Annotated in this window: 62 protein-coding genes and 1 pseudogene (2 of these 63 only partly in view); 33 read left to right on the top strand and 30 right to left on the bottom strand. The window is 71.2% G+C overall.

Features of this window, described 5'->3' with window-relative positions; all coding sequences use genetic code 11:
- Both ACIHEI_RS28410 and ACIHEI_RS28405 read right to left on the bottom strand, forming a co-directional pair.
- Positions 1–48: the 5' end (the start) of an amino acid permease gene (locus tag ACIHEI_RS28410; RefSeq protein WP_396608639.1), read on the bottom strand. The gene continues 1,464 nt to the left of window position 1, outside the view; 48 of the gene's 1,512 nt are visible here — the first part of the coding sequence; it begins with the start codon at positions 46–48; the stop codon falls past the left edge of the window.
- Positions 49–113: 65 nt separating this feature from the next.
- On the bottom strand, positions 114–1,118 hold the full coding sequence (locus tag ACIHEI_RS28405; RefSeq protein WP_396608638.1) for a hypothetical protein: 1,005 nt from the start codon (positions 1,116–1,118) through the stop codon (positions 114–116).
- Between the two features lie 207 nt (positions 1,119–1,325).
- Between ACIHEI_RS28405 and ACIHEI_RS28400 the strand changes: the two genes are divergently transcribed.
- Entirely contained in the window at positions 1,326–2,489 is a 1,164-nt protein-coding gene (locus ACIHEI_RS28400) for a helix-turn-helix transcriptional regulator (protein ID WP_396608637.1), read from the top strand.
- A gap of 20 nt (positions 2,490–2,509) precedes the next feature.
- Positions 2,510–3,235 carry a 5-formyltetrahydrofolate cyclo-ligase gene (locus ACIHEI_RS28395; RefSeq protein WP_396608636.1) on the top strand — a complete coding sequence of 242 codons (726 nt, stop codon included), beginning with the start codon at positions 2,510–2,512 and terminating at the stop codon, positions 3,233–3,235.
- Between the two features lie 96 nt (positions 3,236–3,331).
- On the opposite strand, the gene ACIHEI_RS28390 is transcribed toward ACIHEI_RS28395, so the two are convergent.
- Positions 3,332–4,018 carry a RibD family protein gene (locus ACIHEI_RS28390; protein ID WP_396608635.1) on the bottom strand — a complete coding sequence of 229 codons (687 nt, stop codon included), beginning with the start codon at positions 4,016–4,018 and terminating at the stop codon, positions 3,332–3,334.
- Positions 4,019–4,055: 37 nt separating this feature from the next.
- Entirely contained in the window at positions 4,056–5,441 is a 1,386-nt protein-coding gene (locus ACIHEI_RS28385; RefSeq protein ID WP_396608634.1) for a helix-turn-helix domain-containing protein, read from the bottom strand.
- A 182-nt stretch (positions 5,442–5,623) separates the two neighbouring features.
- Between ACIHEI_RS28385 and ACIHEI_RS28380 the strand changes: the two genes are divergently transcribed.
- From ACIHEI_RS28380 to ACIHEI_RS28355, 6 genes and pseudogenes are all read left to right on the top strand, one after another.
- Positions 5,624–5,767: a hypothetical protein gene (locus tag ACIHEI_RS28380; protein ID WP_396608633.1), complete on the top strand. Its 144-nt coding sequence runs from the start codon at positions 5,624–5,626 to the stop codon at positions 5,765–5,767.
- Positions 5,768–5,781: 14 nt separating this feature from the next.
- On the top strand, positions 5,782–6,972 hold the full coding sequence (locus tag ACIHEI_RS28375) for a cupin domain-containing protein (RefSeq protein ID WP_396608632.1): 1,191 nt from the start codon (positions 5,782–5,784) through the stop codon (positions 6,970–6,972).
- The gene (locus tag ACIHEI_RS28370; RefSeq protein ID WP_396608631.1) at positions 6,969–7,814 is read left to right on the top strand and encodes an aldo/keto reductase; all 846 of its coding nucleotides are present in this window, start codon (positions 6,969–6,971) and stop codon (positions 7,812–7,814) included. The genes ACIHEI_RS28375 and ACIHEI_RS28370 overlap by 4 nt, the downstream gene beginning before the upstream one ends.
- Entirely contained in the window at positions 7,795–8,652 is an 858-nt protein-coding gene (locus ACIHEI_RS28365; RefSeq protein ID WP_396608630.1) for a hypothetical protein, read from the top strand. The genes ACIHEI_RS28370 and ACIHEI_RS28365 overlap by 20 nt, the downstream gene beginning before the upstream one ends.
- A 52-nt stretch (positions 8,653–8,704) precedes the next feature.
- Entirely contained in the window at positions 8,705–9,532 is an 828-nt protein-coding gene (locus ACIHEI_RS28360; protein ID WP_396608629.1) for a hypothetical protein, read from the top strand.
- A gap of 31 nt (positions 9,533–9,563) precedes the next feature.
- Positions 9,564–9,728, top strand: a pseudogene (locus ACIHEI_RS28355) (NUDIX domain-containing protein); the annotation flags it as partial.
- Positions 9,729–10,293: 565 nt separating this feature from the next.
- Here the strand turns inward: ACIHEI_RS28355 and ACIHEI_RS28350 are convergent.
- Positions 10,294–10,800, bottom strand: a complete 507-nt coding sequence (locus ACIHEI_RS28350) for a DUF397 domain-containing protein (protein WP_396608628.1) — start codon at positions 10,798–10,800, stop codon at positions 10,294–10,296.
- Positions 10,797–11,657 carry a helix-turn-helix domain-containing protein gene (locus ACIHEI_RS28345; protein ID WP_396608627.1) on the bottom strand — a complete coding sequence of 287 codons (861 nt, stop codon included), beginning with the start codon at positions 11,655–11,657 and terminating at the stop codon, positions 10,797–10,799. Before ACIHEI_RS28345 ends, ACIHEI_RS28350 begins: the two co-directional genes overlap by 4 nt.
- A gap of 416 nt (positions 11,658–12,073) precedes the next feature.
- On the opposite strand from ACIHEI_RS28345, the gene ACIHEI_RS28340 reads away from it, so the two are divergent.
- From ACIHEI_RS28340 to ACIHEI_RS28290, 11 genes are all read left to right on the top strand, one after another.
- Positions 12,074–13,294, top strand: coding sequence for a hypothetical protein (locus ACIHEI_RS28340; protein WP_396608626.1), 1,221 nt, complete (start codon positions 12,074–12,076; stop codon positions 13,292–13,294).
- Between the two features lie 94 nt (positions 13,295–13,388).
- The gene (locus ACIHEI_RS28335) at positions 13,389–14,303 is read left to right on the top strand and encodes an aminotransferase class IV (RefSeq protein WP_396608625.1); all 915 of its coding nucleotides are present in this window, start codon (positions 13,389–13,391) and stop codon (positions 14,301–14,303) included.
- Positions 14,300–14,971, top strand: coding sequence for an HAD family hydrolase (locus ACIHEI_RS28330; protein WP_396608624.1), 672 nt, complete (start codon positions 14,300–14,302; stop codon positions 14,969–14,971). Before ACIHEI_RS28335 ends, ACIHEI_RS28330 begins: the two co-directional genes overlap by 4 nt.
- A 30-nt stretch (positions 14,972–15,001) precedes the next feature.
- A complete protein-coding gene (locus ACIHEI_RS28325) occupies positions 15,002–16,183 on the top strand; it encodes a glycosyltransferase family 4 protein (protein ID WP_396608623.1) in 1,182 nt (393 codons plus the stop codon).
- Positions 16,176–17,273: a hypothetical protein gene (locus tag ACIHEI_RS28320; RefSeq protein WP_396608622.1), complete on the top strand. Its 1,098-nt coding sequence runs from the start codon at positions 16,176–16,178 to the stop codon at positions 17,271–17,273. The genes ACIHEI_RS28325 and ACIHEI_RS28320 overlap by 8 nt, the downstream gene beginning before the upstream one ends.
- Positions 17,270–18,070 carry an inositol monophosphatase family protein gene (locus ACIHEI_RS28315; protein WP_396608621.1) on the top strand — a complete coding sequence of 267 codons (801 nt, stop codon included), beginning with the start codon at positions 17,270–17,272 and terminating at the stop codon, positions 18,068–18,070. The genes ACIHEI_RS28320 and ACIHEI_RS28315 overlap by 4 nt, the downstream gene beginning before the upstream one ends.
- Entirely contained in the window at positions 18,067–18,825 is a 759-nt protein-coding gene (locus ACIHEI_RS28310) for a class I SAM-dependent methyltransferase (RefSeq protein ID WP_396608620.1), read from the top strand. The genes ACIHEI_RS28315 and ACIHEI_RS28310 overlap by 4 nt, the downstream gene beginning before the upstream one ends.
- Entirely contained in the window at positions 18,822–19,766 is a 945-nt protein-coding gene (locus tag ACIHEI_RS28305; protein ID WP_396608619.1) for a phosphotransferase family protein, read from the top strand. The genes ACIHEI_RS28310 and ACIHEI_RS28305 overlap by 4 nt, the downstream gene beginning before the upstream one ends.
- Positions 19,766–20,317, top strand: coding sequence for an NUDIX domain-containing protein (locus tag ACIHEI_RS28300; RefSeq protein WP_396608618.1), 552 nt, complete (start codon positions 19,766–19,768; stop codon positions 20,315–20,317). The genes ACIHEI_RS28305 and ACIHEI_RS28300 overlap by 1 nt, the downstream gene beginning before the upstream one ends.
- A gap of 250 nt (positions 20,318–20,567) precedes the next feature.
- Entirely contained in the window at positions 20,568–21,074 is a 507-nt protein-coding gene (locus ACIHEI_RS28295; protein WP_396608617.1) for a hypothetical protein, read from the top strand.
- Positions 21,075–21,333: 259 nt separating this feature from the next.
- A complete protein-coding gene (locus ACIHEI_RS28290) occupies positions 21,334–22,200 on the top strand; it encodes a hypothetical protein (RefSeq protein WP_396608616.1) in 867 nt (288 codons plus the stop codon).
- Positions 22,201–22,352: 152 nt separating this feature from the next.
- Here the strand turns inward: ACIHEI_RS28290 and ACIHEI_RS28285 are convergent, their stop codons facing one another.
- The 4 genes from ACIHEI_RS28285 to ACIHEI_RS28270 all read right to left on the bottom strand — a co-directional run bounded on the left by ACIHEI_RS28285 (position 22,353) and on the right by ACIHEI_RS28270 (position 26,266).
- Positions 22,353–23,537, bottom strand: a complete 1,185-nt coding sequence (locus ACIHEI_RS28285) for a cytochrome P450 (RefSeq protein ID WP_396608615.1) — start codon at positions 23,535–23,537, stop codon at positions 22,353–22,355.
- A 12-nt stretch (positions 23,538–23,549) separates the two neighbouring features.
- A complete protein-coding gene (locus ACIHEI_RS28280) occupies positions 23,550–24,794 on the bottom strand; it encodes an MAB_1171c family putative transporter (RefSeq protein WP_396608614.1) in 1,245 nt (414 codons plus the stop codon).
- Positions 24,795–24,814: 20 nt separating this feature from the next.
- Positions 24,815–25,315, bottom strand: a complete 501-nt coding sequence (locus ACIHEI_RS28275) for an ImmA/IrrE family metallo-endopeptidase (RefSeq protein WP_396608613.1) — start codon at positions 25,313–25,315, stop codon at positions 24,815–24,817.
- A gap of 486 nt (positions 25,316–25,801) precedes the next feature.
- The gene (locus tag ACIHEI_RS28270) at positions 25,802–26,266 is read right to left on the bottom strand and encodes a helix-turn-helix domain-containing protein (RefSeq protein ID WP_396608612.1); all 465 of its coding nucleotides are present in this window, start codon (positions 26,264–26,266) and stop codon (positions 25,802–25,804) included.
- 375 nt (positions 26,267–26,641) lie between these two features.
- Between ACIHEI_RS28270 and ACIHEI_RS28265 the strand changes: the two genes are divergently transcribed.
- The 9 genes from ACIHEI_RS28265 (at position 26,642) to ACIHEI_RS28225 (ending at position 34,219) form a co-directional block, all read left to right on the top strand.
- Positions 26,642–26,932, top strand: a complete 291-nt coding sequence (locus ACIHEI_RS28265; RefSeq protein WP_396608611.1) for a hypothetical protein — start codon at positions 26,642–26,644, stop codon at positions 26,930–26,932.
- Positions 26,933–27,144: 212 nt separating this feature from the next.
- Positions 27,145–28,485, top strand: a complete 1,341-nt coding sequence (locus tag ACIHEI_RS28260) for a transcriptional regulator (protein WP_396608610.1) — start codon at positions 27,145–27,147, stop codon at positions 28,483–28,485.
- A complete protein-coding gene (locus tag ACIHEI_RS28255; RefSeq protein WP_396608609.1) occupies positions 28,482–28,754 on the top strand; it encodes a hypothetical protein in 273 nt (90 codons plus the stop codon). Before ACIHEI_RS28260 ends, ACIHEI_RS28255 begins: the two co-directional genes overlap by 4 nt.
- An 83-nt stretch (positions 28,755–28,837) precedes the next feature.
- Entirely contained in the window at positions 28,838–29,380 is a 543-nt protein-coding gene (locus ACIHEI_RS28250) for a WhiB family transcriptional regulator (RefSeq protein WP_396608608.1), read from the top strand.
- Positions 29,377–31,095 (top strand): DUF2637 domain-containing protein, encoded by a 1,719-nt coding sequence (locus ACIHEI_RS28245; RefSeq protein WP_396608607.1) that lies wholly within the window; start codon positions 29,377–29,379, stop codon positions 31,093–31,095. The genes ACIHEI_RS28250 and ACIHEI_RS28245 overlap by 4 nt, the downstream gene beginning before the upstream one ends.
- Before the next feature lie 49 nt (positions 31,096–31,144).
- Positions 31,145–31,369, top strand: a complete 225-nt coding sequence (locus ACIHEI_RS28240; protein WP_396608606.1) for a hypothetical protein — start codon at positions 31,145–31,147, stop codon at positions 31,367–31,369.
- A gap of 255 nt (positions 31,370–31,624) precedes the next feature.
- A complete protein-coding gene (locus ACIHEI_RS28235) occupies positions 31,625–32,038 on the top strand; it encodes a plasmid mobilization protein (RefSeq protein WP_396608605.1) in 414 nt (137 codons plus the stop codon).
- The gene (locus ACIHEI_RS28230) at positions 32,028–33,749 is read left to right on the top strand and encodes a relaxase/mobilization nuclease domain-containing protein (protein WP_396608604.1); all 1,722 of its coding nucleotides are present in this window, start codon (positions 32,028–32,030) and stop codon (positions 33,747–33,749) included. Before ACIHEI_RS28235 ends, ACIHEI_RS28230 begins: the two co-directional genes overlap by 11 nt.
- A 167-nt stretch (positions 33,750–33,916) precedes the next feature.
- Positions 33,917–34,219, top strand: a complete 303-nt coding sequence (locus ACIHEI_RS28225; protein WP_396608603.1) for a hypothetical protein — start codon at positions 33,917–33,919, stop codon at positions 34,217–34,219.
- A 43-nt stretch (positions 34,220–34,262) separates the two neighbouring features.
- On the opposite strand, the gene ACIHEI_RS28220 is transcribed toward ACIHEI_RS28225, so the two are convergent.
- Complete coding sequence (locus tag ACIHEI_RS28220; protein ID WP_396608602.1) at positions 34,263–35,729, bottom strand: hypothetical protein; 1,467 nt, start codon at positions 35,727–35,729, stop codon at positions 34,263–34,265.
- Positions 35,730–35,950: 221 nt separating this feature from the next.
- Between ACIHEI_RS28220 and ACIHEI_RS28215 the strand changes: the two genes are divergently transcribed.
- The 5 genes from ACIHEI_RS28215 (at position 35,951) to ACIHEI_RS28195 (ending at position 41,294) form a co-directional block, all read left to right on the top strand.
- On the top strand, positions 35,951–36,763 hold the full coding sequence (locus ACIHEI_RS28215) for a hypothetical protein (RefSeq protein WP_396608601.1): 813 nt from the start codon (positions 35,951–35,953) through the stop codon (positions 36,761–36,763).
- Between the two features lie 92 nt (positions 36,764–36,855).
- On the top strand, positions 36,856–38,130 hold the full coding sequence (locus ACIHEI_RS28210; RefSeq protein ID WP_396608600.1) for an acetyl-CoA carboxylase biotin carboxylase subunit family protein: 1,275 nt from the start codon (positions 36,856–36,858) through the stop codon (positions 38,128–38,130).
- Positions 38,131–38,193: 63 nt separating this feature from the next.
- On the top strand, positions 38,194–39,372 hold the full coding sequence (locus tag ACIHEI_RS28205) for an MFS transporter (RefSeq protein ID WP_396608599.1): 1,179 nt from the start codon (positions 38,194–38,196) through the stop codon (positions 39,370–39,372).
- 102 nt (positions 39,373–39,474) lie between these two features.
- A complete protein-coding gene (locus tag ACIHEI_RS28200; RefSeq protein ID WP_396608598.1) occupies positions 39,475–40,716 on the top strand; it encodes an ATP-grasp domain-containing protein in 1,242 nt (413 codons plus the stop codon).
- Between the two features lie 272 nt (positions 40,717–40,988).
- The gene (locus ACIHEI_RS28195; RefSeq protein ID WP_396608597.1) at positions 40,989–41,294 is read left to right on the top strand and encodes a hypothetical protein; all 306 of its coding nucleotides are present in this window, start codon (positions 40,989–40,991) and stop codon (positions 41,292–41,294) included.
- A gap of 181 nt (positions 41,295–41,475) precedes the next feature.
- On the opposite strand, the gene ACIHEI_RS28190 is transcribed toward ACIHEI_RS28195, so the two are convergent.
- From ACIHEI_RS28190 to ACIHEI_RS28100, 19 genes are all read right to left on the bottom strand, one after another.
- Positions 41,476–41,841, bottom strand: coding sequence for a hypothetical protein (locus ACIHEI_RS28190; protein ID WP_396608596.1), 366 nt, complete (start codon positions 41,839–41,841; stop codon positions 41,476–41,478).
- A gap of 5 nt (positions 41,842–41,846) precedes the next feature.
- Positions 41,847–42,044, bottom strand: coding sequence for a hypothetical protein (locus tag ACIHEI_RS28185; protein ID WP_396608595.1), 198 nt, complete (start codon positions 42,042–42,044; stop codon positions 41,847–41,849).
- A 295-nt stretch (positions 42,045–42,339) separates the two neighbouring features.
- Positions 42,340–42,519: a hypothetical protein gene (locus tag ACIHEI_RS28180; protein WP_396608594.1), complete on the bottom strand. Its 180-nt coding sequence runs from the start codon at positions 42,517–42,519 to the stop codon at positions 42,340–42,342.
- A 118-nt stretch (positions 42,520–42,637) separates the two neighbouring features.
- Complete coding sequence (locus ACIHEI_RS28175) at positions 42,638–42,973, bottom strand: DUF317 domain-containing protein (protein ID WP_396608593.1); 336 nt, start codon at positions 42,971–42,973, stop codon at positions 42,638–42,640.
- 243 nt (positions 42,974–43,216) lie between these two features.
- The gene (locus tag ACIHEI_RS28170) at positions 43,217–45,016 is read right to left on the bottom strand and encodes a hypothetical protein (RefSeq protein WP_396608592.1); all 1,800 of its coding nucleotides are present in this window, start codon (positions 45,014–45,016) and stop codon (positions 43,217–43,219) included.
- Positions 45,013–46,152, bottom strand: coding sequence for an AAA family ATPase (locus ACIHEI_RS28165; RefSeq protein ID WP_396608654.1), 1,140 nt, complete (start codon positions 46,150–46,152; stop codon positions 45,013–45,015). The genes ACIHEI_RS28170 and ACIHEI_RS28165 overlap by 4 nt, the downstream gene beginning before the upstream one ends.
- A gap of 150 nt (positions 46,153–46,302) precedes the next feature.
- Complete coding sequence (locus tag ACIHEI_RS28160; RefSeq protein ID WP_396608653.1) at positions 46,303–46,530, bottom strand: hypothetical protein; 228 nt, start codon at positions 46,528–46,530, stop codon at positions 46,303–46,305.
- Between the two features lie 148 nt (positions 46,531–46,678).
- The gene (locus tag ACIHEI_RS28155) at positions 46,679–47,458 is read right to left on the bottom strand and encodes a hypothetical protein (protein ID WP_396608655.1); all 780 of its coding nucleotides are present in this window, start codon (positions 47,456–47,458) and stop codon (positions 46,679–46,681) included.
- Positions 47,459–47,474: 16 nt separating this feature from the next.
- Positions 47,475–47,924, bottom strand: coding sequence for a hypothetical protein (locus tag ACIHEI_RS28150; RefSeq protein ID WP_396608591.1), 450 nt, complete (start codon positions 47,922–47,924; stop codon positions 47,475–47,477).
- Between the two features lie 107 nt (positions 47,925–48,031).
- Positions 48,032–49,480, bottom strand: a complete 1,449-nt coding sequence (locus ACIHEI_RS28145) for a DUF317 domain-containing protein (RefSeq protein ID WP_396608590.1) — start codon at positions 49,478–49,480, stop codon at positions 48,032–48,034.
- A gap of 232 nt (positions 49,481–49,712) precedes the next feature.
- Positions 49,713–50,216 carry a hypothetical protein gene (locus ACIHEI_RS28140; protein WP_396608589.1) on the bottom strand — a complete coding sequence of 168 codons (504 nt, stop codon included), beginning with the start codon at positions 50,214–50,216 and terminating at the stop codon, positions 49,713–49,715.
- Between the two features lie 352 nt (positions 50,217–50,568).
- Positions 50,569–50,883 carry a hypothetical protein gene (locus tag ACIHEI_RS28135; protein ID WP_396608588.1) on the bottom strand — a complete coding sequence of 105 codons (315 nt, stop codon included), beginning with the start codon at positions 50,881–50,883 and terminating at the stop codon, positions 50,569–50,571.
- Between the two features lie 80 nt (positions 50,884–50,963).
- The gene (locus tag ACIHEI_RS28130) at positions 50,964–51,695 is read right to left on the bottom strand and encodes a hypothetical protein (protein ID WP_396608587.1); all 732 of its coding nucleotides are present in this window, start codon (positions 51,693–51,695) and stop codon (positions 50,964–50,966) included.
- A gap of 97 nt (positions 51,696–51,792) precedes the next feature.
- Complete coding sequence (locus ACIHEI_RS28125; RefSeq protein WP_396608586.1) at positions 51,793–52,113, bottom strand: hypothetical protein; 321 nt, start codon at positions 52,111–52,113, stop codon at positions 51,793–51,795.
- Between the two features lie 233 nt (positions 52,114–52,346).
- Positions 52,347–52,796: a hypothetical protein gene (locus ACIHEI_RS28120; RefSeq protein WP_396608585.1), complete on the bottom strand. Its 450-nt coding sequence runs from the start codon at positions 52,794–52,796 to the stop codon at positions 52,347–52,349.
- Positions 52,797–52,882: 86 nt separating this feature from the next.
- Positions 52,883–53,578, bottom strand: a complete 696-nt coding sequence (locus ACIHEI_RS28115) for an HAD family hydrolase (protein WP_396608584.1) — start codon at positions 53,576–53,578, stop codon at positions 52,883–52,885.
- Positions 53,579–53,659: 81 nt separating this feature from the next.
- Positions 53,660–54,769, bottom strand: coding sequence for an MFS transporter (locus tag ACIHEI_RS28110; RefSeq protein ID WP_396608583.1), 1,110 nt, complete (start codon positions 54,767–54,769; stop codon positions 53,660–53,662).
- A 116-nt stretch (positions 54,770–54,885) separates the two neighbouring features.
- Positions 54,886–55,722, bottom strand: a complete 837-nt coding sequence (locus ACIHEI_RS28105) for a winged helix-turn-helix transcriptional regulator (protein WP_396608582.1) — start codon at positions 55,720–55,722, stop codon at positions 54,886–54,888.
- A gap of 36 nt (positions 55,723–55,758) precedes the next feature.
- A protein-coding gene (locus tag ACIHEI_RS28100; protein ID WP_396608581.1) for a hypothetical protein crosses the window boundary here: on the bottom strand, positions 55,759–55,890 show its 3' end. Its footprint extends 390 nt past the window's final position; the window shows 132 of its 522 coding nt (coding positions 391–522); the start codon falls outside the window, past its right edge; its stop codon occupies positions 55,759–55,761.

The raw sequence follows: 55,890 nt of genomic DNA, 5'->3' as shown, positions 1-55,890 counted from the left end.
GTGCTCCTCGTCGCTCTGGGGCGGTGGCGCGGCGTGTGCGGGGGGCATGGGAACGACCTCCGTGCAGGTAGAAGTGGGAAGGGTGGAAGGGCTGGGGAACGGGTGGCGTAGGGTCAGGCCAGCGCGGTGGCACGGCCGGCGAACGCCTGCTGTCGGGCGGTCAGCAGCACGACCTCGCCCATCTCCCGGGACTCGGCCACATCGCTCCAGGGAGTGCGGGAGGCGAGCACTCCGAGTGCCTCGAAAACTTCGACGGCGGCGTCCATCTGCGCCGACGCCCACAGCGCGTGCGCGAGATGGCTGAGATCTGAAACCGTCCACGAACCGGGCTCGGCTGACCGCCAACTCCGATAGGCACGCTGCGTGTTCGAGAAGTGAGGGTCGCGCCGCCACTGCCCGCGCACGACCGCGTCCCGGCGCGGCGCCGTGCGGTACTGGTCGACCGACGCGTACAGCGGCAGGGCCGCGATCGGGGACCCCGGCAGCGCGTTCGTCGTGACCATGTGTACGAAGTCGAGTGCTGCGGAGCGACTCTCCTGCTGCCAGTACCGATACATGCGGTGGTGCGCCTCGCGGCCCACCGGATCGCGTCGGAGCACCTCGTCGAACATCCCCCACGGGCCGGCTGGGAGCATCGGATCCGTCGAACGCACCCGGTGCTCGGGCAGGGACCGATCGCGATCCAGCACAGCCAGGGCGAGTAGGCACACCCACGGAACCGGGTCCGCCGGATCAGCGTGCGCAGCTGTCCAGCACGCCACCCGCGCCGCCTGCTCCAGCTTCCACGCCTGCGGCCGCCCCGCCCGATCGGCGGTCAACGCGTGCTCGACCATCACCCTCAGCCGCAGCACGCCAAGACCGCGCGCATCAGGGTGCTCGCGCGCCCACTCGCCCAGCACCGCCGACCGCGCCGCCACCAGCGCCAGCACCTGCGTCCAGAACGTCCAAACAGCCGGCGTCGGCGACGGGGTAGTCAGCAGCCGCTCCGCCGACAGCCACCGGCCGGCCGACAGATCGTCCACCGCGGTCCGCAGGGCAGCGTCGAACCCGGCAGGGTGGTACACCGGCGGGGCAGACGATGCGGCAATCACGGGGGCAACCCTTTCGGTCATGGACATGGCATTCAGGTGGGCGGACCGGTGGACGATCACTGGTATGCGATGGCATCCGTCGGGCAGTACCCGATCGCGCAGAGAGAAGTGGCGGGCCGCCAGGTCGGCGTTTGGCGCGGGTCATAGGGAATCAGCAGACAACGCCGCTGTAACAGTGCAAATTTGTTGCATTGTGTGGCGCCCACGCGAGAAACATGGCTGTGAGCTGCCCCCTTGCCGGCCAACAAAGTTTTGGAGTTCGTGATGAAGCGGGTGGGGTTGCTTGCCCAGTGGCGGAGGGCGGAGGGATGGAGTCAGGAAGGGCTGGCCGAGGAGCTCGGCGTCGACCGGTCGACGGTGCACCGATGGGAGGCCGGCAAGGCCGTACCGCAGGCCCGGCAGATGCGTGCTCTCGCAGGGGCCCTCCGCCGTGAACCTGCCGAGCTTGAAGCCCTGTTCGACGGACGGCAGAGCCACGTCGGGTCGGAGGCCGATAGCGTCACCCGTGTCGACGCTTCGCCCGATGACCTGCGGATCGCTTATCTCGACCTTGAACGTCGATACGACCGAGTCCCGTCCGCGAGCCTCCTTGCCGAGGCCGGCCAGCATTTCGCCCGCATCGGCGAGTTGGCTCGTCACCTGCGCGGAGGACCACAACGGGGCCTGCTGCGGCTTCAGGCCGAGACGGCCACGCTGATGGGAAAGCTGGTGTGGGACGCCTCGCAGCGGCGCGACCATGGAGGCGCTCGGAAGTACTACTCACAGGCCGCTGCGCTCGCCCGCAGTGTGCAGGACCCCGCCTTGGAGAGTCACGCCCTGCTGCGGTCGAGCTATGTCGACCTGTACGGCACCAAGGATGCATCGACCGGCCTTGCGCTCGCCGAGGCGGCAGCGCGACGGGCCGCACCGGTCAGCCCGGCTCTGGCGGGGCTGGCGCTTCTGCACGTCGGTGAGGCGCACGCCATGCTCGGGGATAGAGAGGAGTGCGAGAGGAACATCGGCCTCGCCCAGGACCAACTGGCAGACGCCGGCGCCGGGCCTGCCGCTGACCTCGTCTCATCAGACCAAGTCGGCCGCCTCGCAGGCTCCTGCTATCTCGAACTCGGCGAACTCCGCCGGGCGCAGGGCGAACTGGAGTCCGCAGCCGGGATCCTGGGCCGCCACAAGAAGTCGCGGACGATCGTGCTGGGAAACCTCGCCCTTGCCCACATCCGGCAGCGGCAGGTCGACGGCGCCCTCGAAGTACTGGACCAGGCCGTGGACGAACTCGAGCAGACCCGCGGCGGCGGGGGAATGAACCTGGTGTTCGCCGCTGCGCGCGAGCTGAAACCCTGGCGACGAGAAGTCCAGGTTCTGGAACTCAACGACCGGCTGCTGTCCTTGATGGCGGCATCCTGACCGGAGGAGACGATGCACTCGTGACCGCGAACTCGGAGAGTGAGAAGGCCGAACTGCGCACCCGCGTCTGGGCCCAGCTGGATGCGGCCTCGGCGGTCGATGACGACACAGCGCATGGCAGGATCCCGGCATTCCACGGGGCCGAAGCAGCGGCCCGGCTCCTGGCGGAGCTGCCCGCATGGTTGTCGGCTGAGGTCATCAAGGTGGTGCCGGACACTGCGCAAGAGCCGGTCCGTGCCCTTGCCCTGGTGCAGGGGAAGGTGGTCTACATGGCCGTGCCCCGGTTGGCGGCGGAAGCACCGTTCTACGTCCTGGACCCCACGCGCCTCACCGTTCCCCCTGAAGTGGCTGCGAATCGCCGGCAGGTGCCCAGCCTCACCAACGCAGTCGATGTCGACGAGCTGGCGCCCGTCGACATGGTCGTCCTGGGCAGTGTCGCGGTCGACCGGACAGGTGCCCGGATCGGCAAGGGGGCGGGGTACTCGGACATCGAGGCTGCACTCCTGACCGAGGCTGGGCTGGTCAGCGAGAAGACGGTGTTCGTCACCACGGTGCACGGACTCCAAGTGGTGGACGCGGTGCCGACAGAGGCCCATGACGTCAAGGTCGACCTGATCGTCACACCTGAGGAGGTAATCCTGTGCCCCGGGCCGCGAACTGCCGCTCGGCTGCGCTGGGAAGAGCTCTCGGAGGAGAAGATCACTTCGATCCCCGCACTCGCCAGGCGCCGGGCGGACCGCGGCTGAAGAACCTCTGTCTGACCAATGAGACGGTCGGAACTCGGCGTCAGCGGGCTGGTGGTCAGCGGCAACCCTGCTGCCACTGACCACCAGCACTGCGCCTCAGCCTTGCCCGTCCTTCGGGGCGTAGCGCAGGAGGACGACATCGCCGATCGTCTCCGCACCGAGAAGGCGCATCCGGCGCGTGCTACCGCCGGGGTAGTCGGCCGGGTGGAGGAAGCGGGGAGCGGCGGCGTCGCCGACGAGGAGGGGTGCGACGGCGAGGTGGATTTCGTCGGCCAGGCCCTGGGAGAGGAATTGAGTGTGGATCTGGCCGCCACCCTCCACCATGAGACGCTCGATGCCGCGGGTGGCCAGGTTGTCGAGCAGCGCGCCGAAGTCGACGCTCTCGCCGGTGCTGACGATGTCGGCCAGGCCATCGAGTTCCTCGTGGAGCTTGGGTGCTGCGGAGTCGGTGGTGTAGACGACCTTCTGGTCTCCGAAGTGCCAGAACTTGAGGTCGCGGCTCAGGTCGCCGCTGGCGGTGATGGTCACCTTCAACGGGTACTCCGGTTTGCCGGCGGCGAGGCGGTCGGCGCGGCGCTTGTCGCTGTTCACCAGCAGGCGGGGGTTGTCGCTGCGCAAGGTGTTGCCGCCGATGAGAATGGCATCGGACTCGGCGCGGACCTGGTCGACGCGGTCGAAATCCTCGGCGTTCGACAGCAGCAGGCGCTGCGGGGAGGTGTCGTCGATGTGGCCGTCGACGGAGGTGGCGACGCTCAACAGCACGTAGGGGCGACGGGTAGCCATGGTGATCCGTTCTCTTGTGGAGTGGGCTGGGTGGCAGTCAGGTCTTGTGGAGGAGGACGCTGTCCAGTACCTCCCGGAAGTGCTCGACCTCGGGAACGCCCCGGCACCGCTGCAGAAGCATGTCGAGGGTGGCCAACTCCGTGAAGATCCGGGCGGAGCCGGTGGCAGCGGCGACGGCAACGGCGGCTGCGCCGGTGGCTGCGGCTTGCTCGGGGCCGTCGGCCTCGAACTGCGCGACGGCTGCCCGGGCGAGGTACACGCCACGGTCGCGCCGGAAGCCGGCCGGCAGCACACGGATCGCCTGTTCGAAGCCGGCAACCGCTTCGCGGTGCCGGCCGAGCAGCGACAGCGAGCGGGCCCGCTGCGCCTCGACATACGCGGCCGTGAGCCAGCGGCCGCGTCCGACCGGCGGCTCGGTCGGCTCGGTCAACAGCGCGATCGCATGGTCGAAGCCGTATTGAGCGGTTCGCTCGTCACCGAGGAGCGCGTGGCCGTGCGCGCCGTACACCGCACCCATGGCACTCAGACGGCTACCGGGACGGGCCAGACGCTGGGCGTATTCGGCCAGATCGACCGCATCGGCACTGCTGCGCATGTCGCCGGCGAGCTGCGCCTTGCGGGCCGTGATGTAGGTTGCCAAGTCCTGGTCGCCGCAGGCGTTCGCCCAGTCGGCGGCGCGATCCGCCCAGTACTGGGCGGCACCGTGGTCACCGCTGTCGTGGTACAGCCAACTGCAGAACTCCGCGTACTCCGCGAGGACCTGCAGCATGGCCTGCCGATCGTGGCCGCTCGCGTCCCGGCGGAGGCGCTGAACCAGGTAGATGTGCTCCCGAGCAGTGGCCAGGACGTTGCGGGGCCCGAGGATGTTGTCGCACTCGGCCAGGGATCTGCGGAGAATACGGAGGCTCTCCACCGGAGGAAGATCCGGCGGGAGTTCAGAGAACGGGCCCCCGAGAGCGGGCGCCAGTGACTCAGCCGAGTCGGCGGTCCCCAGCGGCGAAGGTCCGCCGGGCGCAACCTGGCGCGGCACCGGGAGGAAGACGACCTGGCCGTCAGGCGTCCGGTAGCCCGCGTGGGCACGACCGTCAGCCATCGCCATGGCGGAGACTCCGCTCATCGCCTCCGCAACACCGTTGCTGGGGCCGTCGAGCATCGGTAGCGCGCCCCGGCGCCCAGACTGTGCGCCGGAGCTGTCCTCGGGTCCGCCGGAAGTCACGGGATCACGCAGGGCTGCCGCAAGAGCACCCTGCTCAACCTTCAACAGCTGCGCAAGCTTCGGCAGTTGCCACGGGCGCGGCGCGGCATGGCCGCGTTCCCACCTGCTCGCGGTCGAGCGCTCGACGCTCATCGCGGCGGCCAGCGTCTCCTGAGTAAATCCGGCCTCCCTGCGGAGCCGGACGAACTCGTCCCGCCTTCCATTCATCAGCCGCCCCCTGGACACACCAAAGAATCTCGCCCGTCAACTCGACTGGTCAGAAGCGCTATTGCAACAGAAACGCCTCATCAATGCAGCAATTCTGCTCTGTTCGTAGCCACCGTGCAGCGGTTCCCTGGTGTTCGCCGGAAGGCCCGGCAGTGGAACAACTCGAAGGGGAGGGCAACCGCATGGAGACCACCGTGCCGAACAACACGCCGTCCGCCGCGGACGGCGGCCTGCTGGTCGCCGTCCGCGGCATCAAGGCCGCGCGCTCCCGGGCGGAGCAGCCGTCCGACAACACCGGCGGCCGTTCCGACCAGAACGACACCTGAGCGGGAAGCCCACGATGCCTGACACCGCCTCGTGGGCGGTGCGCCTGGGTGGGGACCAGTTCCTCACCCAGGCGCTCCACCGCTCCTACGCCGTCTTCCCCGCCACGGGGGCCGAGGCCGGCCCCCTCCTGTCCTGGGACGACCTGAACGCCATCCTGGCCAGCCATCGCATCGAGCCGCCCCGGCTGCGGCTCTCCCTGGACGGGCAGACCGTCCCCGTCGGCCGGTACTCGACCCCGGTCGCCAACCGGCGCGGGGTGAGCTGGCACCGGCTCCACCCCGCCGACTTCCACGCCCGACTTGCTGAGGGCGCCTCGCTGGTGCTGGACGCGATCGACGAGATCCACTCGCCGATCCGCGCCGCCGCAGTGGAGCTGGAGCGTTTCACCGGCACGCCGGTGCAGACCAACGCCTACGCCTCCTGGACCGCGCAGGAGGGCTTCGGCCGGCATTGGGACGACCACGACGTCGTCGTGGTCCAGCAGTACGGGGCGAAGCGCTGGCGCCTGTGGGAGCCGACCCGGACCGCGCCGACATTCCGCGACGTCGACTCCCCACCGGAGCCAGAAGGCGATCCGGTCGCGGACTTCGTCCTCCACCCGGGCGACGTCCTGTACCTGCCGCGCGGATGGTGGCACAGCGTCGCCGCCGACCAGGGAACGCCCTCTCTCCACCTCACCTTCGGACTCGTCGCCCAGACCGGCGCGACCCTCCTCGCATGGCTGGCGGACGAGCTGCACCGAAGCCCCGTCGTACGGGAGGACATCCCCGTACACGGCACGGCCGAGGAGCAGTCCACCTACCTCGCCACGCTCCGGGATGCTCTGCTCGCCGAACTCTCCGATCCCGACCTCGTCGGCCGCTGGGCGCGATCCACCGGCACCACCCACTTCGGGCGGCCAGCACCCTCGCTGCCCTACGTGGAATCCCTGCCTGCCGACAGCGGGCTCACCGTCCGGATCACTGCCCCGCGCGCCGAACTCACCCGCGACCCGGAGGCGGGGACGGTCACGCTGTCCGCAGCTGGCACCGACTGGGACTTCGTCGAACGAGCGGTCCCCGTCCTGGAGACCCTGCTGGCCGGCGGCTGCGCCAGCATCGGTCAGCTCGCCGACGACAGCGGCCTGGAGGTCCGGGATGTGGCCGACCTGCTGACCGAACTCGTCCGAGGCCAGGCCCTTGCCGTGGTCAAGGCGGCCGAGTGAGCCCCCAACTCGGCCTGGGCACCTACCGGGTGCGCGCCGTCGGTGACGCGGCGCGCACCGCCCTGTCGGCCGGTACGCCCTGGATCGACACCGCACCCAACTACGCTCACGGCCGAGCGCACCACGACCTCGCCCCGGTCCTCGCCGCACACCCGGCGGTGAAGGTGTCGACGAAGACCGGATTCGACCCGACCGGCCGCCACAGCCTCGCCCCCGAGGACATCCGTGCCCAGACCGAGCAGTCGCTCGCCGTTCTCGGCCGCGCCAACCTCGTCTTCGTCCACAACCCCGAGCGGCACGGTGTCGACAGACGCGAACTACACCGCGCCATCCGGGCGGCGTTCGCCGTGCTGGAGGAATTCGCGTACGCGGGACGTATCGGAGGCTACGGCGTCGCGACCTGGTCCGGCTTCACCGCAGGGGCGTTCACGGTCGCCGAACTGGCCGGCCTGGCCGGTGAGGCCGCCGGCTCGACGGGCCATCACCTCGCAGGGGTGCAGATGCCGGTCAGCCTCGTCATGGCCGATCCCCTCGCCCAAGCCCTCGACGGGAACGGCCCGCTCGTCCATGCGCGCGACGCGGGCATCACCACCTTCGCCTCCGCACCCCTGCACGGCGGTGAACTGCCCGCGCTGATGCCACCCGAACTGGTGAACTTCCTCCAGCCGGGATCGATCCCGCACGCCGTTGCGTTCCAAGTACTGGGCGCCTGCCCGGCGTTGGACATCGTCCTCACCTCGGCCAGCAACCGAGCACACTGGGACGAAGCTAGAGCGGCTCTCGCCCGGCCGATCCCGGAAGACCGACTCAGGACAGTGCTTGATGCCATTTCCACCGGATGACGCCACCCGGCACCAGTTGGAGCACGCGCACGCCAAGGCCGCCGCCTTCCTCGGCCTCGACTGCTCCGGCCCGCCAGTCTTCGGCACCTCCGGGGCGACCGTTGGCCGCCGCGCCGACCACCTGTGGCTGCGCGTCTCCGCCGGCCAGCGCCGCCACGCCCCCAGAGCCACCGGGCAAGGGCCCCTCGGCGCGGAGCAGCGCCTCCCGGATTCCGTCCCGCGTCCACGGTTGCACGAGACGGTCGACTGGACCGACGCCGATCGGTTCTATCAGGCCGAGGTGTTCGACGCCGTAGGTCCGGCGCTGTCGTCCACCCCGGACCTTCGAGGGGACCCCGGCCTGGGCGACGCTTGGTGGACCGGCCTGCAAGACGCCCTCGCCGGCATCGCCTCCGCGCCCGGGGAGAGAGCCACGCCCCGGGAGGGGTGGATCGCGGAGAACTTCCCCAAGTACCTCGGCATCCCGGCACCCGCAAGGATCGAGCGGGTCACCGGCCATGGAGACCTCCAGTGGGCGAACCTGACCGCACGACCGCTGATGATCCTGGACTGGGAACGCTGGGGCCTCGTCCCGGTCGGCTACGACCCCGCCATCCTGTGGGTGAGCAGCCTGCTCGTGCCCGCCGTCGCGGACCGTATCCGCCAGGAGTTCGCTGAAACCCTCGACACTCCGGCCGGACGCGTCGGGCAGCTCGTTGCGGTCGCGGAGATGCTCCAGGCCGTCGACCGCGGCCACTACACCGAACTGACACCCCACCTCGTCAACCAGGCAAGAGAGTTGACCGGAACTACTCCGCCCAACAGCGCTCGCTCGGACGGAGAGCGCGTCGTCTCGTAGCACCCCACTGCAAGCGCCGTGATGATGCTTGCTCTCGTAGAGAGGCATAGGAGTGGACCTACGAAATGAGTCGATCGACGCAGTCCTCGAAATCGTCGAACAACGCCTCGGCGCGGTCCTCGATCGGACGAGCCTCGTTTGCAAGCGCCGGACAGTCGGAGGGCCCACCGACCGATCGACCTGGGTCCGCATCGAGCGCCGCCCGTGGAGCAGAGCGCAAGAGCAGGGCTGGGACGGTATCGAGGCTGCGGCAGCGCTGAGCGGCGTGGCCATGCCCCGGTGGACAGGATCGATCGCCTGGCCTGAACTGGGCGACGGGGCGATCTGGCGAGCGGACGAGACCTTTCTCCTCCCGGCCGCACCGGTTGGCACCGCGATCATGGCCACCGACCCGGGCCTTCCCGACAGTTGGTGGGCCGCTCTGGGCACGTCCCTCGACGCGCTCGCGAAGCAGCACACCGTGCGGATGGCGACGCCGGACACCGTGGCGATCTCCCAACAGCACGTCGACGAGGTGATCCGCGCCGCATTCCCGTTCGCGGTGAACACGGAGGTGGCGTCCTGGCAGCCAGCGCACGCGGATCTGAACTGGGCGAACGTCACTGGTTCCGAGTTCTGCCTGTTCGACTGGGAGGACTGGGGCATGGCACCGCGGGGCTTGGACTCTGCGTCGCTGCTGGCCGCGTCTCTCGCCGTCCCGGCGCTCGCCGACCGCGTGCGACGCGAGCGCCGGGCGGACCTGGCGAGCCGGGACGGCAAGGTGATGCAACTGTTCGTGCTGGCCAGGATCGCCAGTCCGCACGCTCACCCGGCCGACCCGCGAGTCGAGCGTGCCCTGGCGGAGGCCATGCAGCTGGTTCACGACCTTCAACGGATATGAGCACCACCGTCTACAACGGGAGTTCCCTGCCATGTCGGAGATTGTGAAGCGGAGTGCGCGAGCGATCATCCTCGACGGCGACGAGCTGGTACTGATCAAGCGCACCAGACCGGGCCGCGAACTGTACTGGGTCACCGTCGTCGGCGGCGTCGAGCCCCAAGACGCGAGCGTGGAGGCCGCACTGCACCATGCTGTGCCCACGACGCCGACAAGCTCGACTGCCTGCTGCGCGCAGCCGAGTACCGGGCTGCGGGCATCCCGGCGGTCCAGGGACCGACCGCTGCCGCGTGGCCCTCACCACTACCTCGGCCCAGCGGATCGCGCTGACGCCGCGCTCGTGCTCGATCCCACCGACTGGCAGTCCGCGCCAGCCCTGAGGTAGTCGTGACCAGGCCCGTCCCGGACGGTCAGCGCTAGATCAGGTGTTCGTTGCGGAACACCGGCCAGGGCCGTCGGGAGGCGGCCGGGGCGTCCGCCAGGTGCCGAATGCCGGCCGCTCACGACTCGCTCGAAGACGTGCGAACGGGTGTCGAGGGCGGTGCTGGCGTGATCGCCATCGCCCTCCGGCACCACATCGGCCGCCCAACTCGCGGCAGCCAGCGCGAGCACAGTGCTCGACAACCTGCTCGACCCTCAAGCGATCTTCAGCGCCGTCGCCGAACTTACCTACCGCCGCACCTAGTCAGGCCGTGCAGTCGGCCAGCCGAGCGCGATATGGGTGCACGGGCGTGCGGTCGGCGAACTGGTGCCGTTCGCTCTCTTCACCGCTGGAACCGGTCATCTCCGATACCCGCGAGAAAGGCGTCGATCTCGGGCTGCGCAAAGATCAGGTGCTGGCGCTCCCCCTGGTCGCGCGGGTTGCAGAAGGCGGTGATCCCACGGGGCAGCACGGCCACGCCAATGCTCTCGGATCCACCGAACTTCCAATCGGCGCTGTCGAGTTGGCCTGTAAGCCAACCAGCGTGGAGATCGTTCTTCGTCGTTGCCGAGACAGCGTTCGAGTCAAGGGGGAGTGGCCTGTGGCAAAGCTCGGCCGCCGAGTTGACAACCTGTTCGAACCCCCGATCGGAGAGGATCAGAGGTTGCCGATCAGGGTTCACGGAATCGCGCACGGCCGTGATCTCGCATGCAAGTCGGGCGATCTCGACACAGTTCGTGCCGCCGGTGCTGGCGGACCGCCATTTGGCCCGGCTGAGCTGACGGGCCAGCCAGGTCGGGTCGACGTCGATACGGGTGGTGGGGGCGGGGGCGCTGTTGTGCAGGGTCATTCGTCGTATTCCTCAGCGAGTCGATCCAGGAAGGTGAGGGAGTCCTCGGGTGACAGGGCGCCGTCCATCATTTGCTTGCTGACGGACTTGTACTCTGCGACGACGTCGGCCTCGTGGATGTGGAGAGCCGCCCGCCTGCCTTCGATGGTGACGCTTCCGCGACCGGTCGGGAACTCCATCAACATGAACGGGCCGTCTATCCCCGGGTGCGCACCCGCCGCGAACGGAAGAACCAGGACCTTGATCTCGGGAACGGTCCTTGCCAGTCCTGCGAGGTGCTCGGCCTGCTGGCGCACACCGATGCGCCCACCTATCTCCTGCCGAAGCTGACCCTCGGTGAGGACCGAGGTGATCGTCGGCGGAGGCTGCCGGGAGAGGACGCGCTCGCGAAGTTCGGCCCGCATGCCGACGAACCGGTCGATGTCCGCCGGAGTGCTCCAACCGCGTCCGGCCTCGATGATCGCTCGCTCGACAAGGGGGCACTGGAGGAGGCCGTGCGGTGCGGTCGGCGACCAGAGAAAGGCCGATCTGGCGAGTTCGATGTCAGTGTAGTAGCTGCCGAAGGGGCCGCCCGCGGCACCCGGGAAGCGCTCACCGAAGTCGTCGCTGGCCGCGCTCACTACGAGTACCCGCCAGAACTCCCGCGCGGCCGGCTCGGTCACCTTGAGAACGTCGAGGAAGTGGGGGAGCTGCTGGAGTGTGATCCTCTGGTGGCCGGACTCGATCTTGTGGGCGGTGCTCGCCGACCCGTACCCAAGCTGTTTGGCAGCAGTGTCTAGATTCCATTTGAGTTCGACCCGGCGGTGGCGCACCTCGGCACCCAGCCTCTTCCGCCAGGGGTTGGGTTCTTCGGGCATCGTCACCTCCAAGTCAGATTGATCGTAGTGGCTCGGCCGCACAGAACCCACACAGCTTGGCGCGTAGGAAAATTTTTCCAATCGCGAAGTCTTGTCAGACTCCTGACGGCCAGTCATTATCGAGCATGCGCTCAGTGCTCATCGAGACACAGAGCGCGAAGGTTCGAGCGCGCCACCGTTCGGCATGCCCCCATCGTGAGCGCCGATTCCATCAACTCGCCCGTATTGCAGGCTGGTTGTCTCCGCTTGTTTCGGTGCCGGACGCAGTTCTTCGGCTTCACGTTGAAACACACCATCGACGCTCGACGCCCGTGATCGTCACACGGACGGCAGTGCCCAGACTGGGGCGCCGGGGCTTGAATACGACATCGGCTGAGCGCCTTCACGGCGCGGCCATCGACAGCAGGGAGAGCACCATGCACTTCCCGTACGAGGCTCAGGAACTCTTGCCGACCCTGGCGACGAGGTGGGAGCAGTATGTCAGCCGGCGCGACCGGCCCCGCGACCTGGAAGAGGGCCTGTGGAGGCGCACCCAGGACCCCCGCAACGCGGCGGAATCGGGTTGGGCCGGGCCGGAGGACGGCCGCCGCCGCATCCTCCACTACCGCTACCGCTACGACACCAAGCGGACCGGCGGCGGGACGGTGCTCACCGTCCCCGAGCTGTACGTCTTCCACAGCGCCTCGTACCCGGAAGCGGAGCTGGCGCACCACCTCGACCAGGTGCGCAAGGCGCTCGCACACGGAGGCTGGCAGCCGGGGCCGCAGGGCCTGTGGCGGCGTGAGGACCTGGAGTGCACGGTGGTGCCGAACCGCGTGCACCCGCAGGACGAACTTGCCGGGCGCACGCTCCCGGCCGGGTACGAGAGCCTGGACGTGACGATCACCTCCGCCGGGCACATACCCGCGCTCCACGACCAGAACATGCCGTGGAAGGTGATGGCGGCCGGCATGCGGATCAAGGAGGAGCGGGGCAACCCGACGCTGATCCCTGACCTGTCCCGGATCGCGGACTTCCTGCCGTTCCAGGTCGAGGTGGGGTGCGGCATGTCGGTGGAGGCCGGGGTGCCGCCGCTGCACCGGCTGCACGAGGTCTACCGGGTGACGGACATGACCGACCACCGGTTCGTGCTGTCGCCCGGGGAGGATACGTTCCTGCCGGAGATCCTCGGGGCGCCGGAGGCGAAGATGCCGGAGCTGACCGAGATGACCCGGGCGTGCCTCCAGGCGGAGCCGACCATCGGGCACCGGACTCTGCGCGGGCTGGCGGACGCCGGGCACCTGGTGGGGCCGGTGATCACCAACAACTTCGACGGCCTGATGGCCAGGGCTGGTCTGGACGAGCACTACGTCCGCCGCTACCACGAGCAGATCCCGGACGTCCCCTTCCTCCCGGGGGTGAAGTCGCTGCTGGTCATCGGCAGTCACGCCGACCGCCGCCGGGTGCAGGCCCGGGCCCGCGAGCGCGGCTTGAAGGTGTTCTTCCTGGACCGCGAGGGCTTCGAGGAGGGGTCGGTGTTCCGCCCGTACCTGGTTGAGGGCGCGCGGGACGAGGACTTCATGTGCCGCCGCGAGGCGACTCCCGCGCTGCTCGAACTCGCCGCCCACCTGAACGTCAAGGTGCCGGCCGCGGCCTGACCGCGTTCCCCGCGCGGTGGGGGGGGGGGGGCGCCCCCCCCCCCCCCCCCCCCCCCCCCCCCCCCCCCCCGAACTCCCGGAAGAGAGAAGGCCGATGAGCCCCAACGTCCCCGAGCTGATCTGGCACAACGGGAAGGTGCGGCCGTGGGAGGAAGCCACGGTCCACGTCACCGCCGAGACCGCGATGCGGGCGGTGAACGTCTTCGAGGGCCTGCGCGGCTACCGGCAGCCGGATGGCCGCCTCGCGCTCGTGCGGCTGGACGCGCACCTGGAGCGCCTGGAGGCCTCCGCCGCCCTGATGCACATCCCCCACCCCGGCCTTGCCGCAGAACTGCGGTACGGCATCAAGCAGTTGCTGGCCGCGCTCGACCCGCAGGGCGACGTGTACGTGCGCCCGTCGGTGTACGTGGACACCGGCCGCTACACCGCGGACCTCACGGAGATGACCACCGGCACGATCGTCGCGTGCTTTTCGGCACCGCCCCGGCCGGTGGGGCCGATGCGGTGCATCGTCAGCAGCCGGCAGCGGATCGCGGACGACGCGCTGCCGACCGCCGCGAAGACCGGCGCCGCGTACTCCGGGTTCCGCCTGGCCCGCCTGGAGGCGCTGGAGAAGGGGGCGGACGAGGCGATCCTGCTGAACCAGCACGGCCACGTCGCCGAGACCGGCGGCGCCGCGGTGTTCACGGTGCGCCACGGCCGGATCACCACGCCGCCGCTGACGGACGGCATCCTGCCCAGTATCACCCGCGCCACCGTGCTGGCCCTCGCGGAGCGCCTCGGCATCCCGGCCGCCGAGCAGTCCCTGACCCCGGGCGACCTGCACGGCGCCGACGAGGTCTTCGTCACCGGCACGCTGGACGAGGTCCGCATCGTCGGCGAGGTCGACGGCCACCGGCCCCGCCACGGTGACCACCCGATCGGCAGCGCGCTGCGCGAGGAGTACCTGGCGATGTGCGCCGGCACCCGGCCCGCGCTCGACGCCTCCTTCCTGGAGGTGCTCGCGTGACGGTCCGGAAGGCCGTGCTGTTCGACATCGGGATGACCTTCATCCACCCCAGCGGACAGGTGATGAGTGAGGAACTCGCCGCTGTCGGCGCACCCGATGTCGAGGCGAAGACTGCTGAAGCCGCGCTCGCCGCCGCCGCCGAGGCCCACCACCTTGACTTCCCGCAGGGACTGAGTCGGCCGGAGAAGGTCGGCGCGATGTGGGGGCAGCTGCTGGGCGTTGGAGCGGAGACCGGACGCCGAGCCTGGCGGCGCTGCACCAACCGCACCGACCTGTACCGGGACCTCGACCCGGACGCGGCGGCGGTGCTCGACGCGGTCCGGCGCCGGGGCCTGGCGGTGGCAGCGGTCTCCAACTCGGACGGCACCCTCGTGGAGGAACTGGCCGGCTTCGGCCTGCTCGACTTCTTCGACGTGGTCGTGGACTCCACCATCGCCGGAGTCGAGAAGCCCGATCCGCAGATCTTCGCCTCCGCTCTCGACCGGCTCGGCTGCGCGCCCGCGGGCGCTCTGTTCGTGGGGGACGGCCTGATCAACGACATCTTCGGCGCCTGGCGCGCCGGCATCACCGACACCGTTCTCTACGACCGCCACCGGGTGTACCGCGAATTGCCAGTGCCCGTGATCACCGCCCTGCCCCAGCTCCTGGACTACCTGCCCGCCGCCTGACCAACTCCCGACAGGAGAAGGAGGTACAGCATGCACGTCGGCCTGGTCACCACGACCTACCGCCCGCGCCGCGGCGGCCTGGAGACCCACGTCACCACCCTCGCCGAACAGCTCGCCAGGGCAGGCCACCAGGTCACCGTCCTGACCAACCGTGACTCTCCGGACCAGCCCGCCGACACCTGGGAGAACGGGGTGCGGGTGGTGCGCGGTGGCGCGCTGCTCCAGTCGGCCGACCCCAACGCGGTGCCATGGGAGCGCGGCCTGTTCGCCGCCCTGGACGACTTCGCCCCGCTCGCCGACGCACAGGTGGACGTCATCCACACCCACACCCAGGCCGCGCTACTGCTGACGACCATGTCGGGGCTCGCCGAGACGGTACCCGTCGTCGCGTCGTTCCACGAGACCCGGCCCGAGACGGAACCCGGAGGCTGGCCGCGCTGCCGCTTCGTCGCCCGGACGTGCACACCGACACTGGTGCTCGCCGGCAGCCGCGCCTTCGCCCGGCAGGCCGAGAGCTTCGGCTATCCGGCCGAGCGAATCCGCACCGTCCACCTCGGCGTTCACCACCGGCCGCGCGTCCACGACCGCCGGGCCGCCCGGGACTTCCTCGCGCAGGCCGCGGGCGTGCCCGGCGACGGCCTGCTGATCGTCCTCACCGGCCGCTACACCCCCCGTAAGGCGCAGCACCGGCTGCTGGACGCCTACGAGCTGATGGCCACCCGCGCCGACTGCCGGGTGGTCCTGCTCGGCTCCACCAACGGGGCCGACAACGCCTACCTCCAGTACTTGATCGAGCGGGCCGCGCAGCACGGCGACCGGGTCACGCTCCTGACCGACCAGGACGACGTGGTACGTGACCTGCTCGCCGAGGCCGCAGACCTGGTCACTCAGCCCAGCACCGCCGAAGGGCTGGGGCTCGCCGTCATCGAGTTCATGCAGCACAGAGTCCCGGCGGTCGTCAGCGACATCGACGGACTCAACGAGGTCGTCACCCGCGACGCCGGCCGCCTCGTCGACACCACCGACCCCGTCGCCTACGCCGCAGCGCTGGACGAACTCGCATCCTCCACCACCCTGCGGGCCCACACCGGTCGGGCCGCCGCCGACCGCTCCACCCGGTACTTCGGCATCACCCGCAGCGTCGCCAACACCACCTCCGCGTACATCGAGGCGATCAACGCCTCCCGCCCCCTGGGAGCGGCCCGTGTCTGAGCAGCTGCCCACCCTTGGCGTCTGGGGCCCCGGCGAGCGCGACAAGAGCGGAGTCGCCAGGTACATCACCCAGTCCCTGCCCCACCTCGCTCCGCACTTCACCACCCGCCGGATCGCCGGGCCCGGCGTCGACCCGGCCGCCTTCGACCACGTCCTGTACCACCTGGGCAACAACGCCCTCCACCACAGCGCCTTCCGCGCGCTGGCCGCCCGGCCCGGCACGGTCCTGCTCCACGAATACAACAACCTCAACTACTACTACGAGGCGTGGAACCAGCTGCCCGCCGCCGAGCAGCAGGCCGTCCTGGCCCGGGTCTCCGCCGTGGTCGGCACCCGCCTGGACACCAGGGCCGCCATGGAGCGGTACTTCGCCGACCACCCGCACGTCGATCGCTACAGCCTCAACGCCCGCATTGAGGACCGGGCGATCGAAGCGGCCACCCGCGTCCTGGTCCACTCCCCGCTGCTGGCCGAGCACCTCGCCGACCGCCACCCGGCCGCAGACATCCGCCATCTGCCCTTCCCGGTCCGCCCGCTCACCCCCGTGGCCGACACCCGGGCCCGCCACGGCCTGCCCGCGCGCGCGTTCGTCTTCGCCACCTTCGGATTCCTCGGCGCCTACAAGCGCGTCCCCGTCATCCTCGACGCCTGGCGGAACTGGACCGATCGCCCCGCCGACGCCCTGCTCCTGCTCGCCGGGGAGTCCCGCGACGGCCTCACCGTCCCGGACGACACCACCGTCCGCCACACCGGGTACCTCACCGACGCAGAGTTCGACGCCCTGCTGCTCGCCGCGGACTGCGGCATCCAGCTGCGCGGCCCCTGGCTGGGCGAGACCTCCGGACCGGCCAGCGCACTGATCGCACACCGGCGGCCGACGATCCTCAGCGACATCCCCGGGATGCACCCGCGCCGCCTCGAGGAGATCCATCTGACCGTCGGCCAAGGCGACAGCGAGCGCGCCGACCTGGTCGCCGCGATGCGCACCCAGTACCACCGGCATTGCACCCCGGCCGCCTACGACCCCGCGTTCTCCTGGCCCGTGTGGGGCGAGCACATTGCGGCCGCGCTGACGGGAGATCCGCGATGACGCTCCTGAGCGGGTCCGCGTACTGGTCGCGCAGCCTGGTCGCCGCCGTGGACCAGGCCGCCGCCCGGCTCCTGAGCACCTGGCCGGGCGCCCACCCGGCCGGCCCGGAGGACGTCCGCCGCAAGGCGGACGGCACGCTCGTCTCCGCCGCCGACACCGACGCCGAACAGATCCTCGTCAAGGCGATCACCCACCTCGACCCCACCGGAGTGATCGTCACCGAGGAAGATCCCTCCACCCACCACGTCAGGGCAAACCACCGCGCGCTGACCTGGTACATCGACCCGCTCGACGGCACCCGCCAGTACCTCGACGGCTCCGACGACTTCGCCGTCCTCGTCAGTGCCTGGCGTGGTCAGGTGCCGGAGTTCTCCATCGTCTCCTTCCCCGCCGCGGGCGTCCTCGCCGTCGCCGACCGCGACCAGGCGACGTTCATGCCCATCGCCCGGCCGGACGACCACCGCCCCGTCCACGCCTGCTACTTCGAGCCGGCCGGACTGCGCGAGCGGCTGCCCGACGGGAACCCGCTGCTGGTCGACGCCTTCGAGTCCACCCGGGCCCTCACCGAAGTGGCCAGGGGCACCGCCGCCGGAGCCGTCGCGGAGATGTGCGGCCACCGGGCCTGGGACATCTCCGCGCTGTGCCACCTGATCACCGCCACCGGCCGCCACATCACCGACGAACACGGCCGGCCGGTCCGCCTCGACGGCCCCGACGTCACCGCCCGCTACCTCGTCGCCGCCGACACCCGCGACCTCCACACCCTCCTGCTGACCACCCTGGAGCCCATGCCGTGAACGACACCGCCCTCGTGACCGCCCCCGACGACTGGGCCGACCGCTTCTTCGGCACCGGCTTCGAGGAGACCTTCCGCGCCCTCGGCAAGTACGACAGCACCGAAGCCGACCTCGCCGCCCTGTGTGCGAAGGAGTTCATGGCTCCCGGCACCCGGGTCCTCGACGTCCCCTGCGGATTCGGCCGGCACACCGGCCCCCTCACCGCCCGCGGACTCCACGTCACCGGCATCGACGCCTCGCCCCACCAGATCACCCGCGCCCGCGCCCTCCACCACGGCGCCGACTTCCACCAGGCCGACATGCGAAACCCCCCGCCCGGCGAGTTCGACGTCGTCCTCAACCTGTGGACCAGCTTCGGCTACCTCGATACCGACGCCGACGACCTCGCCGCCCTCACCGCCTGGGCACGAGCCCTCAGGCCCGGTGGCCACCTCGTCATGGAACTGACCACCCGCGAGCGCGCCGAGCACGAGAACCGCCGCGACGCGGAACCGATCAGCACCAAAACCGTTACGCAGGGCGGAGTCACCGAGAGCGCCTGGTACGACTGGGAGGCCAAGTACGCCCACGTCACCTACACCCGGCCCGGCTGGTCCGCGACCTGCCGCACCCGCATGTACTCCCGACCCGAACTCACCGACGCCCTGCACCAGGCCGGCTTCGCCATCGTCTCCTTCGCCGGGGACTTCACCGGCGGCCCCGTCCGGCCCGAGAACCGCACCGTCGTCACCGCCATCACCCGGAGCACACCGTGATCACCCGCCGAGACGCCAGCAGCATCACCGCCGACGCCGAGAGCCAGCTCCTCGCCGCCCAGGGACTCACCCCCGCCGACCTGATCGCCGCCGGCACCGAGGCCCGCGTCTACGCCCTCGGCCACGACCAGGTCCTCAAGATCTACGCCGACCCCGACCAGCTCTCCGCGCTGGAGACCATCGCCGACCTCTACCGGCGCTTCGACCGCGCCACCGTCCCCTTTGCCCTGCCCGAGATCCAGAGCATCGAGCCCCACGGCTCCCTGCTGGCCGTCACCGAGACCCGCCTGCCCGGCACCCCGATGGGCGCCGCCCTCGACCTCACCGACCCGGCCACCGAACACGCCTACCTGGCCGCCGTCCGCGACTTCACCGGCCTGCGCCTGACCACCCCGCTCGACCGGCGGATGCTCCTCGACGCCGACCCGGCGCACCAGGTCGAGGACTGGCACACCTTCCTCCTCCGCCTTCTCGCGCAGAAGCTCCCCAAGGTGCTGCCCCACCTGCGGCTCGACGTCCCCGCCGCCGACAGCATCACCGACCGGCTCACCGCGCGGCTCGCCCGCACCTACACCGGGCCCGACGGTGTCATCCACGGAGACCTCTACCCGGACAACATCCTCGTCGCCGACGGCAAGGTTTCCGGCGTCATCGACTTCGGCACCTTCACCCTGTTCGGAGACCCGCTCTACGACCTGGCCGGCGCCTGCGCCTACTACCGGATGTACGACGAAGACCGCGTCGACGTCCGCAACCGGCTCCTCGCCGCCGCCGCCCAGGACCTCCCCGCAGAGCGACGCGACGACCTCGCCGACTACCTGCACGTGATCGCCCTGCTCAGCTGCGACCTCTACCCCGAGCAGGAAAAGGACATCCGCGAAACCGGCCACTACCAGTGGGCCGCCGATGTCCTCAACACCCCGACGGACTGGAGGAACTGATGGAGAGCTTCCTGCCCCATCCCGACCCGGAGCGCAGCAACTGGCTCCCGCCGGAGGAGTTCATCGCCGCCCTTCCCCGCGCGACCGCGTACGCCTCGCTGTACATCACTGACCAACACGGGCAACCGGTGCTGCTCAACTCCTCGGTGTACAAGCCGGACAAGGGCCAGATCTGGCAGTTCCCCGGCGGACAGATGGACGCGGGCGAAAGCCCGACAGAGGCGGCGATCCGCGAGACCCGACAGGAGACCGGCCTCACGCTGACGTGCGGTCGATTGCTGGCCGTCCACTTCCTTCCGCCCGAACAGACCTGGCCGGCGAACAAGTTCGGCCTGATCTTCGACGGGGGACCGCTCAGCCCCGAGCAACTGGCGTCAATCCAACTGGACCCGGCCGAGCACAGCGCGTGGGACGCCCGCACAGTCGAGCAGTGGGGCGACGTTCTCAACCCCCGGAGCCTGGACCGGCTCCAACAGGTCGCGAAAGCCGCGAAGACGGGGTCCACGGCATACATCGAGCATCTCGGGACCAGCTTCAACGATTGCGTCTGAGGGGAGGCGACTCGTCAGGGACCGCGGCACGACCTGGCCGTGGTCCTCCGGCGACAGCGCCATCGCCACCTGCGGCGTCATCGGAGGCGACCCGCGCAAGACCACCGCAGACGCCGGCCGAGCCATCCTCCACGGCGCCCTCGACGCGGCCGGACCCGTCCTCGCGCACCTCACCAACCACCACCAGCCGTAGCTCGACGCCCACTTGGAGCCGATCACGGCCCTTACCGCCGCAGAGAAGCAGGCCTCCATGCGCGACGGCCTGCTCGTCAGGCGCGGCGCCGTCGCCGCCGACCAGGTCGCCCGCGCTCGCGACCTGGTCACCAGCTGGTACCGCGAGTCGATGAACCCCGACCTCATCAACTCCTACACCCAGCGGACGTTCGCCCCGGAACTCGGAGGCCACCCCGACCTGCTCGCACTCTTCGCCGACTCCATCGCCGCCGAACTCGCCAAGGACCTGCTCGGCGACATCCGGCCCGTCTCCACCGTGCAGCTCCAGATCCGTATCCCCGACGGCCAGTTCGAACAGGCCCAGCCGGAGAAGACGCTGCACGTGGACGGCGTCGCCTGCCCGCACCTCGACCCCGAGGAACTGCGGACCTTCTCCCTGCTCGTCGGCGTGGTGCTGTCCGACATCACCAATCCGGAGGGCGGCGCACTGCGCACTGCGCTACCAGCCGGGCGGGCACCTGGCCATGGCCGAGTGGTTCACGAACGGGCGGTCAGCGCCGCGCTCGGCCGCCCCCTGCCGTAAGCCGGACAACCAAGATCGGGGCGGTACAACAGGTTGCGGGCTGCAGACGTCACCCGCGTACGTGGAGCCTGTTCGCATAACGTGATCAAGGTCGCTCGGTGCGGGCTTCACTTGCGGTGGCTTCCTGGCTATGGTCCGTCGTCCCTCGGTTGGGACTGGCCCAGTCGAGGTGTCGAGGAGGTCCTCCCTGCGTATCCACCGCAGCTCGCACCCGTCCAGTTTCGTGATCATCCCGAACGCCTTGGCGCAGAACCGCGCGATGAGCTACACCGCCCGCGGATTGCTGGTGGACCTTCTCTCCCGTCCGGATGACTGGCGCGAGACGTGCCGGCAGATGGCGGACTCCAGTCCGCAGGGTCGCAAGGCCCTGGCGGCGGCGCTGGACGAACTGCGAGTGTGGGGGTACTACCGGGTGGAGGTGGTCCGCCTGCCGAAGGGCCGGTTGCGCTCGGAGGCGCACGTCTTCGATCGCCCGCAGACGGAGCTGCTGACGGGTGCCACTGCGCCGGGCTCCGGTGAACCGGACTGCGGTGATCGTGGCGCCCTTCCAAAGGACCTGGTCAAAGTACCCTCCCTCCCCCGTGAGGAGGATACGGAGCCGCTCGCCGGGGCGGCCCCGGCCGACGAGGGGGCGTGGCGGGAGGAGCCTGCTCCCGAAGAGACGCCTCGACCGAGTCGTACGGCTCCGGTCAACCCGGAGGACCTGGATGCGGAGTCGCTTGCGGCGGTGAATGCGCTGCTGAGAGCGGTCCGCCCGGAGCGGAGGCTGCCGCTGGGTGTGGCGGAGGCGGCGGCGCTCGCCCCGCTGGTGCGGGAGTGGATGGAGCGGGGGGCCTCGCAGGACGAGCTGCGGCAGGCGCTGCTGACCGGGTTGCCCGAGGTGGTGCACTCCCCGGTGGCGGTGCTGCGCTCGCGGCTGGAGCGGAAGAAGCCTGCGGAGCGGGCGGTCGCGCCGAAGCGGCAGCCGGCGGAGTGCGAGCAGTGCCGCGACCCGCTGCCCGAGCCGGGGCTGTGCGCGGGCTGTCGAGGGACGGGGCGGGCGGGCAGCGCGGCGGATCGCGGAGTCCAGGTGACCGCTCGCGGCATCGCCAAGGTTCGGGCTGCGATGGCGAGTTCGCGGCGGTGAGGCGCGCGGTGAGCCCGTGGCCGACGGGGTGGCCCTGGCGGACCGGACGGCGGTGATCAGGCGGCTGTCGGCCTCGTGTGGCCGCTGTGGCACACGGACGGGCTTGCCAGCGGATGGTGCTGCCCGGCAGAACCGGGCAGCACCACTGATGGCTACAGCTGGACGGGCAGTGCCTCCAGCCCCCGGACGAGCCTGGAGTGCCGCCACGCCAACTGGGCAGCAGGTTCCGTCAGTTGCAGGCCGGGGAAGCGATCAAGCAGCAGGAGCAGGACGGTCTCGATCTCGGCCTGAGCCAGCGGCGCGCCGAGGCAGCGGTGGATGCCGTGACCGAAGGCCAGGTGCGACCCGGCGTCGGGCCGGTCGAGGTCGAGGCGGTCCGGGTCGGTAAAACGGTCCGGGTCGCGGTTGGCGGCGCCGGGGCTGACGAAGACCGGGCTGCCCGCTGGCACCTCCGCCTCGCCGAGCCGGGTGGCCTTCGGCGCCCACCGCCAGGTGGCGATGCTGACCGGGGAGTCGTAGCGCAGCAGCTCGTCGACCGCCGCCGGGATCCGACCGGGGTCGGAGCGCAGCAACGCGAGCTGGTCGGGGTGCTGGAGCAGGGCCAGGACGCTGTTGCCGATCGCGGCGGTGGTCGTCTCGTGCCCAGCTACCAGGAGCAGCACCGCGAGCGAGACCAGCTCCAGTTCGCTGAGCCCGTCGCCGTCCTCGCCGCGAGCGGACACCAGGGCGGACAGCAGGGCCTCGTCGGGATCCGTCCGCTTGGCCGCCGCGAGGGCGGCCATGTACTCGGCCAGGGCGTGGGACGCGGCATCGATCCGCTCGTGGTCGCCGGTGGCGAGCAGGTCCAACGACCAGCGGCGGACCCTGTCGTGGTCGGCGGCGGGGACACCGAGGAGTCGGCAGATCACGGTGATCGGCAACGGCACGGCCAGACCCTCCATCAGGTCCACCCGGTCGCCGGGGGACCAGCCGTCGACCAGTTCCTCGGCGAGAGTGCGCACCGCTGGGCGCAACTGCTGGACGCGGGCCGGGGTGAATGCTCTGGTGACCAGGCGGCGCAGGCGCGTGTGGTCGGGTGGGTCGCTGTTGAGCATGGTGCTGGCCAGCGCCGGGTGCAGAGCGCGGCCAGAGGGACGGTCAGCGAAGAACGCGTTGGTGTCCTTCGACAGCTGAAGGTCTGCGAGCGCGGCCCGGGCCTGGTCGTAGCTGGTGACCACGGTCGCGGTGCCGGAGCTGCCGCCCATGGGCACCCGGGCGACGGGGCACCGCTGCCGCAAGGCGGCGTAGACGGGGTAGCGGTCGCGGTAGAAGGCGGGGTCGGAGAAGGGGCTGGCCATGAGTGCTCGCTCCTATGCCGCGTCCTGCGCGGGGGGCTGGTGCGCTGCGGCGACGCGGCGGACGATCTTGCTTCCGGTGTACTGCTCCGCCACCAACCGTAGCCAGACGGCCTCCTTCTCCAGATCCGCCTCGCGGGCGGAGCCGTGGTCGGCCAAGGGCGCGGGGTCTCGCTGGGCACGCGCTCTCCAGCGGGCGGCCTGGATGGCGCCCGCGACGACGGCCGCTTCGACCACGGCGTCCGCCTCGGTGCCGGTGAGGCCGTCGGCGGCCACGGCTTCCTCGGCGGCCTGCTGGACTGCTCGGGAGCGGTGCCCCTCAAGGCTGAGGATGCCGTCGGCGATTTCGACGGTGCGGCGGTGCAGCACGAGGCCGGAATCCGCGTCGCCGCCGAGGGTGTTCAGCACGACGTCGGGATCCACAGAGGTGATGTCCTGCCACAGCGGAGCCATGATCTCGGCGGTCTGCCGCTGCCAGGCGGTGAGCCTGCGTTTGGTCAGCGGCCACAGCATCGCGGGCACGGTGAGCCCGGCGGTGATCAGCAGTACGCCGGTCAGCGGGGCCGTGAAGGAGAAAGCACAGCGGTACGGCGTCACCAGGGAGGTGCACCGTGGGCCGCCGGGGAACAGCTCGACGTGCGCCAGGCTGGAGGCGGAGTTGACGACCTTGTAGAGCAGGTAGAGCAGGACGAAGACGCACCCGCCGGTGACGGCCTTGAGGCCCATCTTGTGGACTCGCCAGTCGGTTTCGGTGCTGCGTCGCCACGTCTGCGTGAGGGCGTCGTAGGTGGCGTGCCCCATGAAGGCGACGTAGGCGATGGTGTAGATGGTGAGCGTGGCGGGGGCCTGCCCCCAGTGGGTGTTGGTGAAGGGGCTGCTCCATCGCCGGTCGGCGGGGGTGGCGAAGAACGCGACGCTCATCACGGCGACGGTCAGGGCCAGTAGCCGCAGGCGGGGCCGCAGTTTGGCACGGGCCGGCGCGGGGTCGTGGTTGAGAGCGAAGAGGAAGCCGACGACGGCGAGGCTCGCGCCCAGCATCAGCACATTGCTGATGAGCTTGGCGAGGTCGCGGGTTACGAGGTCGGCAGCGTCCTGCACCGCGGGGTTGAAGCCGATGATGGCGACGGCCCAGGCGACGAGCAGTACAGCGGTTGAGGCGGCGTTGGATGGTCTGGGCGCCCCGTCGGGGCGGGGGCGCATCCAGAAGGCAGCAGCCGCGAGCAGGAGGGCGGGCAGGCCGAAGGTGATGAGGGTGATCACGGTGGCGCTGTTCTCTCGTCTTAGGTGTACATGGCTCCCCACCGCTCGGAGGCGGCGGTGGGGCGGAGGGAAGGCGACTTGCGCTCGCGGACCATCCGCGAGACGAGCAGCGAGCCGAGGTGTTCGGCTTCCTGCTCCTCGGGAGTGTTGTAGGAGGTGCGTGCCGAGACGCCGAGTGCGCCCATCCAGTCGATCTCGGATGCGAGTTGGGCGTCCGTCTTGAAGTCGGCCCGGTTCACGGTGCCGGCGTGGTCGAACAGGATGTGGCCCAGCTCGTGGGCGATGATCTGCAGGCGCAGCAGCGGTGGCGCGCTCTGCTCGTAGAAGACGACCTCGCGGTCGTCGTAGCGCTGGCGCAGGCCGCATCCGTCACTGTCCTGCATCGCCTTGGGCTCGCACTCGATGCGCCGACCGACGCGTGCGGAGACCGCCTCGATCAGTTCGGCTTCGGTGAAGCGGTGAGGAAGTTCGAGTTGGTGTAGAAGGTCCTCGCAAGCGGTGCGCAGCAATTCGGCATGCACGATCCCCTCCCAGGAAATGATCAAGACTTCGCCGCCCCGGAACGCGCATCGGATTTAGCGGCCCGGCGTCACGGCGACGGGAGGATGTTAAGCACATCGCATAAAGATCGTTTAAGTGTCGACCTTGCCTCAACGCCCACTTACTGGACGGTATGGGTCCACGTCGTCACGCAGCGTCGCGGCTTGCGAGTGTATGACCTGCGGAGATCCCGATGCCTGCGGGAGAGCCGCAGGCGTCAATTTAGGTACTTCACTACCGAAAGTAGCAAGCGCAGGGACATGTCAAAGGTGGGAGTGACATCCATCACCCTCATGCGTTGCTGGATTTCTTAAGGGTTTCCCAGGGGGTGGAGTGCATCTCTCCAGTTAGGGGAGCGCTTCCCCTGGCTGGGGGGCTGCACTCTCTGATGGGGAATCGGAAATGCGGGCTGTTGAATCTTCGCGCGTAGATTTTCTGGCATGCCTGAGCCCACGGGGAGGGCGGACTCAGCGCGTCGGCTCGCCGGGCTCCTCTGCCGGGGGCAGGCCCTGTGAGCTGCGCGCCATGTCGATCGACTCCTTGACGAAACGCAGGCCCCGGGCATCGAGCCCCTTGCTGCGCAGGGCGATCGACTGGACGCCGGCGTCCTCCATGGCCCGCTGAAGGTCGCGGCCGGCGATCTCCGTTTCCGGGTCGTCCGAGACCCAGTAGGTCGGGGGCACGTCGAAGAAGGCGGCGATCTTCATGAGGGTGTCGATCGTGGGGTTGGTGCGATCCCCCTTGCGCATCCCTCGGAGCAGCGTGTCGCTGATCCCGGTGCCGGCGGAGACCTCGCCGACGGTGTACGGTCCGCGGTCCTCGGGGTGGCGCTCCTCGAAGAGGCGATCGAGGCGCGCGGCGATCTGTGCAAGGCCCTTGTCCTTGTCTGCTTGTCCGCCCATCGCCCTGTCCTCCGTGTCGGATCGTCCCACGGGCGCACTTTAGTACCCAATGGTGCCCGGATGCACGCCAGGGTCAGAACTTTAGTGCCCCATTCGGGCGAACTCTGGTGTACGTTGATCTCGCCGAAGGGAAACTTAAGTGCAGAATCCCTGGTGGGGGGCCTGTATCGCGCCCGCTCATCCGGGGGCTGCCTTCGCTGGCGCGCCGGGTCGACCGGCAGGGCAGCGGCTTCGGCCGCCCTCGGCGGAGGACCCGGAAGTTGGCGCTCCCGAACTCCTCCGCACGCGAGGGCGTCGAACACAACCGACGCCGGCCTCCGAATCTCACAACGCGGCCGGACATCAGCCCAGGAGTCTCGCATGTCCTCCTCGATCCGCACAACCGGGGCCTGTGACGGCCGCCTGGTGGCTACCACCTCCGTGGCCTTCGCCGAGATCCTCGCCAGGCTCGCCCCCGGTGCCGCCTCCGTGCGCCTAAACAGCGCCGCCGAAAGCGGCCTGCCGCGCACCGCCGAGGCGTACGACGCGCACGGTCGACACGTCCCCCAGCCGCTTGCGATCCGCCAAGCGATGGCCCGATGGATCAGTACTGCCTTCCCACTCGACCGCGGATGCGCCCACCACCTTGACCTGGCCACCGGTGAGCTGACCGCCCTCGCCGCCGCCAGCGGCGAGGACCTCCCGCTGGCGGCCTGAGCCTCCGTCTTCACTCGCGTCCGCTGACCGAGTACCCGCCGCACCCCTGACGACCGCGCAGCGCAGGCACGCTCCGCCGGGACCGACCGTTCCGTTGCCGAAGGCAGCCGCGCCCCTGACGCGCCCTCTCTCGCCCTTACCCGTTCCGCGCTGACGGCACCGCCTGCCCTGGCGGCCGATGCCGCGCGCACCAGGCGAAACCTCTCACCTCCATGTCTAGCTCCCTTCTGCCCTCGCGCACCTCCGCCGACAGGGCACAGGGCGGCCCCGGCCTGCCCGTTTCCGACTCCGAGCAGTGGATCTCCACCACCGGCTCGCGCATCGCCCCCGACCCCTACACCTGGATGCAGGCCGTCCACTGGACGCACGACCTCGGCGCCCGCACGCCGGTCCGCGGCCACGGCCCGCGGTTCGGAACGACCACCGTGCTGCTGGCCCAGCAGCTCGCCCAGCTCAACCCCTGCCGGCCCGGCGTGGACTTCCTCGCCCGGATGCTCAAGGTCTCCACGCGCACCGTGAAGTACCACATGGCGATCCTGCGCGAGGCGGGCCTGCTGACCTACCGCGTCAAGGGCACGCGCGTGCGCCAAGAGCGAGCCCGCGCAAGCGAGTTCGCCCGCACCATACCCGCGTCCTTCGACCAGGCCCTGGGCCTGCGCACGGCTCCCTCGGACAGCTTCATCCGGGCCGTCGTCGGCGTCTCCGAGCACGGCCGCACCCAGCTGGCCCGGCTCGGGAAGAAGGCCGCACGCACCCTGCGCCGCAAGGCCCGCAGGACCAAGAAGCCCTCCTTTTCTGCGAGTTCGGGTTGCACCCCAATGGAGGGTGGTTCCCGCACTGTCTCTCCTGCAGCACTTACCGCTTCTCCCTCTGAGGGCAAGCCTCGAAGCGGGGAGTCCAGCAGTTCCCCGACGAGAAGAGGAAGAACCCGCAAGGCACTGAACGCCGTCGGGCGCCGCTACCAGCTCGGCCTGGAGCTGGTACGGCAGGTCCCGTGGCTGGCAGGTACGCCGGTCGCGCGGGTCGCCTGGGCCGTGCGGCACCTGGCCGACGCTGGCTGGACGGCCCACGAGGTGACCGCCGTGCTCGCCCTGCGCGCGCCCTCCGACCGGATCCACCGGCCCAGCGGCTTCCTGACGGCCCGCCTGGTCGGCGTGGAGAAGCTGTTCGACACCGCGGCCAAGCGCGCCAACCTGGTCGCCTGGTGGCGCGACAGCCGCCAGGCCAGCCGGGAACGCCACGCCGAGTGGAGCAGGTCGTGGTCCGCACCGCGAAGCAACGCGGTCGCCCGCCTGGTCCGCGAAGCCCTCACCGCCTCCAAGCCCAAGCCGCAGCACGTCGAACTGCCGCAGCAGCCCACCGACGCCGAGCAGACCGAGGTCCGCACCCTCGCGTGGCGCCAGTACCTCGCAGGCCAGCCCGAACTGGTCGCCTCCGCCGTCGCCCTCGCCGGCCGCGAGGCGGCCGAGCAGATCTACGGCACCGACCTCGTCCAGCGCGTCGTGCGCCTCGCCACCACCTCCAGCCATCTCACCACCGGAGCCGTCCGATGATCCCGCCCGACGAGCCCTGCGGCGTCCGCGTCGTGGCCGACCACGGAGGCAGGGCCGCGCCCGCGCCGAGCAACTGCACCGGGCCGGACCGCCGCCCGCACGGACCAGTCAGATCCCGGAAGAACGGCTCACCCGACTATCAGCGCGCCCTCGCACACCTGCAAGGAGCCCGCGCCCGCGTCCCGGCCGACCCGCTTGCCGCACCGGCCATCGAGCCCAAGGTCCGCGCCCTCGCCAGAGCAGCCCCCGCGCCCGCCGCCAGCAGCTGAGCGGCCCAACCCGTGCCACCGCCACAGGGCCGCCACCGACCAACCGCCTGCCGCAGCAGGCCCACCACGGAGAACACCGCACCGTGCCCGACACCCAGCCCACCCCGATCCAGCTCGTAGGCCGCCGTCGCGATCACAGCTGGACGACCGACGCCGCCTGCGCCGGCAGCCCATCCCCGGACCGGTTCTACTCGCTGCCCAAAGAGACCAAGCAGACCGCCGCCGCCAAGTCGGTCTGCAGGTCCTGCCCCGTCAGCGAGCAGTGCCTGGAAGAGGCCCTGGACCTGAATGACCGCTGGGGCATCCGCGGAGGACTGACTGAGGCCCAACGCCTCGTGCTCCACCGCCGTGCCACCGTCCACCGCTGGGAGGAGCAGCGCATCCGCGACGCCCTCGCCGGCCGGTCGGGGGGCCTCTCCAGGCCGGAACGCATCTCTGTGGTCACCGTCGCCGCGATCCTCGGCCTGGACGTGAACACCTGGGCGTCCGTACTCGGCATCAGCCGCAAGTACGGCCTCGAACTGCTGCGCGAGGCCCGCAAGACCATCGACAACCAGCCGCTGGCAGTCCGGCGCGAGCAGCGCATCGCAGCCTCCTTGGCCGCCAGCCGGGCGGTGGCCGCGTGAGCAACGGCCAGCGACTCCGGCCCGGGATGTCCTGGTGGGACAAGGCCGCGATTGGCGCCATGGGCGGCGTCGGCGGAGCCCTGTCCTACGACGCCCTGCAGCAGATGGCCGTCGCCATGCACATCCGGCCCGAACTGACCTACCTGTTCCCCGTCGCCATCGACGGATTCATCGCTTACGGCACCAGGGCGCTGGTCGTGCTCAAGGAAGCGCCGCTGAGGGCCCGCTTCTACACGTGGAGCGTGTTCGGCAGCGCCACGGCCACGAGCGTCTGGGCCAACTGGACCCACGCCGTGCGCCTCAACGACCTCACCCCGCCCAGCGAGGGTCTGCACCTGTCGAACTGGTCCGTCGGCGTGCTTAGCACCATCGCACCGCTGGTGCTGGGCGGCGCCACCCACCTCTACATCGTCATGTCCCGACACACCTCCGGCGCCGACGCGGACCCCGAGCCCGCCTCGGAGACGCAGGAGTCGAGCAAGACCCGCTGGTGGAGCCGGCGGGGCGCATCCGGTCAGGACGACCCGACCAAGACCGCGGTCCGCACCCGATGGTGGAGCCGCAAGCGCACCGAAGACGCAGCCCTGGAGAGCGCCGCGTCCGCGACCGCGGACGAGCATCCCGAGCTGACCGCCGTCCCCGCGCCGTCCCCGGTGTCGCTGACCAAGGCTCATCCGGAACCGGCCGCGCTCCCGCCGGAGTCAGCCACCATCTCGGGGACGCAACCGCAAGCCGTCCCCACCCCCGGAACCGAGTCCGCCGCCGCCAACGGGACCGTCCCCGGTCCCCAGGCTTCCGCCGCTGCCCCCGGCCCCGGGACGGTCCCCGAGAACAGGACGGCCCCCGCCCCCGCGACCGCCCCGGTGGGACCGGAGCAGAAACCGGGAGCCGTCCCCGGTACCACGGCATCGCCGGGACCGGCGAGCAGCCCGTCCGGGACCGTCCCCACCGTCCCCGCCGAATCCGTCCCGCTGGTACACGCCGCGCCCCCAGCGGTTCCCGCTGCGGCGGCCACGCCAGCCGAACACGGTCCCCGGCACCGAGACGGATCGGTCCCCAACGGCAGCGCAGCGTCCCGGCCAGCCGGCGAGGCCGACGGCACAGGCCAGGTGAGCGACGCCATCGCGACCGCAACCCCCCACACCCCAGCCTCCGCAGCGACCTCCCCGCCCCCGGTCCCGGCCGTCCCCGCCCCGGCCGACGCCGCAACCGCTCGTCCCTGCGGCCCCGGGACCGTCCCGGCACAACCGACCGCACTCAGGGCCGTCCCGACACCGGGGACCGCGAGCACCGGGACCGGTCCCGAACCCCGACCGCTCCCGGACCCCGCCAAGGAAGCCGGTCCCCACACCGGGACCGTGGACACCCCCGGCACACCGACCGTCCACAGCGGGGACCGGCCGAGGCAGGGACCGGGGACCGTCCCGAGGATCAGCACCACGCCCAAGGCCGTCCCCGCCGCTCCGTCCCCGGTCCCGGGTGCTGCCCGGGGACCGGACCGCGAAGCCCGGAAGCGGGAGCTGAGTGAGGACGAGCTGGAGGCGCTGCTGCCGATCGGGCGCACCGTCGCCGCCACCGCCGAGGGACGGCTGACCCGCGAGACCCTACGCGCCGGCCTCCGAGCCCAGAACGTGCCGATCAACAACACCGCGCTCGGCCAACTCCTGCGGGAGCTGAAGGACATCGAGGGCAAACCCCCGCCCGCCCGACGCTGACCGTCCCGAAACCCGCCGAACAGGCCACCACCCCACCCGAGGAACCGACTTGACCGCCAAGAACAACACCGACGAACACCTCACCATCGGTCTGATGACCCTGCTGCGCGACACGAAGCTCCTGCACAGCGCCGACGGGGCGAGCGACGGCAGCTGGGTCGTCCGCCGGACCCGCTGCGGTCCGCAGTTCGTCCTGGAGACGCCGCCGGACGCAATCGAGTACGCCATCGAGGTGCTCGTCGACTACCAGCTGGAAGCCGCCTCCGCACGGTGAAGTCGGTTGCCGTGCAGCCGCTTTGACCTGCACTGCCCGGGGCGGGGACCGGCACCGATGGCGCAGCAAGCTATCGCCTGGGGCAGCCCTACGGGCCACCCCAGGCACTTGCCCTCGCCCCACGGGGGCGAGGGACCTGGGTGGAGTCGAGCGAGGGCGCTCGACTCCACCCAGGAACCCGGAGCGAGGGCGCTCCGGGAACCGAGGAAAGGAGAAGCCACGACCACGCCACAATCCCAAGACCCTGAAGCCGAGTTGACGCCCAAGCGCCGTCCGCGCCGCCGCCACCGCGACGCCCAGCAGCGCCCCCACCGCATCGTCACCCGCTTCAACGCCGCCGAGCGCGACGAGATCATCGCCGCCGCCGAACAGCGCGAGCAGACCGTCTCCCGCTTCGTCGCCACCAGCACGCTCGCCGCTGCCCGCGGCCACAGCAGCGCCCGCGACCCGCAAGACCGCCTCGACCGAGCCGTCGACGTCCTCGCCGCCGCCCGCGCCCACCTCGCCCGAGTCGGCAACAACCTGAACCAAGTCGCCTTCGCCTTCAACGCCGGCGGCCACGTCCAGCCGGCCGACCTCGACGCCACGCTCGGCGCGGTCCGCGCCGCCGTCGCCACCGTCGACCGCACCGCTGCCCAGCTCGTCACCGGGGCCGCCGGTGGTCCCTGACGTCAGCCGCGGATCGAAGACGTACGGACTGCTGGCCTACCTCTTCGGTCCCGGGCGGCGCGACGAACACGTTGACCCGCACATCGTCGCCTCCTGGGACGGGTTCGCCCCGGACCCGGGCCGCGACCCGAACGCCACGCTCTCGCAGCTGGAGGCCGCGCTCGACCTGCGGGTCAACCAGCTCGGCGACCGGCGGCCCAAGCGGCACGTGTGGCATTGCCCCGTCAGCGCGGACCCCGGCGACCGGCTCCTGACCGACGAGGAGTGGGCCGAGGCCGCCCGCCGCGTGGTCGCCGCCGCCGGCATCGCGCCCGAAGGCGATCCGGACGGCTGCCGCTGGATCGCGGTCCGCCACGACCCCCGGCACATCCACATCATGGCCACCATCGTGCGCGGCGACCTGCGCCAAGCCCGCCTGAACGGCGACGCGACGCGCGCACAGGCCGAATGCCGTCAGATCGAAAAGGACTTCGGCCTCAGGGAGCTGAACCAGGGCGACGGGACCGCCGCCAAGCGGCCGACCAGCGCCGAAGGCCACAAGGCGAAACGCCTCGGCAAAGGCGAACCCGTCCGGCTCCAACTACGCGACGCCGTCCGGCGCGCCCTCGCGGGCGCCGCTGACGAGCAAGAGTTCCTCGACCGACTCAAGACGGTCGGCCTCCTGGTCAGCTTCAAGACCGGACCGTCGGGCGACGTGCTCGGATACTCCGTCGCCCACCCGGACGACCGCAACGCCAACGGCGACCCGGTGTTCTTCGGCGGCTCCCGGCTCGCCCCGGACCTCTCCCTGCCTCGCATCCGCAAGCGACTGGGCACCGGACCGGTCGACGCCGCCGACACCGTGCCGCCCGACGGCGCGGCGACGGGCAAGGTCCGCACGCCCGACTCGCGAGCCGCGCAGGCCCGGCGTGGCGCAGCCCAGGCGGTCGAGGCCGCCGCCCGCACGATCGACGAAGGCGAAGCCGAGCAGGTCGCCGCCCAGCTCGCCGGAGCGATCGAGGTCATCGACGTGATCGCCATCCGCGCACCTGCCGACACCCGCGCCCAGCTCCTCTCAGCGGCGCGGGCGTTCGAGCGCGCCTCGCGCAGCCACGTCCGCGCCGAGCGCGCCGACAACCGCAGCCTGCGCTACGCCGCCCGGCAGCTGCTCTCCAGCGGCTACGCCACCAACCGCGGCGAGGACGGCGGGGCGACCGCCATGCTGCTGTCCACCCTGGTCCTGCTGGCCATCGCCGCCGCCCGCTGGCACTCCGGCCAAGGCCACGCCCAGCAGGCCGCCGCCGCCGACGCCGCCGCCCGCGAACTGCGCACGGCCTACTGGACGGTTGCCGCCAGGCCGATGGCCGCGATGGCCCAGGGCGGCCGGACGCTGCCGACGCCGGCCCGCGAACGCCAGAACGAGATCATCCGCACCCGGCTGGCCGACGTCGAGGGTGTCCCCAGGGAAAGGGAGGGCTGGGACGCGCTCGCCGCGACCCTCGCCGAGGCGGAGGCGGCCGGCCATGATTCGGCCGCGCTGCTTGAGGAAGCCAGGTCGTGGCGAGAGCTGGACAGCGCAGACTCGGTCACCGCGGTGATGGTCTGGCGGGTCCGGCGGATCGCCGGACTGTCGGCCGCACCCGAGCTCACCACCGCGAAGCGCGGCACAGGCCCCCGGAGCGGACAGGCCGCCGCTACGGCACCCGCGCCGAGGCGACGCCCGACGCGCTGACCGAACCCGATACGCCGTCGGGTCTGACACGCTAACGTGGCCTCGCTCTGAGAAAGCAGCACCGAGGACGCCAGCCCCGCCGGGCTGGCGTCCTCGGCGTTTCCGGCACCCGGCCGGAGCATCGGAAGGAACGGAAAACGAAAATCGAACAGGCGTACGATAGCGGCATGAGTACCGCCCTCCCGCGCCCCCGACCCGAACGACTCCACCTCGGGAACGACGACGGGGACGCGAGGCCCGCACCCGCAGCGCTGCTGACCGGCCCGGGCCGCACCTGGCCGACGGAGGCCCGCTGGGTGCGGGCGCAAATCCGCGTCGGCGGGCAGTGGCGACCTGCCCGGATCGAACACTGGCGGCTGCGTCTGGGCAGCCTGCGCTGGTCGGCGCAGGTCACCTGGCAAGGAGAGGACGGCCTCCCGGTCAGCGGGTGGTACCTCTGCCAAACCGAGGGGCTGCGCCTGCTCAGCTGATGTCAGACACGCTGGCGCGGCTTCTTCTGGCCCGGTGACATGGCTACTCGCCGACGCGGGGAATCTTCCGCAAGAGTGCCTGCGGGTTGGCCAGGAGGGCGGCCAGCTGCAGCAGCGCGATGTTGGCCAGACCCCGGGGGAGCCTGCCTGTATGGGAGAACAGCGTCGCCTTCTCCTCGGCATCGAGCTTCAAGTATGAGTGCGCGCTGTTCCGGTCGACCCGCAGGTACCGGCTGGTGGCGGTGTCCCAACTGCGGTCGATGGTGCCGCCCTTCTTCGTGGGAATGCCGACCAGGCCGTTAGGCCCGAGGTACTGGCTCGGCACGAACTCGTCCTTCACGCGCCCGAGCGCGTCGACGCCGAGTTGACACGCCGGCAGCAGAACGGCGGCCACGTCAGCGGGCAGCGCCTGTGCGAGGTCGCCGAGGACCTTCTGGGCCTGGCTCGGCTTGAGGGCCTCGTCGAACGAGCCGATCCCCATGCCCTCCAGCGTGTCCAGGGCGTCGTAGGCCGCGCGCAGCTGCGCCGTCTCATGCTGCTCGGTCAGGAGCATGACCTCCCCAACGTCTCGGAAGAGGCGTTCCACACTCGCCAGGTACTGCCAGTGCCGAGCAGGGTCGTACGGGCCCGCACTCCGCGGCTGAGGGAAGCGACTCGGGTCGGTCACGACGGTCAGCAGCTTGTTCACGGCTTCGATCCACCAGCTGACGAACGACCGGAACTGCTCGGCCGTCGCGGCCGGCTGCTGCAGCCCCATCCGCTGCCGCGGGCCGATCATCCGGTCGTCGCCGTAGGACAGCGCGTCGACGAGCTGGTTGCTCGGCCACTCCGCCCCCGGGCGGGGCGCACCGAACAGCCACACACCCACGGCGTGGTCGCGTGCCGCGGTCGCCCCGAACAAGTACGGGGAGGCGACCGCCAGAGCCGGGGAGAGAAACGGCTGCAGCCCGTGGATAGCACTGGTGGCCAGGCCGACCCCCGGACGCTTGGTCGGATCGGCCGAGGCCACCTGCGGGTAGATGAGCGCGTGGTGGAGGAGCCGGACCAGCGTGTAGCGCTGGCTCAGCTCGCTGGCCATGTCGACCACCATGAACTCCGACTCGGGGAGCACCGGCAGAGCGCGTTCGGTGAAGAATCCACGAAGGCGATCCGGGAGAACCTGCAGGCCCGAACTCTGAAAGGTCAGCTGGAACTCGGCGACCCGGGCCGGAAGCGCGTCGTCAGCACGCAGCTTGGCCAGGAAGGGGTCGAAATCCTGCGCGCTGAGGCCGACCCCCCGATCGGGCAGTGTGCTCAGCTGCCGGAATCCGGCCTCGGTGTGCGGGACGCTGCGAATGACGAGCAGGCGCGGCTGCGCCTGGCTGTAGGACTCCCTGGTCCGGATCTTCAACAGGCTTCCGTCACGCCGGTGCTGGAGTTCTGCCGAGTCGAGCAGGTCATTGAAGCTGGCGGTGAGTGGCGGCGGCACGTCAATGACGATCCATCCGGGCGTGGCGGGGCGAGAGGTCATGACGACCATGATGTCCGCCCAAATGGCCGATTGCGCATGTTTTTCCCGGTACGCCGACGCATCACCAGCCAGGATCGAGGCCCTCCTGCCGCCCTAGCACAAGATCGGCCGGATGCGTCCGGCCGTGCTGCACGGAATCTGGTGATCCGCCCGCCGACGGACGCGATCGACGTTGCGTCGGCGGGCGTACCACCCCCGTCCCGCGCAGCAGGAGAGTGACCGTGGAATCCGAGCCCCAGGTGACGGTTCTGTTCACCGAGAAACCCCACGAACTGAACGCCTACGTGTACGGGCCGTTCACGCCCAGGACCATCGACGCCGCACAGATCAGCCGGCGCTATCCGCACATCACCGGCCCACTCGAACACCGCGGCCTCGAATGCGTCGAGGACTTCGGGCTGAGCGGCTACATCCTCCACGTCCTGCTGCCCAACGGCGGGTACCTGACGATCTCCCCGCCCCAGGGGAACGGCGAGATCGCCGACGCCATCCCCGGCTTTCCCAACAGCTGGCACGTCACCCGGGACCACCCGGACGCCAACGACCAGTTCGAGGTGATCTACAGCAGCGAGCCCGGCGGCCCGCACGAGCACAACCGCGGCAGCGTTCCTGCGATGCTGGCAGCGGTGTACCAGTGCCTGGAGCAAATGGGCGTCCCTGGCCGTGAGGAACTGCTGGCCACCCAGGCGCGTGCCGAGCAGCTGCTGCGCGAGGCCGGCTTCCTCGACCGCTCCACCAACGACGACGTCCGGTTCCAACTGCCTCCCGGCGCGACGGGGCTCGCCGCGCGCAGCGCCGCGGTCACCCGTGCCGTCCGGTCCTTCAAGAGCGAGGGCATCGGCTACGTCTGCCCGGCCGACCTCCTCGGCGTGGTCGTCCAAGCCGCGCCCGCAGCGGCTTCGTCGCCCCGCGGCTCGGCCGCCCGCACCACCTCGGCGACCCTGCCCTTCGTCACGCCGCCGACGGCACCGGGCGAGCGGCTGACCGAAGCGCTCAGCGGCCAGCCCCACCAGCCGGTCCTCCGCCTGCAGTAGCAGTTCAGCGCGTGCACACTCGGCCGCCGTGCCCGACCGGCCCCGCCGCCGCGTAACCCCTTTCTGACCTGAACAGATGAAGGAACGTCGCCATGCTCGTCGTGCTCTCCGCCCTCCGCTCCCATCTTGAGGACCGGCTCACCGAGCGCGGGCAGCAGATTCTCGCCGTCGTACCGCCCGCCGTCCAGACCGACCGCCAGGCACGCGGTGTCGCATACCCGATGCTGACCGTCGCCGCGTGGGACGACCGGCGCCAGTTGTCCGCCCTCGCTGACGAACTGGCCACGCTGCCCGTCGAGTCGGTGGTCACCACCGACGAGCCCTGCCTGCGGGCCGCCGCATTCTTGCGCGAACGGCTCGGCCTGCCGGGTCAGTCTGTGGAATCGGCAGCAGCCGGAACGGACAAGCACATTCAGAAGGACGTGCTCGCCGCCGCCGGCGTCCCCGTCGCTGGGCACGTCACGCTGAACAGCGTCGCCGACATCGAGAGCGCAGCCGCGCAGCTCGGCTGGCCGGTCGTCGTGAAGCCCCGCAGGGGATTCGCCGCGATCGGAACCCTCCTGGTCCGCGACCGGGACCACCTCGACCGCCTGCTTGCCAGCGGCGCCTTCGGCCCCCAAGCGCTGCCCGCCTGCCTTCACGCCTCCGGCATCCACCGGGGACTGGACCACGCCAGCGGCGGCCTCATGGCCGAGGAAGGAATCGACGTCATCGCCGAGTTCCACTGCGAGATCCTGCGCCACCACGGCCGCGAGGTCTACGCCGTGCCGGGCCGCTATCCCGGCCCGCTGCTGGGCACCACCGTCCTGGGCTCGGTGCTGCTGGGTGCCGGTGACGGCCAAGCCCAACAGGTCATCGACCTGGCCCGCGCTGCCGCCGATGCCCTCCACCTGGTCACCGGGTTCGCCCACGTGGAGATCCTGCTCGCACGCTCCGGTGACCTGCTGGTAGGGGAGATCGGGCTGCGCCCCGGCGGCGCCATGCTGCCCCACCTGCTTAAGCTCCAGCACGGCATCGAGCCCTGGGCGCTCGCCGCCGACTTGGCGATGGGCCTGCCCCCGCAGGTGCAGCTGCGCAGCGGCAGTCCGACCGTGGCCTGGGCCGCCCCGATCGCCCCGCCCGGCTGGATCACCGACATGGACAGCGTCGAGGTCCTGCGGAAGCGGCCCGGTGTCATCGACGTCCACCAGCTCGTCCATGTCGGCCAGCAGAGCCCCACCCGCGTCGGCACTCTCACCCCCGCCGGCCACGTCTTCGCCATCGGAGAAACCGCCGAGCAGGCCGAGGCCCACGCCCACCAGGCCGCCAGCGCCTGGCAGATCACCACCAGCGACCTGCCGCCGCATGAAGAACGGCCGGTCCGCTAGGACCCCGGGAGGTCGCTCCCCGTCCCTCCGTTCCCACCCGAACTCCACTGCTGGAGCAGCCGCTTGTCGACAGCCGCCGCCGGTCCCCCCACCCGCTTTCCGGCCACGTACTGGGTGCTCGTGATCGGATCCGGCGCCAACCGCATCGGCGCCGTCCTCGTTCCGTACCTCACCGTCTATCTGGTGACCCGGCTCCACCTCTCCATCAGCACCGCCGGCCAGGTCCTGGCCGCGTTCGGCGCGGGCTGGATACTGGGCCAGCCGCTCGCCGGTGCCGCCGCCGACCGAATCGGCCGCAAACCCACCATCGTTGCCTCCCTGACCCTGACCGCCACGGCGTACGGGCTGCTCGCCCGCGCCACCGCTGTCCCCGAACTGATTGCCCTGGCCGCCGCGATCGGGCTGGTCTTCGACGCGCCCCGCACCGCGATCACCGCGTGGATCGCGGACATCCTCACCGAGCAGCAGCGCGCCCGCGGCTACGGCCTGCAGTACTGGATGCTGAACGCGGGCGCCGCGGCCTCCGGCATCGTCGGCGGCTTCCTCGCCAGCTCCCACATGGGCTGGCTCTGCGCGGTCAATGCGCTGACCTGCCTCGCGTTTGCCATGGTCGTCCTTGCCCTGCCCGCCACCCGCGACCACCCGGCCAACCCCGCAGATCCCGTTGGCTATCGCAGTGTCCTAACCGACTGGCGCCTGCTGTCGTTCACCGGCCTGTCGTTGGTCACGCTTACCGTGTACCAGCAGATGGTGTACGGTCTCCCGCTGGCCATCCACGCCGACGGCGTGTCGCCCGCCGTCTACGGTGCGGTCAACGTTGCCAACGCCATCACGGTCCTGGCGTTGCAGCCGCTGCTGCAGCCGCTGATGGACCGCACCCCATCGTTGCGAACCTGCGCGGTCGGAGCCCTGGCCATCGGCCTCGGCATGGGAGCCAACGGCCTCGCCCACTCCGCCGCCGTGTTCATCGCCGCTGCAGTCCTGTGGAGCCTCGGCGAGATGGCGTTCTGCGTCGGGGCCGCCGCGTACGTCACCGGCCTCGCACCGGACGGCGCGCGTGGCCGCTACCTCGGTGTCTGGGGCGCCGCGTTCGGCGGCTCCGCGCTGGCAGCTCCGCTGATCGGCGCCCTCGCCCTCAACCGCGGCCCCGGCTGGCTGTGGATGGGCAGCACCGTGCTCGCGTCGCTGTGTGCCACAGCCCTCGCTCTCCAACCCGCCGGCCGCCGCCCTGCAAGCGCCTGACCACTGTCCCTTCTCCGAAAAAGCCGGCTCCGTGCCCTCGCAGCGAGGAACGACCTGGTCACCCAGCCGCCAGAGCCTCGCAACCCCGAACGGAAAGACCGCATGCCCCACACTTCCGACGACACCGTCCTCCTCCTCATCTCCTCGGGCAACCCCGCCTACCGCGCCTACTGCCTCGAAAGCGCCGCGCGCCGCCACCGAGTTGTCCTGGTCGACGCCACCGCTCCGACATGGCAACTGCGGCACATCGTCGATCACGAGGTCGCTGACCCCCACGACCTGGCCGCCCTTCGGGAGGCTGTCGCCCGCCTGGCCGACCGCCACACCATCGCCGGCGTTCTCACCTGGGACGAGTACTGCCTGCTGCCCACCGCGCAGATCGCGACCGACCTCGGCCTGCCCGGCCAGTCGTCCGCGACCGCCGCGGCCTGCCGCAACAAGAGCGCCGCGCGCGCCGTCTGGGCAGCCGAGGGCGTGCCGTCCGCGCAGTCGATCCGGGCCACCTCGCTCGTCACCGTCAACACCGCCGCCCGCCGCATCGGATACCCCGTCGTCCTCAAGCCCGCCGCGTACGCCGGCAGCATCGGCGTGATCAAGGTCGAGCAGGCTCAGGACCTCCCGGCCGCCTACGTCTACGCCTCCGAAGAGGCCGTCGGTCAGGGGGCGGAGGGCTCCGGCCTTCTCGTGGAGGAGTACCTCGACGGACCCGAGATCTCGGTGGAGTGCGTCACCGTGTACGGCATCACCACGCCGGTCGCCGTCACCCGAAAGTTCCTGGGCCCGGAACCGCTGTTCCAGGAGGTCGGTCACACCGTCGTCGCCGACGATCCGCTCCTCGCCCAGGTCGGCCCCGTCGCCGAGGCCGCGCTGGACGCCCTCGGCGTCAACACGGCCGTGTCCCACGTCGAGATGCGGCTCACCAGCAGCGGCGCGCGCCTGATCGAGGTGAACGGACGCATCGGCGGTGACCTGATCGGTCGTCTCGTCCAGCTGGCCACCGGTATCGACCTGCCGGCCATCGCCGCGGACATCGCCCTGGGCCGAGAGCCCGACCTCACCCCTACTCGACGGGAGGCCGCCGGAGTCCGCTTCATCCTGCCCTCTACCTCGGGCACCATTCGCCGTGCCCAGCCCCGCGAAGAACTCGGCAGCCCGGACTGGCTGGAGCGGCTGCGCTTCGAGCACGAGACCGGCGAGCAGATCCTCCTCCCCGACGACGGCGGGAACTTGCATACCGGCCGCCTCGCACACGTCGTCGTCACGGGTGCCGACGCGGACCAGGTCCATGCCCGACTGGATCACGTGACCAGCCTCCTCGACGTGGAGGTTGGCGAGACCGCCTGAGCCGCGGAACGTGGCGGGCCCGATATGGACAACGACCGGACCCGCCACGGCCAACGCGGCCAGTTCCAGCGGCGCAGAACGCGAAAGATCACGATCAGGCATCGGTGCCGGATTTCGGGAATATTCAGGGTCCGGGCCTCGGTTAAGCCCACCATCTGCCTCACGAAAGGGCTTGCAGCTTGTCGGACTCGCCGAGACGCGATCTGAACCCGAACGACCCCTCGATCCCTCCGCTCTCCGACGCCGGCCTGCACATCCCGGACTATCCCGTGATGGTTCCCGAGCCCGCCCCTGGCGGTGCCGTGATCCGCGTCGTCGAGTACCCCGGCGAACTGAACCCGCGGGGCACCCTCGTCCTTTGCTCCTCGTGCCGCGCGAGCCGCGACTGGCTGCTTCTGGAGACCCGCCGGCGCGTCTTCGTGCGCTGCCGGTGCGGCTACGAGTGGGAGGAGGGCGAGCTGGACATCGACTTCTTCGAGGAGAACTTCTCCTACGCGGACCGGTCCTGGGGTGACGCCGAGCAGGCGCTGACTGACCTGGGCTTCGGGGGCGAGTTCGCCGGGATCTACTTCAACTGACCCTGTACCAGCACTTGCTGGCCGCGGCGGTCCGCTGTCCGCGGGCCGGGAGGCTGCGGCGGGTTCGGGTTGATCACCCGCGGTCCGGCCCGTGTCCGGAGTTGGCGCTGGACGCGCCGAGGGCGGTGGTGCACAAGGAACATCCTTGTGCACCACCGCCCTTCGGCGTGCCGCCGACGCGTCATTCCGCGAGCCGGTACACCGGGTGTTTCCCGTCGCCGGAGACGGTGACCGCAGCGGCGCGGGCCAACCGGACCAGGCACAATCTCGCCGTCGCTGGGCGCAGCCCGGTCCCGGAGGCAATCTGGTCGAGTCGGCCCTGGCCGTGCTGGTCGAGCCAGCCGAGCACGGCGCGGTCCGCATCGGCGTCCAGGCTCCGGGAGATCCAGCACAAAGCCAGCACACCAACGGCGAGGGCGACCAGCGCGACGGCGGTCGCCCCACTGGGTCCGGAGAGCGCGCCAGCGACGGCCTCCACTCCGGCGGCAGCAGTGACTACGGCCGTGGCGAGGGCTGCGCGGCGCAGATGGCGCCGGGGAGCAGACATGGAGATCAGGACTCCTCCGCGGAGACGGGGGCGAAGCGCGAGGTGCGGAAGAAGTCGCAGTCCGGGCCCGGGGGCCGGATGCGGCAAGTGCGGCAGGCACCGGGTGAAGCGGGGCGGATGTGGTGGTGGCACACCGTCCGGCCCCCGCCGTCGGCGCGGACCGGATGGGCGACGACCAGCTCGTTCAGCGCGACGGGTTCCACCCAGCCACATCGTCCCACTGTCGGGGCTGCCCCGTTGCGGGTCGGAGTTCCGAGGGGTGCGATCAGGTAGCGGTCGGCGGGGGCGAGGTACGCCAGGACAGCGAAGGCCGGACGGTGACCGTCAGGGTCGGGCGGGCCGTAGGCGGTGCCGAACGCGCGGTGGACGGTGGCGGGATCGAGGACGTCTCCGGACAACTCGATCGGGAGGGGCAAGCGGCCTCCAGGAGCGCTGGACTGGTGCGGCACGGTTGTGCCGTGACTGGCCGCCGAGCCGTGGGGCCCGGCGCTGGCCGGTTCACCGGTTCTGGCGGCGGATGCGAGGCGGGCGGTCGCCGAGGGCGTCAGCGACGAGCGGGGGCGTCAGCCACAGCAGCAGGATGATGACCGCCAGCTGCAGCGCGCCCAGCACAGCGCTGGCGAACATCAGCGGTCTGCCGGGCCACAGCAGCACCACGTGCAGGAAGTTGGGGTACACAGCGCAGCCGGTCAGCCACCTAGCTGCCGCAGCGCGCTGGAGGAGGCGGGTCTTGGCGGCGCGGGCAGCGCGCAGGGTGAAGATGAGGGGTTCCCTTCGATAGGGGGAGGGGACGGGCTCAGCGGCCCGGCTGTTCGACGAGAGTGCGCAGGACGGCGAGTACAACCTCGACCGGGGTGTGGCGGTCGAACCGGGCCCGCCAACCGGGCTGGCGCGCGGTGCCGTCCAGGGAGATGGTCCAGGTGTCCGCGCACGGGTTGTCCGGCTGGTAGCCCAGGTACACCTGGGTGCACGGGGATGCGGCGTGCAGACCTCCGTCGGCATCGATGACGTACGTCCAACGGTTCTCGTACAAAAAGGCGTTCAGGTCGTTGGGGTTCCCCTCGCCGAGGAGCCAGTTGCGGACCGGGACGGGGTCACCGGGGCGGAGGCTGGGGGCGGAGGGCGCAGACATGATGACGGTCAGGGCGTGTCACTTCCTCGACGGAGTGCGGCGGGAGGTCCATGTTTGCTTGGAAGTCCCTGGATCATGTAGTCCCGTCGAGGGTTTGGTGCAGATTGTCTGCCGCAGGCGAACGCGCCGCCGCCGGAGCCGGGTTGGTCCAGTGACGGCGCGTTGGGGGTCCTGTTTCGATGAAGTTGGTGGGCTGGCGGGCGGGGCTTCTGCGTTCGGTGATCGTGGTCCTGTGACGGTGTTTCAGCACGTTTTGCGGATGGCGTCGGTGGCGGCCTTGGCGATGGCGGCGGGAGCGCTGGATGGCCGGGGCAGGTGGAGCAGGGTGGTCCCTGTCAGGTGGCGGGATTCGGCAGTGAGGGTGAGCTGGAGTACGGCGCAGCCAGCGGTGGTGAGGCGCTTGATGCGGGTGACGGCGTTGGCGGTTTCGTAGCCGGTGTACTGGGCGTCGGTGACGATCACGAGGAGGCGGCCGGTACCGGGGCGGCTGAGTTCGAGGCCATGGTCGAGTGCATCGATGGCGTCAGCCAAGTTGTGGCTGCCGCCGCCGGCTTCGAACATCGTGACGCGGTCTGGTGCCCGGTGGGTGGGCCGGGTCAGTGCGGTCAGATTCCGGTCGTAGGCGATGGTGGCGGTGTGGGAGTCGGGGTCGGTCAGGGCTGCTGCGCGGGCCACGATCCAGGCAGCTGATGCGACGGGCTTGCAGGCGGCGCTCATGGAGCCAGAGACGTCGACGGCGATGCCGACGCGCAGTGGTGGGGCGGCGGTGGATCGGCGGCGGGTGTGGGTGAACGGTTCTGCGGTGGGCGTTGCCCCGGCGGCGCGCTGGGCGTCGCGGGCAAGGGCCTGGCGCATGTTGAGGCGGCCGGGCGGGGTGGGGCTGGTGGTCCGTTCCTCGGTGCGTTCGCGGTAGGCGGCGGCGCGAAGGGCGCGGCTCAGGCGCGCGGCGGCGCTCTGCTCGGCGGCAGTGGGTCGACGGGTGCCGGTGATCGGGTTGCTGAAGGGCCGCGGTGTTCCGTCGGGACTGACGGTGGTGCCGCCCGGGTTGAAGACGGACTTGGCTGTGGCGGCGGCCTTGCGTCGCTGGCCGGCCTGCTGAGCGCGGTCCTTGGCCTGCGCCCTGGACCGGGCAGCCACGGCGTTGGTCGCGGCGGCTTGTGCGGCGAGATCGGCGGCGTCGTTGGCGGCCACGCTGTCCATGACGGCCCCTGTGGCGGCGGACAGCAGATCGGTGAGGTCCTCCGGCACGGGCAGTGCGGGGGCGGCGGTGCCCAGGGCGTCGCACCAGTCCTGGGCGTGCGCGAGCATGGTCGTGGCGTCGTGGTCGGCGCACCGGTGGGCCGCGGTCCAGATGCCGGTGAGGGTGGCCAGCAGGTCGGCGCCCAGGACCCGTTCGCACAGCTCGGCGACGGCGCGGGTCTCGCCGGCGTCCAGGATGCCGGCGTCCCGGCGGCCGAGGATCAGGGCCGCCACGCCGGCGGCCTGCTCGACGCCCTGGACGCTGGGGTTGGCGATGTCGGGCATGACCAGGGTCCGGGCACTGGTGCGCAGGTACCTGCGGTCGGTGGGCCGCCTGATCAGGTGAGCCCCCTCGACACGGCTCTCCTCCAGCAGGAGAGCGGCCTGGACGACGCGCGGGTCCGCGCCGGCCGGTTCGGCCCATACGGAGTGGGCGGCGTGGGCGGCCTCGTGGACGAGCACTCCCCAGGCGGCGGGATAGTGCTCCTCGTCGCCCACGATCCGCGGACGGACCTCGTGGGGTTGGAGAGGTTCGAACAGCGTGGCGTCGAACTCGATCTCCGCCAGGCCGGGGAAGTAGGCGGCCGGTGCGCCGCTGCGGGTGCCGGGGCGGCAGGTGACGAGCAAGTCCTGGCGGCCGGACAGGGCGACCAGCCGGTCGCCGAGTTCGGCTCCCACGCGCAGCCACGCGGCCGGGGAGGACTGGGGCTGTGCGGGTGGGGCGCCGTCGTCGTCCCAGCGGGCGAGGTCGGCGTCGTCGTCCGGCGTGGTGGCGGAGGACTGGACGTGGTGATGGGTACTCATCGGGGGCGGCTCCGGTACGCGGAGCCGGTGGGCTGCTGGGCGGTCGAAGCGGTCGCGGCGGAGAGCTGCCGGCCGAGGGTGAGCGGCGCGACCTGCTTCACGCCGGCGATCTTGCTGACTGCGGCGGCGACGGCGTCGCGGTCCTCGATGGGGGCGATGCCGACCAGGTTCGCGAGCGCGGCCCGGGTGCCGAGGACGGACTCGGTCTTCTGATACGCGATCAGTTCCCGCAGTTGGGGCGCCCAGCCGAGTTCGCCGAGTTCGACCTGGGCGGCGAGGTGCCGGGCGATCCGGACTACCCGGGCATCGATCCGCAGGGCGAGGGCGAGGTCGTAGTCGGTGCCGACCTGGATCTGCACGCTGAACCGGGATGCGAGTGCCTCCGTGAGAACAGCGCCGTGCACGCCCGGATTGTGGCCCGCCAGCACGAAGAAGCCGGGCTTGGCCTGGATGGTCTCGCCCTTGTGGGCCTTGACCTGGATCTGGCGGCGCCCGTCCATCGCCGGGTACAGCGACGCCAACACTTTCGGCGAGATCAGGGTGGCGTCGTCGATCAGTAGGGCGCGGCCCTCGGTCATCGCGGTGACCAGCGGACCGTACTGGAAGACGTAGTTACCGTCGTCGTCCTGTGTGTACTCGCCGATCAGGTCGCCGACCGTGGTGTCGCCGTCGCCGGCGACGGTGAGCAAGTCCGGGAACGCGGCCTCCACCAGGGACGTCTTGCCGGTGCCCGGGGGGCCGTAGAGTAGCACCGGCACGTCGGCGTCGCGCAGACGGTTCAGTGCCTCGACGTCGGGCAGGTCGGCCAGCTCCCGAGGGTGGTAGAGCTGGCCACCCGGACGGCGAATCGGGCCGCCCGGCTTGGGCGGGGTCGGGGCGGGAGGGGTCGTGCGGGCCGTGGCCGCTCGGGCGCGGGGCGAGTGGGTTCCCGGTCGACTGATCACCGCGGTCTGCGCGGCGGCGGCCGTTTTCCCGTTCGCGCGGAACTGCTTTGCGGCGCCGAGCTGGTCGGCCTCGCCGCGTCGCACCAGGGTCGTGACCGCTTGTTGGACAGCACCGTGGGAGTGGCCCAGGGCCTTGGATATTTCCCCGATGGAAAACGGGTCCGCCGACCGGTCGGCCAGCAATCGGGCCACCTTTGCCCGCAGCTCGCCGGGCTTGGCGTGTGCTGTTTTGACGGGCGGTCCGGGTGTGGTCAAGGCGAAGGTCCTCAAAGGGGTTTGTGTGCGAGCAGGGTTGGCAGGGGCCGATCTCGGAGCGGATCACGGGCAGGGCGAGTGCTCGGTTCAGGCGCACGAGGTGGCTGGCGGGGAGCAGCCTGCTGGCTGCCGAGCAGGCTCATGGGTTCGGTCCGTGCTGCCTTCCGTCGTTGGGCAGGTGCAGCCAGGAGCCTCCTCGAAGCCGGCCTGGAGCAGGATCCGGCGGGCGGCGGCGTTGTAGCGGGTGGTGGTGATCTCGCCGGTGTTGGTGTGCCGGATCGTCGCTGATTCGTGGACGGGCGGGGGTCCCTGGATGCTGGCCTTGGCGTTGGCAATGGAGTCGAGAGGGTAAGCAGTCAGGATTTCTCCGTGGTGTTCGGTTCGGACTCGGAGGGCTTGGGCGGCCGGTGCCAGCGGTGTTCCGTCGCCGACCGAGGCAGGAAGTCGGCGCCCGGACCGTGGTTCAGCAAGGACGTGGACGGGTTGGTCCCGCGGGACTGAAATGCGGGAGTGCAGGGGGAAGGGTGGGCGGGGAGATGTGCCGCAGCGCCGGATGCGAAGCCATGCCGTGCATCCGGGCGGCACTCGGCCGGGCAACCGATTCGCCACCTCCTCGCCCGGTGTTGAGGGGCGCGGAGCGGGCGAGGTCTCGGAAGTGCTCCGGGATCTGGTCCGGCTGCCGGAGCGCGGGGTGCAGAAGCGCCACGATGGTGGCGGTGAGGAGGTGGTCAGGGGCGTTGTAGCTGAAGTGGACAGTCCACACGCCCGTCTCGGCGGCGGCAGTCAGGGCCGGGCCCGGGTCGGGTGCAGACTCGGCCCAGGAGAGGGCCGCTCGGCGATCGGGCGCGGCGACCAGCCGGTACCCGTCGCGGTTGAACCCGGACCAGCCGGAGGCCAGCAGCAGCGCGGTGGCCCGGTCGCCGGTGATCGGCGCTGCAGCGGCGGCGGGATCAGCCTCGGCCTTCTGGGCGGCGGTGACGAGGGCGTAGGGGACTTCGGCGGGGACGCGGTCACAGAAGCGGACGGTCCATCCCCCTGTACTGGTCAAACTCCACTGCCGGTGTTGCCGGTTGAGGGCGAGTCCTTCCTGGGGGCTGGTCAGGACCAGAGCGGCCGGGGCGTCGAACGGTCGGTACCAGCCGTGTTCGGAGGTGAGGCGGAAGGGGAGGTCGGTGCCGTCCGGCCCAGCGAGTTGGGCTGGGCGGACGGGGACGTCGGTTCGAGGTGGCGCGGCGGCGAGCAAGAAGCGGGCAGCTCCATCAGGTTCGGGCCCGGCGCGTGCCGGCGACGGGCGAGGCGAAGGGTTTGGCGGGCGGGGACGCCACCACGGTGGTGTCGCGAGGGCTGCGCCCGGTGGCGGCCACGGCGCGGCTGGGCGGGACCGTGGCGAGTGTGCTCCAGCCGGCGCTGTGGCCGACGGTGCGCAGGGCCTGCTGGTAGGAGGGGAGCAGGCGCCGCGTGACGTCGGCGGCGGCTCGGGCGGGATTGTCGGCGACGGCGATGCCGAACGGGACCGCATGGTCCTGGACTTGGTGGGCGAGTCCGTGGCCGAGGGGAACGAGGGCGGCGACGAGGTACTGGCGGGAGCGACAGGGGCGTCGCAGAACCACCAGGTCCAGGCCCGCTGGGTGGCTCAGCTGGCCCACTTGGTTGTTGACGAAGTCGATCAGGGCCCAATAAGCGGTGCCGAGGTCCCAGAGCCGGTCCATCAGGGCGTTGCGCTGGGCGGCCGTGGCGTTGTCGCGGAGCGAGGCGTTCCACCGGCCTGGCAGTCGAGGTGCCAGCGCGCGGGCGTAGTCGTTGAGCGAGGCCGGGATCAGCGTGTTCGCCTCCGTGGCGTGGTCGGGTTGGGGGCGGCGTCGGGGGTGAGGGCGGGCCTTGTGGTGACGGCGTTGCCGGAGCGGGCCGCGCTGGCACGGGGGACGGTCGGCGGCAGGATGCGGATGAAGGGGCGGAACTGCCGGGGCACGGTGTCACGGGTACGCCGGACAGGCTCGGGCGTGGCGGCGGCCTCCAGAGCTGTGCTGATCAGCACATGCGGGGTGGAGCTGGTGCCTGCCAGCGTCCAGGCGGTCAGTCGGCTGTCGAGAGCGGAGGAGACCTGGTGGGTGGAGGGGCAGTTGTGGTCCAGCTCTTCGTGCCGGGAGAAGGAGTGGAGGCTGTGCGAGTAGGAGATCCGCAGGGACGGGTGGGTGTAGCGGATGACGTGCGCGTGCTGCTCGCGGCTCCAGCCGCCCTCGATGAGGTTGCTGCTGAGGGCGGTGTGGTCGTTCAACGCCCTTCGGGTGGCTGCAGGGTGGCCTTCGGTCGAGGCTCGGGCGAGAAGGCTGGTGACGGCACCGACGACCTCCGCCGGCGTGTGCGGGCTCAGGTGCATCTGCCACAGCGGAGCGGCGAGGGCTTCTTCCGCGCCGGTGATGATCCAGGTGCCTTCGGACGGCCGCACGCGGGAGGACGGTTCCGGGTCGGTTCGCAGCAGCAGAGCGACCCGGACGGTCGCACAGGGGCTGTCCCAGAACCTGGCCGTGGCGCCCGTCGATTCTGCCCAACCGTTCGCCCTGCTCAAGGCCGAGACCGCCCGGCCCCTGTCCCCGGGCCCGGCGAGATGGGCCGGGACTACCAGGACCTCCGACTCCGACAGGCCCGGTGAGGCCGCCAGCAGCTCGGCGGCCCTCGGCAGCGCCGGCCGGCTCTCCTCGTGGTGCTCGGCGGCGTCCTGCTCGGCCTGCGACCGGGCGAGTACCTCCGTCGGGAGACTGGAGGTGTAGCGGATCAAGGGGTCGCGGTAGAGGAGGGCGCGGTTGAAGGCCGCGATCACGAGTGCGGGCGTGTCGGCGCTGAACTGGGCGGACCACGACACCTCCGGGATGCCGGGTGCCACGTTCCACACGAACCGCAGGGCTCCGTCGGCGGCGGACTCCTCCTTCGGGGTGCGCTGCGCTCCGGTGGTCACCACCACACGGCCGTCGTCCGAGGTCGCCCGCAGGGCACCGCGATCCGCGGCGCTGATCTTCCAGCCATCGTCGGTCAGGAGTTGGAATGCGTCGGAGACGGGTTGGCCGTTGCCGATGAACACGGCCTCGGTGTCCGCGACGGCGTCGCGCTCCACGGACTCGGCCAGATCAGCGAAGAACGTGTGGAGGATCTCGGGTGGGCAATTACGGCTGACGGAGCCGTACCAGTTGACGCCTTCGAACAGGTCGCGCTGGGCGAAGATGCCCCAGGGCTCGGGGCGGTCAGGGGCGTAGACGACCCGTACCCCCATGCAGGGGCTTTCACTGACGAGGCGCGCTGTGTCCCCTACGGCGGTGGTGGTCCAGCCCTCCAGTGCCCGGAGCGGGGTGTCGAGGGCGAGCCGTGTGCCGAGACCGGCGAGGTAGGCGGGCCGGACGAGGGTGTCCTCCTCGGGCCAGAAGTCGTCCCAGGAAATTGTGGGCCTCCAATGCGGGCGGGCCGGTTGGGCATGGCGAGGCGAAGGACGGGAAGCCGCGGAGACTTCAGGACGGCTCCGGTGATGCGCCGGCGACCAGCTGAGCGGTCAGCCGAGGCAGCGTGAGCGCGGAGTCCAGGCGGCCGGCGGAGTAGTACACCGGCATCCCGCTCGTCCCGGTGTCGCCGGGGCGGGCCAGGCTGTACCCGACTCGGGCACCTGCCTCGGCGGTCCGCCAGCGCACCAGGACGCCGTCGGCCTCCAGGGCCGCCGTGTACTCCGCGACGCTGCTGGCACTGGCCAGGGCCTGGCGCATGCGCTGCTGGAGCCAGACACGGGACGGCTCGTCCCAGCCCTGCTGTTCCGCTTTGATGATCTCGGCGATGGTCGGATAGCTGGTGGTGACGCGCTCGCCCTGTCCGACGGGGCGAAGGCCCCACTCCCTCTCGATGGCCCGGCATTCCGCCTGGGCGCGGATCGAGTCGCGGTGCATCGCGGGCCGCGATCCGTCCGGCCGCACGCTGATCCCGGCGATGTGAATGTGGTGGACGGCGTGCCGCACGCCACCCATCGACAGCCGGGCCCCTCGGCGGGCGCGAGCCCGGTCGCGGCGACGATCCGCTGGGCTACATGAGCCCACTGGTCGTCCGTGAGCACCGGATCCTCGGGGGCCGTGCGCACCGAGCAGTGCCAAACCCGGCTGGGCGGTAGCGCGCCGAGTTCGGCGGCCCGCAGCCGGGCGTGCTGGTCGAGCCGGGCGGTGAGCCGGCCGACGGTGGCGTCAGGGTCACGGCCGGGATCGGGCGCACCGGCCCGGTCCCAGGCCGCGACAAGGTGCGGGTCCTCGTGCTCCTCCCTTCGGCCCGGGCCGAAGAGGTAGGCCAGCAGTGGCCGGGGGCTGTTGCCGGTGGACACGTCGGGTATCACGCGGCCTCCAGCACGGCATCGAGGACGGCGTAGACCCGTTGGGCCAATTCGGGCAGCACAGCCAGCACGTTCGATGCCTGCTCGGTCTCGGTGACGGTGTTGGTGAGCGCGCGCAACTCCCCAGCCAGGCGGTCGAGCGCTTCGGCCAGCGGTCGGCGCGGGTCGGTCTCGGGGCGGCCGACGGGACCGTCGGCCAGGGCGGCGGCCAGCGCGGCGGTGGCGATGAACCCGGAGGTCGTCAGGCTCTCCTGTGCCGCTCGCTCGCGGATGGCCGCGAGCGCGGTCGGCGTCAGGCGCACGGACTTCTGCATGGTGCGGATCTCGGTGGTGCGCGGGCGGCGGCGTACCCGCTGAACAGCGGTGGGGATAGGTGCTCCTGGGGGTGGGACCGTCACCGGGTGCGGGGGCGGGTGGCGGTCTGGTCGTTGGCGGCGGGCTGGGCCTCGGGGACGGCTGCGGCAGGGCGGGCAGCGGCGGCGGGGCTGGTGGTGCGGGCGGCGGCGCTGCGCGGGTTGGTGGCGGTCTCGACCTCGACGGGCGGGAGGGGGTTGTCCGGCGCGCCGGCGCGGTGGGTCCACTTGTAGGCGGCGTCGAGGTCCGGGAAGCCGCCCTCCCGCAGGGTGTAGGAGCGGCCGAGGTAGTCGACGTCCTCGAAGAACACCCGGACCGGATGCTGGCCGGGCTCGGGCCGCAGGTCCTCGGCGATGATCCAGGTGTGGAAGTCGTAGATCAGCTGCTCGTCGGTGCTGGGCGGGCCGCCCGAGGAACGTGAGGGGTCCAGGACGAGGTCGGAGGTGTACGAGTTCGCGAACCAGTACCGGTCGCCGGCCTGGGCGAGCCGCTGCTCCAGGTCGCGGCTCGGCTGGTCGCAGGTCGGCAGCGACTCGTCGCGTGGTGTCACCTGGTCGAGGTCGGCGCCGCGGGAGACGAGCCAGTTCTGCGCCAGGGCCACGATCGGTGCCCGCTCGTACTCCAGCCTGAAAGTCCCAGTTCCCAGGTCACGTTGGACGTGGATGCCCGCGAGCTGCGGTGACCCGGGGATGTCCCAGGTCATCGTGGCGTCGTGGACGACGAGATAGGAGTCGGTCAGCAGCGGCGTGTGCGGGTTGGCGGTGTGCTGCACGGCCAGGACGCCGATGTTCCGCTCGTACGCGAACTCCCACCACCTGCGCCCGTCTTCCTTGGAGTGGGCTTCGAGATCCTCGACCTGGAGGGCCGCGTCAATGGCGAGGAGCGGCTCGGTGGTGTCGGTGATGGGTTTCTCCGGTGGTCTCGGGTGGCGTGGGAGTGCTGCTGGGACCGTGCGGGACGCGGCGGGCGGTAGCTGCGGCAGCGCGTTCGGTGGTGGGCGGGGCGTGGTCCGCCCGCTGGTAGGCGACGACGGCGTGCTCCAGCGTGTCGAGGCTCTGCGCGTACCGGATGCCGAGGACTTCGAGATCCATGGCGCCCAGTCGCAGCACGCCGTTGCTGTCCACGCCGCGGTGGTTGCCGGCGGCGAGCGGGGCCAAGCGGTCGCGGATGGAGGCGGCCTTGGCACGCAACTGGTCGTCCAGGAGGTCGACCTGGCGGGCCAGGTGGTCGACATGGTCAGCGAGTTCGCTGCGGGCGTCGTCGCTGCCACGGTGACGGCGGTGAAGGTCGGCGGTGGATACGGCGAGGTAGTGCCGGACGAGCCGTTGGCCGGCGAGAATCGGGGCGCCGTCGGCGTCGTCGACCGGTCCGGTGTCCTGGTAGGCGGTCAGATGGCGATCCCTTCGGGCGGGAGCATCGGCGGTCAGCGGGCCCGTGCTCGTGCGGTGTTCGCCGGGGTGGAGGTTGTGGAACTCGTCTCTGTAGGGCCGCGGCGAGGTGCACGGGTGGAAGCCGCCCGCTGCCGGGCCGTTGTGGCCTCGGCGGTGACGGGCGCTGGCGTGAACGGGGGCAGGCCCTTGTAGACCTCGACGAGGTCGGTCAGGGAGCGGTGGAGTTCGGTGCGCCGCGCGGCGAGGAGGTCGAGCGTCGGGGCGGTGTTGTGCAGGATGCCGTTGATGCTGGGTTCGTCGGCATCGCGGCCGTCGACCACGCGCTGAAGGTCGCGGCGCAGGGCATCGGCCAAGCGCACGATCCGGGTCTGTACGTCATCCAGCCGACGTGCCTGGGAGGCGAGTTGGTCGGCGATTGCACCGTGCACGGTGTCGGTCCCGCTACCGGGCAGCTCGGCCAGGCGCGCGACCTGCAGCCGCACGCACACCAGGCGGGTTCCTACGTCGACGTTGCCGGGGACGCGGGGCCTCCACTGGGCGACGGGCCTCCCACCCTTGTCCTCGGCGCTCACCGGAGCGACCGGTCGGAGCTGATGATGGCCAGTCCCATGTCGACGGCGTCCTGCAGGCTGCCAGCGACGGGCACTCCGGCGGTGGCCAGCCGCTCGGGCGAGTGGAGGCCGCGAGTGTGCAGGACCGGAACCGCGCCGACGGACAGTGCGGCGAGCGCGTCGTCGACCGTGTCGCCGATCACGAGGGTGCGCGCCGGGTCGGTGGCCGGTCCGAGGGCTGCGAGGTGTCGGGCCATGGCGGGGGCCTTGCTGCCGACGACCGGGTCGTGGCGGCCGTCGACCTGGTCGAGCAGGCCGGTGATGCCGACGGCCCGGACTTCGGCCAGCAGCCGGTCGTGCAGGGACAGGGACAGCAGGCTCTGCCGGATACCCCGGGCTCGCAGACCGAGCAGCAGGTCACGGGCTCCGGGGTGCAACCGCACCGGGTGCTGGGCGAGTTCGCGCTGGAAGGCGGCGTCGGCGTCGCGCCACTGCTGGTCGTCCAGGGTGCGGCCGAGCAGGGCGTCGTAGAAGGCGCGGATCGGGGTGCGGTGCTCGGCGCGGTAGCGCTCCAGTGTGATCGGGGCGCTACCCAGGTCGGGCAGGGTGCGGTTCAGCGCGTCGAGGTGGTCCTGGACGTCGTCGCGAAGGGTTCCGTTCCAGTCCCAGACGATGGTGACGAGGGCCGGGGCGGTGGCGGTGACGTGGTGCAAGTAGCCTTCTCAGGGGGGAAGTTGAGGTAATTCTGTGTATTTGTGGGCCGGGCGGGCGGAGCGCGGCGCTGGGGGGCGAGGTCAGCGGCGCAGGGCAAGAACGAGCGCGGCGGCGACGGCACTTGTCAGGGTGAGCGCGGCGACGGCGACCGGACCGGCCGCTGAGAGCTGCCCAGCCAGCGCGGTGCCGGCGGCGCCGCCGAGACCGATCACGGCGACCAGCCATGCTGCGGCCTCGGTGGCGGTGCCCTGCGGAGCGAGCCGGTCTGCCTGCTGGAACGCCGTTGCGAGCCATGGGGCGAGGAACAGGCCGGGCAGTGCGGCGGCGGCCACAGTCAGGGCCGGTTCGGGGGTGAGCAGGAGCAGCACGAGCGGGGCGGCGAAGCGCGCACTGACGATGCGCAGCAGTTGGTCGGGGGGAGCGCTGTGGGTGAGCCGGGCCCAGATGATGCCGCCCACCAGGCTGCCGCAGGAGAGGGCGGCGGGCAGCACGCCGGCGAGCCATCCGGTGCCGTGGCGATCGGCTGCGGCCAGAGCGTAGACGTTGAACGATCCCAGGCTCGCGCCCAGGAGCGTGGCGGCGCCCAGCAGGACCAGGACCCCGGGCGAGCGCAGCGGACCCAGCCAGTGGGACGCCCGCCGCGCCGGGTTGTGGGCGCGGGCCGGGCGGCTGGAGGCGACCAGCGCCGTGCCCGTCGCTCCGAATGCCGCGCAGGCGATCAACGCCGCGGTGGGTGAGGCGAGTTGACACAGGATGGTGGTCAGGGCGGGCCCGGCGACGTAGACCACCTCTTGGGCGGTGGCGTCCAGGGCGAACGCGGCCTGCTGGTCCTGCGGGACGACCAGACGCTGCCACATCGCCCGCAGGCCGGCCTCCAGCGGTGGTGTGGCAAGACCGGCGATGGCGACCAGGACGCCCGAGAGGATCGGGTTGCGGCCGGTGCCGACGACGGCGAGCGCCGTGAACGCGCCGCCCGCGACGGCGGCGGCCAGCAGGGCGACGCCGGCCAGACGTCGGCGGTCGACGGCCCGGCCGAGCAGCGGCTGACCGACAGCTCCGCACAGGGCGTAGAGCGCGGCCAGCAGCGCTCCCAGCGCCGTCCCCGCGTGGTCGGCGCGGGCGGCGAGCAGGAGGGCGAGCGGGGCCATGGCGGTGGGCAGCCGTCCCACCAGGGTGGCGGTGAGCAGCATGGTGACGTGCGGGGATCGAAGGACACTGCGGATCGGGCGATCCGGGCCATGCTGCTGGATGGTGTCGGTGTCGGGTGTGGTGGTCAGGGTGAAGCTTCCGGTCGAGGGCGGGCGGTTCAGCGGCGCGGGCCGGCGGCGGCGCTGCGCAGGAGTGCCGGGGGTTGGGGGCCGGGCGCGTGGGAGAAGTGGATCCGCAGAGTGTCCCGGCGCAGCTCGGCAGCGGTCCGCGAGGTGGCAGGGCTGGGAGCCGCGACGACCACGACGCCGGTAGCGCTGGAGGCCGCCATGACGGCGGAGGTTGCCCGCGGAGCAGAGTTCGGGTGGGCGGCGCTGGGCAGGTACCGCGCCGCCCACCCGGACAGCTCGCGGACCATGGAGCCGGTGTGCATGCCGGCTTCGCTGATCGCCCACCGGTAGGTCCGCGGGGTGCCGCTGCGCGAGATCAGGCCGTGCTCGGCCAGCACGGACAGGCGGTGATGGAGGACCCCGGTGCCGCCGACCGGGAGGCGCTCCGCGAGCTGCGAAACCGTCAACGGCTCGCCCGCCACCAACTCGAACAGGACAGCCCCGGTGTGCGGACTGGCGAACAGGTTCATGGCGTCGTCGATCGCCTCCGGCGCCTCCAGCTCCGTGCGGCCGACCAGGTGCCGGTCGGCCCAGGCCAGGGCTGCGGAGTGGACCGGGCCCAACGCCCGCCCGGCATCGGTCAGCGCCAGCTCGTACCGGCGGCTGCCGGGGAGAGGCAGGCGGGTGATCGTGCCGGCGCGCTCCAGTAGACCGGTCACCTTGTACAGGCTGCCCGCGGGGATCGGGGCGGAGTCGGCGATCTCGGCAGGGCGCAGCGGGCCGGAGGAGCCCAGCGTGCGCAGCACGCGGGTCGACCAGCGAGTGGAGATCCCCTCGGCGGCCAGCTGGGCGCGGTCCAGGACGGTGACGTTGGCGGTGGCGGGCATGGCGAACTCCGTTGTGGCAGTGGGGGCGTGTCGGGGTCAGCGCCGGACGGTGGCGGGCGGGGCGGCGACCACGAGGGGCGGGGGCGCGCCCGGAGTGGCCGCGACGGTCTGCGCCGGGGAGGGCCGGGAGACCGAGGACGCGAGGGCGGCCTGGAACCGGGCCGGCAT

It is taken from the genome of Kitasatospora sp. NPDC051984 (assembly GCF_044593455.1).
Lineage (GTDB): Bacteria > Actinomycetota > Actinomycetes > Streptomycetales > Streptomycetaceae > Kitasatospora.
This window is presented reverse-complemented; position numbering and strand designations above follow the sequence as displayed.

Coding starts and splice junctions, on each gene's coding strand:
- ACIHEI_RS28390 (WP_396608635.1), bottom strand. CDS start 4,018: ATGGCTACCCGTCGCCCCTACGTGCTGTTGAGCGTCGCCACCTCCGTC.
- ACIHEI_RS28200 (WP_396608598.1), top strand. CDS start 39,475: ATGCCCCACACTTCCGACGACACCGTCCTCCTCCTCATCTCCTCGGGC.
- ACIHEI_RS28195 (WP_396608597.1), top strand. CDS start 40,989: ATGGTTCCCGAGCCCGCCCCTGGCGGTGCCGTGATCCGCGTCGTCGAG.
- ACIHEI_RS28380 (WP_396608633.1), top strand. CDS start 5,624: ATGGAGACCACCGTGCCGAACAACACGCCGTCCGCCGCGGACGGCGGC.
- ACIHEI_RS28335 (WP_396608625.1), top strand. CDS start 13,389: ATGAGCCCCAACGTCCCCGAGCTGATCTGGCACAACGGGAAGGTGCGG.
- ACIHEI_RS28325 (WP_396608623.1), top strand. CDS start 15,002: ATGCACGTCGGCCTGGTCACCACGACCTACCGCCCGCGCCGCGGCGGC.
- ACIHEI_RS28300 (WP_396608618.1), top strand. CDS start 19,766: ATGGAGAGCTTCCTGCCCCATCCCGACCCGGAGCGCAGCAACTGGCTC.
- ACIHEI_RS28170 (WP_396608592.1), bottom strand. CDS start 45,016: ATGAGTACCCATCACCACGTCCAGTCCTCCGCCACCACGCCGGACGAC.
- ACIHEI_RS28295 (WP_396608617.1), top strand. CDS start 20,568: ATGCGCGACGGCCTGCTCGTCAGGCGCGGCGCCGTCGCCGCCGACCAG.
- ACIHEI_RS28135 (WP_396608588.1), bottom strand. CDS start 50,883: ATGCAGAAGTCCGTGCGCCTGACGCCGACCGCGCTCGCGGCCATCCGC.
- ACIHEI_RS28345 (WP_396608627.1), bottom strand. CDS start 11,657: ATGCCCGAAGAACCCAACCCCTGGCGGAAGAGGCTGGGTGCCGAGGTG.
- ACIHEI_RS28150 (WP_396608591.1), bottom strand. CDS start 47,924: ATGGACCGGCTCTGGGACCTCGGCACCGCTTATTGGGCCCTGATCGAC.
- ACIHEI_RS28110 (WP_396608583.1), bottom strand. CDS start 54,769: ATGCTGCTCACCGCCACCCTGGTGGGACGGCTGCCCACCGCCATGGCC.
- ACIHEI_RS28375 (WP_396608632.1), top strand. CDS start 5,782: ATGCCTGACACCGCCTCGTGGGCGGTGCGCCTGGGTGGGGACCAGTTC.
- ACIHEI_RS28145 (WP_396608590.1), bottom strand. CDS start 49,480: ATGGGGGTACGGGTCGTCTACGCCCCTGACCGCCCCGAGCCCTGGGGC.
- ACIHEI_RS28315 (WP_396608621.1), top strand. CDS start 17,270: ATGACGCTCCTGAGCGGGTCCGCGTACTGGTCGCGCAGCCTGGTCGCC.
- ACIHEI_RS28290 (WP_396608616.1), top strand. CDS start 21,334: ATGAGCTACACCGCCCGCGGATTGCTGGTGGACCTTCTCTCCCGTCCG.
- ACIHEI_RS28140 (WP_396608589.1), bottom strand. CDS start 50,216: ATGGGTGGCGTGCGGCACGCCGTCCACCACATTCACATCGCCGGGATC.
- ACIHEI_RS28175 (WP_396608593.1), bottom strand. CDS start 42,973: ATGTCTGCGCCCTCCGCCCCCAGCCTCCGCCCCGGTGACCCCGTCCCG.
- ACIHEI_RS28225 (WP_396608603.1), top strand. CDS start 33,917: ATGAGTACCGCCCTCCCGCGCCCCCGACCCGAACGACTCCACCTCGGG.
- ACIHEI_RS28260 (WP_396608610.1), top strand. CDS start 27,145: ATGTCTAGCTCCCTTCTGCCCTCGCGCACCTCCGCCGACAGGGCACAG.
- ACIHEI_RS28105 (WP_396608582.1), bottom strand. CDS start 55,722: ATGCCCGCCACCGCCAACGTCACCGTCCTGGACCGCGCCCAGCTGGCC.
- ACIHEI_RS28350 (WP_396608628.1), bottom strand. CDS start 10,800: ATGACCCTGCACAACAGCGCCCCCGCCCCCACCACCCGTATCGACGTC.
- ACIHEI_RS28255 (WP_396608609.1), top strand. CDS start 28,482: ATGATCCCGCCCGACGAGCCCTGCGGCGTCCGCGTCGTGGCCGACCAC.
- ACIHEI_RS28340 (WP_396608626.1), top strand. CDS start 12,074: ATGCACTTCCCGTACGAGGCTCAGGAACTCTTGCCGACCCTGGCGACG.
- ACIHEI_RS28220 (WP_396608602.1), bottom strand. CDS start 35,729: ATGACCTCTCGCCCCGCCACGCCCGGATGGATCGTCATTGACGTGCCG.
- ACIHEI_RS28365 (WP_396608630.1), top strand. CDS start 7,795: ATGCCATTTCCACCGGATGACGCCACCCGGCACCAGTTGGAGCACGCG.
- ACIHEI_RS28210 (WP_396608600.1), top strand. CDS start 36,856: ATGCTCGTCGTGCTCTCCGCCCTCCGCTCCCATCTTGAGGACCGGCTC.
- ACIHEI_RS28405 (WP_396608638.1), bottom strand. CDS start 1,118: ATGTCCATGACCGAAAGGGTTGCCCCCGTGATTGCCGCATCGTCTGCC.
- ACIHEI_RS28285 (WP_396608615.1), bottom strand. CDS start 23,537: ATGGCCAGCCCCTTCTCCGACCCCGCCTTCTACCGCGACCGCTACCCC.
- ACIHEI_RS28190 (WP_396608596.1), bottom strand. CDS start 41,841: ATGTCTGCTCCCCGGCGCCATCTGCGCCGCGCAGCCCTCGCCACGGCC.
- ACIHEI_RS28385 (WP_396608634.1), bottom strand. CDS start 5,441: ATGAATGGAAGGCGGGACGAGTTCGTCCGGCTCCGCAGGGAGGCCGGA.